Source organism: Streptosporangium sp. NPDC051023 (assembly GCF_040689595.1).
Lineage (GTDB): Bacteria > Actinomycetota > Actinomycetes > Streptosporangiales > Streptosporangiaceae > Streptosporangium.
The window spans coordinates 1-53,216 of the sequence record NZ_JBFBCE010000066.1; the positions used below are offsets into that span (position 1 = coordinate 1).

The following is a 53,216-nucleotide window of genomic DNA, read 5'->3' on the forward strand; positions in this document are numbered from 1 at the left end:
CGGTCGTCGGCCCGCCGTACGGTGAACGTTCACCGTACGGCGGGCCGACGACCGGCGAGCCCCGCCACGGCCGAAGGACCGGCCGTTTCCCTGGGGCCTACGCGAACTCGGCCGCGATCAGCTCGGCGATCTCCGCCGCGTTCAGGGCCGCGCCCTTACGGAGGTTGTCGCCGCAGACGAACAGGTCGAGGGTGTTCGGGAAGTCGAGCGCCTGGCGGACCCGGCCCACGTAGGTGGGGTCGGTGCCGACGACGTCGGCGGGTGTCGGGAAGACGCCGTTGGCCGGGTCGTCCATGACGACCACGGTCGGGGCCGCCTCCAGGATCCGGTGCGCGTCGGCGACGGTGATCTCACGTTCGAAGGTCGCGTGCACGGCCAGCGAGTGGGTCGTGATCACCGGGACGCGGACACAGGTCGCGGAGACCTTCAGGTCGTCGATCCCGAGGATCTTCCTGGACTCGTTGCGGAGCTTGATCTCCTCGGAGGCCCAGCCACCGTCCTTGAGCGAGCCCGCCCACGGGACGACGTTGAACGCGACCGGCGCGGGGAAGGGCGACTCATCCTCGCCGAGCTTGTTCTGCAGCACCTTGCGCACGTCACCCGCGGTCTGCCCGACCGTCCTGTCGCCCGCGAGCGCCTCGACCTCGTCGTAGAGACGGGCGGAGCCCGCGACACCCGCGCCGGAGACCGCCTGGTAGGAGGCGACGACCAGCTCGCGCAGGCCGTACTCCTCGTGGAGCGCGCCCATCGCGGCCATCATCGACAGCGTGGTGCAGTTGGGGGTCGAGACGATGCCCAGCGGGCGGTTGCGCGCGGCCTCCGGGTTGACCTCGGGCACGACCAGCGGAACCTCGGGGTTCATCCGGAAGGTACCCGACTTGTCGATGGCGACCGCGCCGCGCTCGGCAGCGATCGGTACCCACACGGCGGAGACCTCGTCGGGCACGTCGAAGATCGCGATGTCGACACCGTCGAAGACCTCGGGGGTCAGCTCCTGGACGACCAGGTCCTCCCCACGGACCTGGAGGACCTTGCCCGCGGACCTGGCGGACGCGACGAGCTTGATGTCGCCGTAGATGTCCTCACGGTTGGTGATGATGTCGCGCATGACGGTGCCGACCGCACCGGTCGCGCCGATCAGAGCGAGAGTTGGCTTGCGGCTCATCGGCCGGTACCTCCGTAGATCACAGCTTCAACCTGGTCGGCGTCGAGATTGAACGCGCGGTGCGCGGCGCTGACGGCCGCGTCCACCTCGTCCTGCCCGACGATCACCGAGATGCGGATCTCCGAGGTGGAGATCATCTCGATGTTCACCCCCGCGTCGGCGAGGGCGGCGAAGAACGTCGCGGTGACGCCGGGGTGCGAGCGCATGCCCGCGCCGATCAGCGAGACCTTCCCGATCTGGTCGTCGAAGAGCAGCGTCTCGAAACCGATGTTCTGCTGGATCTTCTTCAGTGCGGTGAGCGCCGTTGAGCCGTCGCTCGCGGGCAGCGTGAAGGAGATGTCCGTCCGGCCGGTCGCCGCCGCAGACACGTTCTGCACGATCATGTCGATGTTGACTTCGGCGTCGGCCAGCGTTTTGAAGATCGTGGCAGCCTCGCCGACCTTGTCGGGAACCCCGACAACGGTGATCTTGGCCTCGCTCCGGTCGTGCGCGACGCCAGAGATGATCGGCTGCTCCATCTGCGTTCCTTCACTGTCGGGGTCTGAGGTGACCCACGTGCCTTCCTTGGTGCTGAACGAGCTTCTTACATGAATCGGCAGGTCGAAACGGCGGGCGTACTCGACACAGCGCAGGTGCAGGATCTTGGCACCGCAGGCCGCCATCTCCATCATCTCCTCGTAGGAGATCTTGGGGATCTTACGGGCGACCGGGACGATGCGCGGATCCGCGGTGAAGACGCCGTCCACGTCGGTGTAGATCTCACACACGTCGGCCTCGAGGGCCGCGGCGAGCGCGACGGCGGTCGTGTCGGAGCCGCCCCTGCCGAGGGTGGTGATGTCCTTGGTGTCCTGGGAGACGCCCTGGAACCCGGCCACGATCGCCACCTGACCGGCGTCGAGGGCCTCGCGGATCCTGCCGGGCGTCACGTCGATGATGCGGGCACGACCGTGCGAGGAGTCGGTGATCACACCGGCCTGGGACCCGGTGAACGAGCGCGCCTCCTGGCCCAGGTTGGCGATCGCCATCGCCAGCAGCGCCATCGAGATGCGCTCACCCGAGGTGAGGAGCATGTCGAGCTCGCGCCCCGGGGGCAGCGGCGAGACCTGCTGTGCGAGGTCCAGCAACTCGTCGGTGGTGTCGCCCATCGCCGAGACGATCACCACGACGTCGTTGCCGGCTTTTTTCGTCGCGACGATACGCTGGGCGACCCGCTTGATGCAGGACGCGTCGGCGACGGACGAACCACCGTACTTCTGAACAACGAGCGCCACGAGATGTCTCCGAAGCAATCTAGGGCTGTGGAGCTCTCAGTCTACTGGCGCATAGGTGAAGCACTTCTGATTTGGCCCAGTATGTGGACAATCACACCGTTGTGCGCTCTTCAGCCACGTCCAGTCGCGTGTGGGCGACAAGTGCCTGAAGGGCGCGCAGAGCCGCGCCTGCGTGGTTGCCCCAGGTGTTGAAGTAGGAGTACTGCCACCACCACAGCGCCTCAAGGGGACGGCCCGCCTGGTAGTGCCTGAGCCCGTGCAGAAGGTCGGCGGCCACGGCGGTCAGGTCGTCGGAGAGACGGTACGGCGTGACCGAGGTGTCCTTGTAAGGATCGAAGACCTCGGCGTAGTCGTCCACCGGCTTGAGCCTCTCGGCCAGGGCCGTACGGACGGCGTCGACGTCCGGGTCCTCGCTCAGGTGCGGCTCCCAGTTGCCGGACAGGATCACGTCCTGGCTGGCGCCGAGCTGCGCGCCCGCCGAGCTGACCTGCGCGACCTCGACCAGCAGCAGCGGCAGGATGGCGTCACCGCCCTCACCCCCGGCCAACCTCGTCAGGCCGTCGATGTAGTTCTCCGCGTGCTCGGCGACACGTTCCGCCAGAGCACCCCATGCGTCAGACATCCAGCAGCCTCCTTCCCTCGAACGCGCGGCCCAGGGTGACCTCGTCGGCGTATTCGAGGTCACCGCCCACGGGCAGCCCGCTGGCCAGTCGTGTGACTCTCAGCCCCATCGGCTTCACCAGACGGGCGAGATAGGTCGCCGTCGCCTCCCCCTCCAGGTTGGGGTCGGTGGCGAGGATCAGCTCGGTGACCTGGCCGTCGGCCAGGCGCGCCATCAGCTCGCGAATGCGCAGGTCGTCGGGGCCGACTCCGTCGATCGGGCTGATCGCGCCACCGAGAACGTGGTACCGCCCCCGGAACTCGCGGGTCTTCTCGATCGCCACGACGTCCTTCGACTCCTCGACCACGCAGATCACGTGGGGGTCGCGCCGGGCATCACGGCAGATCCGGCACTCCTCCTCCGCGGCGACGTTCCCGCAGACCCGGCAGAAGCGAACCTTGTCCTTGACCTCGAGCAGGGCGTGGGCGAGCCGTTTCACGTCGGCCGGCTCCGCGGCCAGCAGGTGGAAGGCGATCCGCTGCGCGCTCTTCGGACCGACGCCGGGCAACATGCCCAGCTCGTCGATCAGGTTCTGGACGACCCCCTCGTACATGACCTAGAACCCGGGCAGCTGGCCGAGGCCGCTCCCGCCTCCCAGTCCTTGCGCGAGCGGGCCAAGCTTCTCCTGCTGGAGGTCGGCGGCGGCGCGGACCGCGTCCCTGATCGCCGCGATGACCAGGTCGGCGATGGTCTCAGCCGTGTCCTGGGGGTCACCGGGGTCGACGGCCTCGGGACTGATCTTCAGCTCCAGCAACTCGCCGCCGCCGTTGACCGTGGCGACGACCAGGCCGCCGCCCGCCGAGCCCTCGACCTGGGCGTCGTTCAACTCCTGCTGGGCGCTCACAAGCTGCTGCTGCATGAGCTGTGCCTGCTCCAGCAGCTGCTGCAGGTTGACATCCCCTGGGTTCACCGTCGTTGTGCTCCTCATCCGTGACGTCAGTCGTCACGAGCCTACGGGGTCCGAGGCAGGTGTTGTACTGGCGCATGCCCGTGTTCCCCCCGGACGAGGGCTAAACCCGTCCGTCTGCGCCCCGGGCGGAGCATGGACGGGCCCGGAGCCGCTTCAGGTGTGGTCGATCTCGCCGATGATCTGGCCGCCGAGCTCACGCTGGATGAGCGCCATGCCGCTGAGCGCGTCAACGTCGGCGTCGGCGTCGTTGAGCGGGTCGACCTCGTCGGTCTCCGGGACGGGAGCGCGTCCCGGCACGGTTTCCGGCCAGGCGGGCCTGCCACTCCCCGCCTTCGGCCCCGTCTGGGCGGCCGCCTTGGCCGCGGAGCGCGCCGCGGCGAGGCCGGGACTCGGGGGCGGAGGCGAGCCGGGGTCGTCGGGAAGCGGCGCGTCGGGCCAGGACTCGTCGGTGGCCTGCGAGCTCTGGCGGGCCGGAGCCTGCTGCGCCTGCCGCTGGACCTGCTGGGGCTCGTGAACAACGACCGGGGGCGCCGGAGCGGGGGGCGCCGATGCGGGTCCCGAGGCAGGCCCCGGGGCGGGCTCGTGACGGGGCGGGGCGGGCGGCCTCTGCGGGGCCGCGGCAGGACGCGCGCCACCGGCCGGGGCGGGCGCGCCGCCGACGACGGCCTCGACCTTCCAGGTGCCGCCGAGCACGTCTGTCAGCGCCGCCGCGACCACCACGTCCTTGCCGCCACCGATGAAGTTGCGCATCGCGCCCACCTGGGCGAACCCGAGCGTGACGACCTTGCCCTCGACGCCGACGACCTGGGCGTTGGTGTTGACGTTCGCCCAGACGACGATGCTGCGCTGCTTAAGCACCCCGAGCACCTGCGGCCACGCCTGCTGGACGGTCCCGGCCTCCGCCCCGGAGACCGGCACGGAGACCGGTGCGGACATGGGGGCCGCCGTTGCGTGCTGGGGCGCCTGCTGGACCTGTGTCTGTGGCCCGGGGGCTCCCGGCCTGGCGGGGGCGGGCCAGTCGTCGTCCTGGGAGCCCGAGCGGGGGGGCGGGGGGGCGGTAGCCGTACCGGGGGCGGAGGACGCCTGTACGGCGGGCGCCGCGGAGGTCACCGGAGCGGGGGCCTGGACGGCCACGACGGGCGGGACGTACGCGGCGGCGGGGACGGGCGCCGCGGGAACGGGAACGGGAGCACCGACGGGGACACCGGCGGGCGCGGAGAACGCCGTGACGCCGCCCTTCTCGAGCCGCTCCAGCCTGGCCAGCAGCGCCGCCTCGCCCTGCGCGACTCCGGGAAGCAACGTCCTGGCGCACATGAGCTCGAGCAGCAGCCGCGGCGAGGCCGCGCCGCGCATCTCGATCAGGCCCCCGTTGAAGATCTCCGCGGCGCGGGTCAGCTCGGCGGGCCCCATCGAGGTGGCCTGCTCCTGGAGCCGCTCAAGCTCGTCGCCGGGGCGGTCGAGCAGCCCGCTAGTGGCTGCCTCCGGCACGTTCGCCAGAATCACCAAGTCACGGAAGCGCTCCAGCAGGTCCATCGCGAACCTGCGGGGATCGTGGCCTCCCTCGATCACCCGGTTGACGGCCTGGAAGACGCGTGCGCCATCACGGGCGGCGAAGGCCGCGATCATGTCGTCGAGCAGGTCACCGTCGGTGTAGCCCAGCAGGGAGACCGCACGGGCGTAGGTGATGCCCGCCTCGTCGGATCCGGCGAACAGCTGGTCCAGGATCGACAGCGAGTCGCGGGCCGACCCCGCCCCCGCCCTGACCACCAGCGGCAGCGCGGCGGGCTCGAACGGGACGTCCTCCGAGGTGAGGATCTCCTCCATGAGCGCGCGCAGCGCGGCGGGGGGGATCAGCCTGAAGGGATAGTGGTGGGTGCGGGACTTGATCGTCCCGATGACCTTTTCCGGCTCCGTGGTCGCGAAGACGAACTTCAGGTGCGGCGGAGGCTCCTCGACGAGCTTGAGCAGCGCGTTGAACCCCTCGCGGGTCACCATGTGCGCCTCGTCGATGATGTAGATCTTGAAGCGCGCGGACACGGGCGCGAAGAAGGCCCGTTCGCGCAGATCGCGGGCGTCGTCCACACCACCGTGCGACGCGGCGTCGATCTCGATGACGTCGAGGTGCCCGGAGCCCGTGGGGGCCAGCGCCACGCAGGAGTCGCACTCCCCGCAGGGATCGGGGGTCGGCCCCTTCTCACAGTTCAGTGAACGGGCCAGGATGCGGGCGCTGGAGGTCTTGCCGCATCCCCTCGGCCCGCTGAACAGATAGGCGTGGTTGATCCGGCCGCTTCGCAGCGCCTGCCGCAACGGCTCGGTGACGTGCTCCTGCCCCTTGACCTCGGCGAAGGTCCCGGGCCGGTACTTGCGGTACAACGCAAGACTCATGCGACGATCCCACCTGCGAGGGAGCCTGAAACGAAGAGACCCCTCGCACACCCGCCAGAGCCTGCTTATCCTTGCTGCCTTCCGGCCCTGGGGAGGTTCACAGGATGACGCCGCGCGAGGGGTCCTGGGCCAGTCTAGCCTCTGATCTGAGTGCTCGGGGGCACGAACGCCGACCGCGAATATGTGGTCAACGCACCCCCGAAAGTTCGATAAGCTTCTCCACGGAGGATTCGCCTAGTTGGCCTAGGGCGCACGCTTGGAAAGCGTGTTGGGGGCAACCCCTCAGGAGTTCGAATCTCCTATCCTCCGCGCTTTGGTTGAGCAGCAAGAAGACGAAGGGCCCGGACCTATCCAGCCGGGCCCTTCGTGCTGTCCGGCCTCGGTCAGCCCTCGTCGTCGCTCGCGCCGGGGGCGAGGGCGGGAGAGGGGAAGGCGTGACGGGCCTCTCCGCCGGACCACCAGACGCCGATCGCGAAGACCGCGGCCGCTTCGAGCAGCGCCGCGCGCTCCAACCCTCCGCAGGCGAGCGGAACACACCCCATCGACGTGATCAGTTCGGCCACCAAAGCGGCGGCGGGTGCGGCGTCCACGCAGAAGGGCACCGCCAGCGGCGTCCCTTCGAAGGCCGGCCGGGGCAGGGTCCAGATGCTCTCGTGGCAGATACCGAACACCTTGGCGATCCGGGCGTCGGGGGCGGCGGCCGCCATCCGGGTGGCGACCGAGTCCGTGCCGCCTGTCGTGGTCAACACCGGTCCGGCGGCTCCGGGCTTCATCGGCACCGTGCAGTCGAGCACGGTCCTGCCGGCAAGGGCCGGGGCCAGTTCCGCGGCCAGCGTCGGCGCGACCTCGGCGGGTACGGCGACGAGCACGGCCTCGCCGTACCGGGCCGCTTCGACGAGGCTGCCGTGCCCTGTGGCCCCGACGTCGGCCGCCGTCTTGGCGGCGGCCTCGATGTCCCGCCCGCCCACCAGAACCTGGTGTCCGGCCCGCGCCCAGGCCCCGCCCAGTGCCGTGGCCATGGCGCCCGTACCAAGAATGCCGATGCGCATTGTCATGCTCCGTTCACGTGGTGAATGTCGTGCTCAGGACGCTATGAGAGGCGATGGACACCACACGGTAGGCATCGGCTGGGCAGGATGTCCGTATGGGACAGCCGAACGACGTGGTCGACATGGCGGGGGACGTGTTCGCGGCGGACTGCCGGGCTCGGATCGCCTTCGAGGTGCTGGCCAACCGCTGGGACAGCGTGGTGGTCTTCATCCTCGGCGAGGGGGGCCCGATGCGACCGCGGGCGATGCTGGACCGGATCGGGGGGATCAGTCCCAAGGTGCTCAACCAGACACTGCGGCGACTGGAGTACAACGGCCTGGTGGAGCGCCGCCGCTACGCCGAGGCGCCACCTCGCGTTGACTACACCCTCACCGAGGCAGGCAGCGCGCTGATCGGCCCGATCCGCGCGCTGGGCGCCTGGGCGGCGGTCTACGGGGACGCCGTCGTCTCAGCCCAGGACCGCTTCGGAGGGGCCGGATCACACCTGTGATCCGGCCCCTCCGGCGTTGTCGTCTCTTCTTCTTCCCCGTTTCGAGCCTCTTTCTCGTTTCGAGTCTCGGCTGACGGTCGTCTTTCCCGTTTCGGGTCTCGGCTGACGGCCGTCGCCGTTCTCACCCTCGAACCGGGGCCTTCAGTCACCGGAGTGCTTGCCCAGCCTCACGATCGTCGTGGCGGTCGAACCGTCGGGTCGCCGAAGTCTCACCCTGGCCAGGTCACCGGGCTCGAACCTGCCGAGCGCCCTGGCCAGGTCCTGCACGGTCGGGGTCGGGACGCCGTCGATCGAGACGATCACACTGCCGGGTTTGAGAGCCGCCCGCGCCGTACCGTCACCCTCCGCCACCCGCACCACGCCGACGCCCGCGGGCTCGCCTCTGCGGCTGACCACGGTCTGCGTCGTGACCCCGAGGGTGGCCCGATCGGTTTTGGTGACCTTGCCGTTCTTGATGATCTGGCGGGCGACGTCGGTGACGGTGTTGGACGGAATCGCGAAGCCGATGCCGGGGAGCGTGCTGCCGGTCTCGGCGTTGACGACGTTGGCGACCAGAACGCCGACGACCTCGCCCGCGAGGTCGACCAGGGCGCCGCCGCTGTTGCCCGGGTTGATCGCAGCAGTGGTCTGGATGAGGCCGTTGATCGTGGTGCCGGTTGAGGCGGCGTTCTCGGCCTGGAACGGGACGGTACGGCCAAGCCCCGAGACGATGCCGTCCGAGACGCTGCCGGACAGGCCGAGCGGGTTGCCCATGGCCAGCACGATCTGGCCGATGGACAGCTGGTCGGAGTCGCCGAAGTCGGCGGGGACGAGGCCTGTCGGATCGGCCACCTCGAGTACGGCGAGGTCGCTCGGCTCGTAGGTCCCGACCACCCTGGCGGCCCGGGAGGCACCGCCCGTGGCGAGCGACACCTCGAAGCCCGTGGCACCGGCGACCACGTGGGCGTTCGTCACGATGTGCCCGGAGGTGTCGTAGACGATGCCCGAGCCCTCGCCGAGCTCCTTCGAACCGGCCTTCGTGATGATCTGCACGACGGACGGGAGCACCCTGGCGATGCCCCTGCGGTAGTCGGCCTCCAGTGTCGTCAAGTTTCTCACCGCCGGGACCGCCGAGACGGCCCGCGCCCCCGGGCTCCGTTTCCGCGGCCGCGGCTCTGCGTTCGGATCACCACCGGCGAACAACGACACCACAGCCAGTAAACTTATAGTTACTATCAGCGCTCTCCTCATGCGAGGTATCTGCCCAGATCATCATAGAAAGCCGCATATAGAGAGTTATGTTTCGAATTTCCCATTCCTCGCTGCGGCCGGGGGATCGGATCGCGCGAGCCCGCTCACGATCGCGCCTCCTCGCACGTCACGGCGTAGATCAGGAGGTTCGGGGAAGGGATGAGAGCACGCCGGGAGCGAGAGCGCGCGGGAAGGCGCACAGCCACGGACCGGCGACATATGGCATGTGACGCCTTTGCGGTGGCGTGCGAGCCACCGGCATGCCGGGCCCTCCTGAGGGCAGTGGGGGTCCCAAGCCAATCGAAGGGACGTCTGCGATGGATTTCAAGGACGATGCCCAACTGGACAGCTCACAGGTCGAGAGCGGCAGCCGGAGGAGGATCCCCGGCGGCGGACTCACGATCGGCGGCGGTGCGGCCGGGATCATCGTGCTCATCCTGGCGCTGCTGTTCGGGATCAATCCGGGGGACATCACCGGAGGGAGCGAGCCCGCACCGGTCGGGCCGAGCTCGGACCTGAGCGCCAAGTGCAGAACCGGGCAGGACGCCGACCAGAGCGACGAGTGCCGGGTCGTCGGCGTGGTCAACAGCATCCAGGACTACTGGCCCACGGTCGTACAGGACTACCGGCCCGCGAAGACCGTGATGTTCTCCGGCCAGGTGAACACCGCCTGCGGTGCGGCGGACGCCTCGGTCGGCCCGTTCTACTGCCCGGCGGACCAGAAGGTCTACCTCGACCTGAGCTTCTTCGACGAGTTGCAGAGCAGGTTCGGCGCCAGGGGCGGCCCGTTCGCCCAGGCGTATGTGATCGGACACGAGTACGGCCACCATGTGCAGAACCTGCTGGGCACCAACGCCATGGTCCAGGGCGACCGCCAGGGCCCGGAGAGCGGCTCGGTACGGCTCGAGCTGCAGGCCGACTGCTACGCGGGCGCGTGGGCGAAGAACGCCTACCAGACGGGCCTGTTCGAGAAGCCCTTCACCAGGCAGGACATCGAGGAGGCGCTGAGCGCGGCCTCCGCCGTCGGGGACGACAGCATCCAGGAGCGCACCCAGGGGCGGGTCAATCCGGATGGTTTCACCCATGGAACATCCGCGCAGCGTGTCAAGTGGTTCACCACCGGTTATGAGAGCGGCGACCCCAGGAAGTGCGACACGTTCGCCGGGAGTCTCTGAGGGGATCGCTGACCTGGTACAGAAGTGGCCGGGCAGGCAAAAAATCCGAATCTCTCATAAACTACGTACTGTGATCTTCAAGCTGGTCGGCGATGGACGGCCCTACCCCGAGCATGGTCTCTCGCATCGCGAGTGGGCGCAGATACCGCCACGACAGGTCCGGCTCGACACCCTGATCACCACGAAAGCGGTGCTCGACCTGCACTCCCTGCTCGCCAAGGACTCCACGTTCTACGGCGACCTGTTCCCGCACGTCGTCCAGTGGCGCGGCGACCTCTACCTGGAGGACGGCCTGCACCGCGCACTGCGCTCGGCCCTGCACCAGCGCTCGATCCTGCACGCCCGCGTCCTGGAGCTGCCCACGGAGAGCTGAGCACCCCTGGGGCTGAGAGGCCAGAGGGATCCACGAACACGAAGAGGGGCTCCCGGCACCGGGAGCCCCTCTTCAGTGGCGATGGAGGTGGGATTCGCACCCACCAGGTCACCAAGTCTGATGCGGCCACTTCCGGGGCATTCCGACCGCACCCACCCTCATGATCAGCGAATGCGGTGGTCCACCCAGACCCGGCCGGCCTCGGCGGCGCGGGCCCGGAACTCCCGGCCTTCGTCGGGGCCGTACATCGCCTTGTAGACACGGAACAGGGTCCACAGGGCGGCCAGGCCGGTCACAGCGGCAGCGGGCGCGTCCCGCCACGCGGGAACCTCCACGAGGAGGCCCTCGACCTGCCGCGGCGTGTGACCCGCCTCGATGAGGCGGGGGCCGAGCATGAAGGGGTCGATCCAGGTGACGCCGCGCGCCGCGAATCCCCAGTCGATGACCTCGACCCGCTCCGAGGTGACGTGAAGGTTGCCGGGGTGTAGGTCGTAGTGCAGGAGCGTGTCCCCGGTCAGGGCCTCGACGTCGAATCCGTCGAGCGCGGCGACGTACAGGTCCCGGTGCTGCAACACGCCTTTGGGTTTGTCGAGCATGTGACGGCCCTTGGCCAGCAGGAAGCCGACGTTGTCGGCCACCGGCGGCGCGTCGTCGGCAGGGCATGGGGTGAGGAGATCGCCGAGCCGGGCGACGGTGTCGAGCACGGCGGGAACGTCAGGTGATCCCGGCGACAGGTCCGCGCGACGGCCCTCGACGTGGTCGAACAGCATCACGATCCAGCCGTCGACGTCACCGCTCCACGTCATGCGCGGCGTGGGGACGGTGGAGGGCAGATTGCCGCCCGCCCACCTTTCCCGCTCGTACAGACGCGCGGCCGAGCTGTCAGAGGCGACGGCCTTGAGGAAGACGCGCCCGCCGTCCTCGGTGTGCAGGCAGGCCGCGAGTCCCGGCATCAGGCCCGAGGTCATGGTCTCGGTCTTGAGGACCGTTCCGACCTGATCCTGGATGGCGGCGCGGAGGGTGTCGGGAAGGTCCTCCCACTGTGCTTTGGCCACGGTCAGCTCTCCTTCGGGTCGTCGTAGCAGCCCTGGTGGCACTGGCTGCACTCGCTTCTGGGGATCCACAGGTCAGCGATGACCGGCAGGCCGGCCGCACGCATCGCTTCGACCGTAGCGCCGACCACCGCGGCCGGATCGCTGATCGCAGCACCGGGGGTGTCGGCGGGCACATGGTGGATGTAGCGGTGCGCCACGCGCTGGCAGAACTCGGTGTAGTCGCGGGTGTAGGTCAGGAAGGTGTGCCACCCGACGTCGACCTGCTCGGACGGCGACAGGCCCGCCCCGGGGTTGAGGGCGCAGGCGGCGAGGAACGCGAGGGCCTGCTCCATGACGCGCTCGGCGTCACTGAGAGGGATGTTCTCCTCGACGGCGACGCGGGCGGCGAGCCGGTCGAACAGGTCGGGATGGATAAGGGTTCGAGGGTTGGCCAGCTCGTCAGGGGTGAGCTGGCCCGCCAGAGCAGTCATGGAACCTCCGGTCGTATAGGCGGGCCTGGTGGCGCCGCTGGGGAGTCCTTGTGCTGTGGTGCGGTCATTGCCGTGTTCCTCATCAGGCGGACATCGGCCGCTGGTCGCGTCGTGGTGATCAGGTGCTCGTCCGCTCACTTCGATCTGCAGGGGTGCTCTGGTTCTCCTTTCTGCTGGTGACGACGGAAGGGGGCCGAGGCACCCTGGCTCCAGGCCCACGTTCTGGGGCTGCGGGCCACCGCGATGAACAGAGGAGCCGATGTGCGATCAAGGGCCCGTTCGGTCGTGTGCAGTGCCGGGCGAGCCTGACTTTTCAGAGCGGACCCTAGCTCGATAATTCCATATCAGATGGAATCGTTGCAGGAAAATTCCATGTCACATGGAATTGAGGGACGTTAGGATTCGCAGTCGCGGTAGTCCGCGGCGATCCGCTCCAGTTCGCTGCGACCTTCGTCCCCGAAGACGGCGATCGCCTTCACCGAGGCGAAGAGCTGCAGATACACATCGATGTCGCGCGGATCTTGGATCGTGGCGGTCGCCGTCTGGATTCCGACGATGACCATACGGTCGTCGTAGATGTGCACCTCGTGGCCCGGCATGAGACCCGGCGGAGCCTCGACGCGCCACGGGACGATTCCCACCTCGACGTTCGACCGGCGCGACACCTCGATGACGTGCTCGACCTGGGCGGCCATCATGGTGGCGGAGCCCGCTCGCCAGCGCAGGGCTCCCTCGGTCATGACGAAGGTGAACCGCTTGGTCTCGTCGTCCAGGACGTGCTGGCGTGCGACCCGGGCGGCGACCTGCCTCTCACGGTCGGCCGGGGTCATCACCAGGCTGGCCATGCGGCGCATGTAGTCCGCCGTCTGCAGGAGCCCGGAGACGTAGGCGACCTGGAGATCGCGGTACTCGACGGTCTCGGCCTCGACCCGCGCGTAGACCTGCTGTTTACGGTGAGCGCCTCGGCGAAGGATCACACGGGCGCTCTCCAGCTCATCGTGCAGCACCTTCAAGAGATCCAGAACCTCGTCCCGCTGCTCGACCGTGGCACCGTAGGCACGACACAGCGACTCCCCGTCGGCGTACGACGGCAACAACGCACCGTTTTCGATCTTCGAGAGTTTGGACTGGGAGAACCCCGCCCGTCGTGCCGCCTCCGCGCTCGTCAGCCCGGTACCGGACCGAAGGGCGCGGAGCAGCGTCGACAGCTTGTCCCGGGCGTACTGGGACGGCAACGGGGTGGACATGGGGGAATTCTAGAGAGCCCCGTCCTGACCCTTGCGTCTGTACTGCGGGTGCCTGCCCCACCAGTCCCTGAACGGCACCGCGGTTTCCATCAGCGCGTCCCGGCACATTCGGTAGGCGCCTGCCGCGGAGGCCGGAAGCGGTTCGGCGCCGAGGAATCTGCCTTCGGCGTCGTAGTGCATGCGGAGCACGTGCTGATCGTCGAGGAGCCACCAGTCGTGGTCGAGGAGATCGTCTGTCGGCGGCGTCGTCTCGGAGGTGTCGAGGATGTAGACCTCCTCGCCGGCCGCCGTGGTGTAGACGTAGCCCCACTCGCACTCGTACCGCAGGTAGTCCGACAGCGGAGGCGTGACGATGTGGACGCGGTAGCGGCGCCTGCCTGCGGCACGTTCCTCGGCGAGGTGGTCGAACCACGGTCCTCCGTGGGCCCAGCTCGGTTCGGGGTCGCCCGCGAGGTAGCTCGTGACGTTGCCCTGATCGGAGTCGACCGTGTACCGCGGGAGGACCTCCAGGCGGAAGGCCGACCGGGTGAAGTGCTTCTCGATGAAGGTGTCCATCCCCTCCTCATCGAGCATCGGCGAAGACCTCCGCGAGTAGCTCGATCGGGACCTCCACGCAGGTCTCGCCCTCCGGGATGTCCATCTGCGACAGGGCCTCGGCGTCGGTGACGACATAGCCCTGCACGACCACCGTTCCCCGGTCCGTCCGGAACAGGGTGGGGCAGGTGTTCTGAGTGGGGGAAGTGGTGCGCACGAACTGGAGCTTCACGGAACCTCCGAAGTCACGAACGGGCAACACCGATGACGATTCCTCATGAGGTGGAATCAGTCAAGGCTCATGCCGAACACGCCTGGCACACCAACTGCCGTATCCAGGTCACGCGTTCGCTCGCGCTGGTCCTCTTCTCGATCGAAGCCAACGTCGTTCCTTCCGTTCGGAAGGTGAGCTACCACCCCCACCGGGGCCGCGCTTCAAGATCGGTGACCGGGGTCGTCCCCCACGGTCACCTCATGATCTTGATATGCGAAGAGCCCCCGACCCGCTTGTGCAGGTCAGGGGCTCTTGTAGTGGCGGTGGAGGTGGGATTTGAACCCACGGATAGGTTGCCCCATCACACGCTTTCGAGGCGTGCGCCCTCGGCCACTAGGCGACTCCACCGCGGAGCAGCTTACCGGATATCCGCTATTGCTCGTGCATCCGCCGAGAGGCGAAGAACTCGCTGAGGACTCCGGCGCACTCGTCGGCCAGCACCCCCATGACGACCTCGGGCCTGTGGTTGAGACGACGGTCCCGCAGCACGTCCCACAGTGAACCGGCGGCGCCGCCCTTGGGGTCGACGGCGCCGTAGACGACGCGGTCGACCCTGGCCAGCACCGAGGCGCCCGCGCACATCGTGCACGGTTCAAGGGTGACCACCAGCGTGCATCCGGTCAGCCGCCACTCACCGCGGGCCCGCGCCGCCCGGCGCAGGGCGAGGATCTCGGCGTGCGCGGTCGGGTCGCCCTGCGACTCACGGTCGTTGCCCGCCTGCGCCAGCACGGACCCGTCCCGGCCGAGAACCACCGCACCGACCGGCACCTCGCCCCTCGCGCCCGCCTCGACGGCCTGGGCGAGGGCGAGCCGCATCCCGGGGACGTAGTCCGTCACCGAAGCCGATCGAGCTCGTCCGCGAAGGCCAGCCGCTCGGCGATCACCGAGAGCGTGTCCGCGGGGAGCGCGCCCTCCTCCATGCTCAGCTCGATGAGCTCCTCCGGACTCAGCCCGAGGTCGCTCAGCAGCTCGAAGTCGCCCGCAGGCCGTACGCCGAGGTCGGGGGTCTCCTTGTCGGGGGCGACCCCGGCCAGCTCGGTGAAGAGCTCCCCGAGACCGTCGGTCACGCCCGCCTGGGCGTCGGACAGGAAGGCGCGGGGCTCCCGGTCGCCCTGGTAGCGGACGATCGCGAACCACTCGTCCTCGACCTCGACGCACAGCAGGGCCAGCTCGTCACCGTTGAGCCCCAAATGCTCCTGGACGGCGTCGCCCAGGTCGTCGGCTATCTCGGCGGCGCTGAGATCGACCTCAGCGCCGTTCCATCCGTCCGCGGTGCGAACGAAGGCCGCCGAGAACACACTGTTACCGGATTGCCTGGAGGACATGGCCGATCTCCCGAGGTCAGCCGAACACCGAGTCGATTGCGCGTTCGAACGGCTCGGAGAACCCCAGCCGAGCGGCGATGCTGGACAGCACGTCCTCGGGGAGCAGGTCGATGTCCCCGGAGAGGATGCCAAGCTCCATCTCGTCAAGGCCCAGGTCAGCGAAGATCGACAGATCCCCGGCGGGGAGAGCCGTCTCCTCGTCCTGGAGGATCGCGTCCAGCTCGTCCTCGTCGGGCACCGGCACGTCGAGGTATTCCAGCGCCTGCCGCGCGAGCGGGAAGTCCCAGGACGCGGCGATGTCGGAGAGGAAGACCTCCACGTGTTCACCGAACACTCGTAACGCCACGAAGAACTCATCCCCAACGGCGACGAGGCCAATCGTCCCGTTGATGCTCGGCTGCTGGCGCAGAGCCTGGATCAGCCCCTGGAGGTCGGAGGTGAGTGCCACGGGAAGCAACTCCGCCTCCCAGATGTCGTCCTCCCGATAGACGACGATGGCAAAGTCCAGAGGGTCTTCGTCTGACATGGCCATCCCCACCGGTGCGTTCGCTACGGAGACCAATGCTTTCAGAAGCACCGCGCCGCCGTACGCGTCCGGGGCCAAATTGTGATCCAAATCCAGGTGAGCGCGCGATGTCGCACAGGTGCCCACCTGTTGTCATCTGAGCGGCGGTTTGTCCCCTGAGCGGCCGTTCAGGATAGCGTTGGCGCTCATGGAGACCCTCGTCGTCGAGCACCCGCTGGTGGCGCACAAGCTGACCGCCCTGCGGGACGCGAGCACCGACTCACCCACCTTCCGGCGTCTGGCCGACGAGCTGGTGACTCTGCTCGCCTATGAGGCGACCCGCCACGTCCGCGTCACCGAGCTGACGGTGGAGACTCCCGTGGCGACGGCGAAGGGCGTACGGCTGGCGCAGCCGTACCCGCTGGTCGTCCCCATCCTCCGCGCGGGCCTGGGCATGCTGGACGGCATGACCCGGCTGCTGCCGACCGCCGAGGTCGGCTTCCTCGGAATGATCCGCAACGAGACCACGCTCAAGGCGGAGACCTACGCGACCCGGCTGCCGGACGACCTGTCGGGACGCCAGGTCTACGTGGTCGACCCGATGCTCGCAACGGGCGGCACCCTGGCGGCGGCGATCAGGTTCCTCTTCGAGCGCGGCGCTGACGACGTGACCGTGCTGTGCCTGCTGGCCGCTCCCGAGGGGATCGCCCACATGGACGAGGTCTTCGCGGGTAGCGACAGGCCGATCCGCCTGGTGACCGCCGCTCTGGACGAGCGGCTGAACGAGCACGGCTACATCGTCCCCGGCCTCGGAGACGCGGGCGACCGCCTTTACGGCGTCGTCTGAGAAGATCTACCTGGGTTAAGGGGGGTCGTTCCGCCACTTCTCCGTTACACAGTGTGGTTATGTGGGTACGAAGAGTAGCGAGAATATCTCTTCTGTGTTCCCGGCCGAAGGCCGTGGACGCACACCAGGGAGAAGCATGAGCGAGCGAAGCGTCCCGGACCCGGAGTCGGACCCCTACGAGCACGTCAGTGCCGCGTTGCGGGACGAGTTCTCCAAGGTCCACCCCGCGGCCACGGTGACCCGCTGCATCCAGGCGGCGCACTACGGCGCACTCGAGGTGACCGGCCAGGCCCACGCGGGGCTGGTCGAGCGGATCGCCCGCAAGCACCTCGAGGTCCTCGCGCTGGTCGCGGGCGAACGCGGGTGACGGACATCACATCGGCGCGATCAGGTCCTCACGGACATCCCGTGACCTGATCAGCGAAGACGCTTTACCTCGCGAATGGCATGGGTAATGTATACGGCGGGTGCAGTGGGTGAGTGGTCGTAGGAGGCCGCAGTGCAGGTCAAGAAAGCTCTAACGTACAGCGCCATTGCTTTTGTGGCGTTTTACCTGTTCACACGACCAGGTGATGCAGCGAACACAGTTAGGGGCGCCATGGACACCATGTTCAACGCGGCCAATTCTCTGGCCCAATTCGTATCCCATCTGTCATGAGACTGGTGACCCACGGGGACTCGGCTCCCGCGTCGGTCAACCGCTACCTACTCCCCCACGAACAACAAGTGATCATGGTACGGCGTCACCCGGCCGTACTGCTTCGCTCCATCGCCGAGGTCTTCGGCGGCCTGATCATCGCCGGGCTGCTGAGCAGGTGGTTCGGCAGCCAGGGCGGGAGCGGTGCTCTCGTCATCGTCTGGTGGGCCTGGCTCCTGCTGTTGATCCGCTTCGTGTGGAAGGTGGCCGAGTGGTCGGTCGACTACTTCGTGGTCACTTCCAAGCGCATGCTGCTCACAACAGGCCTCATCACACGCAAGGTCGACATGATGCCGCTCGGCAAGGTGACCGACATGAGCTTCCAGCGCTCACTGCTCGGCCGCATGCTGGGATACGGCGAGTTCGTCCTGGAGTCGGCCGGTCAAGATCAGGCCCTGTCCAGAGTGAACTACATCCCCTACCCGGAGACCTTGTACCTCGAGGTCTGTCAGATGCTCTTCCCTGGCGGCAACGATTCGGATGATTAGTGCCCCTATGTCCCGTATGACATAGGGGCCGGGAGAGTCCGCAGGTGGATTCTCTTCACGTGGGGTTACCGATTCGACTGCTTCGTGCAATCATGGCGGGAACATTGACCATCCCCCGCCCTGAGAGATCAGATGCCGAGTCAGGGAACCATCGGTGACCGCGTCCGCGGACTGCGGCTGAGTAGGCGCATGTCTCAGGCCCAGCTGGCAGGGCCTGACCTCTCCGACAGTTATGTCTCCCTCATCGAGTCCGGAAAGCGGACGCCGACCCCCGTGGTCGCGCGTCTTCTCGCTGAACGACTGGGGTGCACAACCGAGTTCTTGCTTCACGGGATCGAGCCGCGCCAGCGGATCGACACCGAACTCGGCCTGCGCCACGCGGAGTTGGAGCTACAACACGGCGACCCATCCGTCGCCGCCGAACGATTCGGCGAGATTGTCAAGGTCGCCGGCGAGGAGAACGCCATGCTGGCCGCGCACGCGCGGCTGGGGCGGGCTCGCTCGCTGGAGGCCCAGAACAAGGTCGAGCCCGCGGTCGAGGCGTTCGAGCGGCTTCGCCGCGAGGCCGCCGCACACCCCGAGCGACTGGCCGACCTGCCTCTGACGGTCGCGCTGAGCCGCTGCTACCAGCGCGCGGGCGACACGCTCCGCGCGCACGATCTGGCCGCGTACGCCCTCACCCAGGTGAACCACCTGGCACTGACCCAGGGCGAGATCGCGATCGAGCTGGCCGCCTCCCTGGTGGAGACCGAAGCCAGCAGGCCGCAGTCTCCCGGCCTGTCCTACGTCAGGCACATCCTGGCCGTCAACGGCGTCCCCTCGGTGGTCAACCGCACCGCCGAGGTCCACTCCCTCTGGCAGGCGAGCATCGTCGCGGCAGAAGGCGAGGACTCGGCGCTGGCCGTACGGCTGGCCGACGACGCGATCGCGACGGGCCGCCCGGCCCGGATGGCCTTCAGGCTCGCCGGGATCGCAGTGGAGTGGGCGAGACTCGCAGTCTCCCTCGGAAGCCCCTCATCCGAGGAGGCCTACGAGTTGGCGACCGCCGCCAGCGGAGTCTTCGCCGCCTTCCCCGAGAAGATCAACGAGCACGCGGGAAGCCTGGTCGTGCTTGCCCGTCTCCAGCTCGGCGACGGCAACCCGGACGGCGCGGTCACCCTGGCCACGTCCGCCCTCGACACCCTGTCCGGTCAGGCAGGCCCGACCACCGCGTCCGTGCACCTGGTCCTCGCCCAGGCCGCGCTCACGCGGGGGGAGAACAACGTCCTGTCCAGGCTGAACACCGCAGGGGAGCTCCTTCATGCCCTGCGATCGGAGCGGTCCAATCCCAACCGGGAGATCGCACGAGCCTGGCGCGAGCTAGGTGACCTTTACGGCAGGGTCGGCGTGGGAGAGGAACAGACAAACGCGTATCGTAGGGCTCTTGAGGCAGCCGGAGTCCGCGACGCGATGGTGGGAATAACAGTCGATTCGACGCTGGTCCGATAAGCAATCCGCCTCCCCCGGCACTCCGGATTTGTTTTTCTGCCTCCGGAATAACTAGGGTCTACCAGTCATTGACTCATAGGATGATTGGTTTCTCCGGAGGAGGCGGACTGTGAGTCTGCGTACGGCGCAGCGGGCGTCTCTCGTTGACCAGGTGATCGATCAGCTCAAAGAGCAGATCACTTCGAACTCCTGGCAGATGCACGCGAAGATCCCCACCGAGACCGTGCTCGCCGAGCAGCTCGGTGTGGGACGCAACACCGTGCGTGAGGCCGTAAGGGCGCTCACCCACGCAGGCCTGCTGGAATGCCGTCAGGGCGACGGCACCTACGTCCGCGCCACGAGCGAGCTCTCTGGCGCGATGCTACGGCGGCTGCGCACCGCCGAGCAGTTGGAGATCCTGGAAGTACGGCGCGCACTCGAGGTCGAGGCCGCCCGGCTGGCCGCGACGAGGCGCACCGACGCCGACATCCTCCGCATCGAGGCCGCGCTGGCCGAGCGGGAGCGGGCGTGGGAGCTGGGTGAGCCGACCGCCTTCGTCGAGGCGGATCTCGCCTTCCACGTCGCCGTCGTCCAGGCGACCCACAACCTGGTCCTGATCGACCTCTACGAGGACTTCTCCGCCGCTCTGCGGGCCAGCATCACCGCGGCGGGGACCTCGCTCAACAGCACCTACATTCCGCACGACGCCATTGCCCGGGCGATCGCGGCGGGCGACGCGGCGGCGGCGGAGCGCGCGGGCCACGCGTGCATGGAACACATCCTGATCGCCCTCACCGAGGCCCAGGAGCTCAGCAGCTAGCTTTTTCATTCCGGCCGCCGCGAGAGTCCGGCGCCTCGACGTCACGACGCAGGACCTCTGACCTCGCGGCGCCGGATCTTCCGGTATCACGACGCCGACGCTCGGGCTTCGCTACGTCGCCCCTCGGGCCCCGGGACGCCAGCGCAACGCCGCCGGCCGCTCGACCGCCCGCGCTACCAGTCGCCCGAAGGCCATGCCCAGCAGGGACACCGCGACGGTGACGACCGCCCCAGATCGACCAGGCGAATCACGACAAGATCAACGCGTCCGGCAGCTCCGCACCCCCGACGAGCCGGACTCAGAGGATGGGTCGTGCTGGTCAGTTGGCCGGGCGAGCGGATGGGAGGAGGGCGGCCAGGACGCGGGCGGCTCGGTCGGGATCTGCGGGTTCGCCGGTGATGGTGGGAAGGTAGTGGAAGGACTCGGCGACGCGCAGGACGGTGTAGGCGAGATCGTCGAGCGGGATCGGGCTGACGACGCGGCCTTCGGCGAGATCCTCGGCGAGCTTGGACTTGAGCAGGTCAAGGAGGCGGGGCTGGAAGCCGTGTGAGGCGAGGGTGAGCAGCCGCATCGCCAGGTCGTTCTCCTGTTCCAGGAAGCGGCGCGCGCCGGGCTGGCTCCAGAAGGCGCGCAGCAACCGGACCACGACTTCGGGGACGCGGGGCCCGGACCGGGCCTCCAGACGGGCCCACTCGTCGTCGAAGGTCTGGGCGGTGAGCGCCCAGATGACCTCGACGAGGAGCTGTTCGCGGGTGCCGACCCAGCGGTAGAGGGTGACGCGGCTGACGCCCAGCTCGGCGGCCAGGGACTGGAGGTCGATCCGCTTGCCGGCCAGGAAGTCCGACCGGGCCCTGCGGAAGGCGTCCAGCGCGGTGGGTTTACGGCTCGGCGAGGACAACTGCCGCTGCAACGGGGTCTGCTCCACGAATGAAGCATATCTAACGAATGTTACATCTTGACATGTCGACGGAGAGGAGCCCACGCTTTGTAGCATCTAGCCAGAATGTTTCAGAGGAGCAACGTCATGGCTGATGTGTTGCACATAGCGCAAGGGTCCCTGCGCGGGACAACGATCGACGGAATCACCGCCTACCTGGGCGTTCCCTACGCCGCGCCGCCCTTCGGCGAGCTCCGGTTCGCCGCGCCCGCCCCACCGGAGCCGTGGGACGGAGTCCGTGACGCCACGGGCTTCGGCCCCACCGTGCCAAAGGCCGACTATGTCGACATGTACGTTCCGCTCTTCCCCGAGGTGGTGGTCCCGGGCGAGGAGTGCCTGAACCTCAACGTGTGGACGCCCGACGGCTCGGGCCTGCCGGTTCTGGTCTGGATCCACGGCGGAGCGTTCACCAATGGCTCCAACTCCGTTCCCGAGTACGACGGCACGTCCTTCGCCCGCCACGGAATCGTCGTGGTGAGCGTCAACTACCGGCTGGGCGCTGAGGGTTTCGTCTACCTGGACGGCGCACCCGCCAACCGGGGCCTGCTCGACCAGGTCGCCGCGCTGCGCTGGGTGCGGAAGAACATCGAGGCGTTCGGCGGCGACCCCGACCGGGTGACGGTCGCGGGCCAGTCGGCGGGGGCGTGGTGCGTGCAGACGCTCCTGTCGATGCCGCAGGCCAAGGGTCTGTTCCAGCGGGCCATCGCGCAGAGCGGCGGCGCGCAGCACTATCTGAACGCCGACCAGGGCCGCCTCGTGGCCGGCGAACTCGCCGCCCGACTGTCCGTGGAGCCGACCCGCGACGATTTCGCCAAGCTCGACCCCGCGGTGGTGGCCGTGGCCGTCCGCGACCTCATCGGTGAGATCCAGGGCGCGCCGGATCCGGCGAAATGGGGCGATCTGGCGTTGAGTTCTCAGCCGTACGCGCCGACGGTCGACGGCGAGGTTCTCGAGAACCCGCCGTTGCCGTTCCTCGACCCGGACGTCGCCCTGCTGACGGGCACGACGGCCGAGGAGGCGCGGCTGATCCTGGTCGCGTCGGGCGCGATCGGGCTCATTGACGAGACCCTGCTGCTGCAGTCGGCCTCGGCGTACGGGCTGGGCGCGGACGACGTCGACATCTATCGGAAGGCCCGTCCTGACGCGACGCCGGGCGATCTGCTGTCGGCGATCGTCTCCGACTGGTACTTCCGGATCCCGGCGATCCGGTCCGCGGAGGCGCACGGCGCGGACAGCTGGGTCTACCAGTTCGACTGGGCGTCCCCGACGCTCGGCTCCGGGCACGGCGTCGACCTGCCGTTCGCGTTCCACACCCTGGACACCCCGGGTCTCGCGCCCCGGCTCGGTGACGAGCCTCCGGTCGCGATCGCCGACACCTTCCACCACGTCTGGGTTAACTTCATCAAATTCGGCGACCCCGGCTGGGCCCGCTACGGCAACGATCGGACCGTCGGGGTCGTCAATGAGTCGGTCGTCTCCGTCTCGGACCCGGGTGGGGCCGAGCGCGTCCTGTGGGAGGGTGTCCGATGAGCGTGGTCCGCTACGAGCTTCCGCGTCCGAAAGTGGCGCGGATCGTGCTGAACCGTCCCGAGCGGCGCAACGCGCAGGACACCGAACTGCTCTACGCGCTGAACGACGCCTTCGACCGGGCCGCTCACGACGAGGACGTGGCGGTGATCGTCTTGGCGGCCGAAGGCCCGCACTTCTCTGCCGGTCACGACCTGCGGGAGGACGAGCCGTTCGCCTCGCTGCACGACCACGACACGGTGGGGCCGTACTGCGGTTTCACCCGTGCCGGCGCGGAGGGACTGATGGCGCGGGAGGAGGAGATCTATCTGGGGTTCTCCGAGCGCTGGCGGAACATTCCGAAGCCGACCATCGCCGAGGTGCAGGGAAAGGTCATCTCCGGCGGCCTGATGCTGGTGTGGCCGTGCGACCTGATCGTGGCGGCGGAGAATGCCGAGTTCCTCGACAACGTGGTGGCGATGGGCGTCAACGGCGTCGAGTTCTTCAACCATCCGTACGAGTTCGGGGTGCGGAAGGCCAAGGAACTGCTGTTCACCTCCGGGACGCTCACCGCCCGCGAGGCCGAGCGGATCGGGATGGTCAACCGGGTGGTGCCGCTGGCACGGCTCACCGAGGAGACCCTGGATCTGGCGGCGCGGATCGCCGAGCAGCCTCCGTTCGCGTTGAAGCTCGCCAAGCAGTCGGTGAACGCCGCGCAGGACGCCCAGGGCCGTCCCGACGCGATCCGCACGGCGTTCGCACTGCACCAACTCGCCCACAGTCACAACATGCAGGTGCACGGGCTGGTGGTGGAGCCGGACTTCATGAAGCGGTTTACCCGTGGGTAGCGTCGTGCCGCTGGGTCAGATCTTGAGCGATCTGGCGTCGGCGGACCCGGACCGTCCGCTGGTGACCTGCGGGGAGGAGACGGCGACCCGGGCGGGTCTCGAGGAGCGGGCCAACCGGCTGGCGCGCACCTACCGGGCGGCAGGCGTCTGCCAGGGCGACTTCGTGACGGTCGCGATGCCCAACGGAGTGGGCTTCTACGTGGTGATGTTCGCGCTGTGGAAGCTGGGCGCGGTGCCGCAGCTGATCTCACCCGCGCTTCCTCCGCCCGAGCGGGACGCGATCGTCACGCTGGCCAGGCCACGGCTGGTGGTGACGGCCGAGGAGCCCGATCCCGTGCAGGAGGGCCGCTACCTCGTGCCGACTGTCGGCCCTTCGTGGAAGGCTGCGACCTCGGGTGGCAGCACGGGACGGCCGAAGCTGATCATCTCGGGGCAGCCCGGGGAGGTCGATCCGGGAGCGGCGGCGGCCCTGCTGGGTCAGCGGGACGGCGACGTCCAGCTCGTCCCCGGACCGCTTTACCACAACGCTCCGTTCAACTTCTCCATGTACGGACTGTTCGCGGGGCAGCATCTGGTGGTACTGCCGCGGTTCGATCCGGTCGCGGTGCTGGAGGCGGTCGAGCGCTACCGGGTCGGCTGGGTGTCGTTCGTGCCGACGATGATGTCGCGGGTCCTGCGCGAGCTGAACGGCCCGCGCGTCTGGGACATCTCGTCGCTTCGGCAGCTATGGCACGGGGCCGCGCCCTGCCCCGCGTGGCTGAAGGAGGCGTGGTTCGCGCTGCTCGGCCCCGAGAACGTCCATGAGATGTACGCGGCCACCGAAGCGCAGATGATGACCCACATCACCGGCGCGGAGTGGCTCGCCCACCGCGGTTCGGTGGGGCGGCCGCTCTGGGGCGAAGTCCGGATCCTGACCGCCGACAACGACGAGGCCGCGACAGGCGAGGACGGCGAGATCTTCATGCGCCCGACACCGGGCACCCCGCCGACCTACCGGTACGTGGGGGCGACGGCACGGACAGTGGACGGCTGGGAGTCACTCGGCGATCTCGGTCACGTGGACGCCGACGGTTACCTGTATCTGAACGACCGTCGGACCGACCTGATCCTCACCGGTGGCGCGAACGTCTACCCGGCCGAGGTCGAGGCGGCGCTGTCGGAGCATCCGGGCGTCCAGTCATGCGCCGTGGTTGGTCTCCCGGACGCAGACCTCGGTCAGCGGGTGCACGCGCTCATCCAGCCCTACCCCGATCAGCCGCCGAACGAGGACGATCTGCGGGCGTTCCTGACGACCCGTCTCGTCCGCTACAAGACCCCCCGCACCTACCGCTTCACCACCGACCCTCTCCGGGACGACGCGGGCAAGGTGCGACGAGCCGCGCTGCGGGCGCGCGAGCAGGCGCTGACAGAACCGCCCGGCTGACGCCTCCCGCTCCAACAACCGCTTCCTCGACAAGCGCGTCGCCGATCTTGAAGCCCGGCTGCTCGAAGATCCGGCCTCGCCTTTTCTCGGACAGTTCGTTTTCCCAAAAAGGCCGTCCAACCCTCTTTTTCCGGACACCCTTTTCCGGGCAGCTTTTCCCAGAGGCTTTCTCCCGGACAGCACGTTCGCGATGTTTGACCAGCTTACCGGTCCACGCAGTCCACACTGCTCACCCACTGAGCCGGGAGCGATCGTGTGGGCCGGAAGAGGTCTGCGCCGTTTCACCACACCTCAGAGGAAAATGTCTATCTTTGTCGGAATAATGATTTCCTCACGAGAGTCGATCTTCCGGGAAAGGAGAAATCCCCTATGAGGCGATGGGTTGCCCTGGCGGCTGCCGTACTGTTCGTGGCCATACCGGCCGCCACCACCCCCGCTGCCGCGCAGGTCGCTCCGCCCAACCCGGTGCGGGCGCTCGAGCGGCAGTTCCAGCCCGAACGCGGCGTGCGATTCACCGAGACCATGAGCTGGAGCAGCGACGGCAGTCGTCAGGCCAAGGTCCAGGTCAACGGCAGGCTGCAGTTCGGCCCCTCCGGTGTCGTCGCCTCTGACGGCACCTGGCAGCTCACCCCTGCCCCGAAGTCCCCCAAGGACGACGAGTTGTTGTCCGGCGGGCGGGTGGGCTTCGTCGTCGCCGGGGGAAGCGTCTACACCTCGAACCTCCAGAAGGTCCCCCAGGTCTGGTCGCGGCAGAAAACGCCCAAGGGAGGCCCGAACTATTCACTGATGTTCAGCTCACAGAGCATCAAGGTGTTCGACCCGGCAATCCTGAAGGCCCTGCTGAAAGGAGTGACGGGAGAGCCCGTGTCCGGCGGGTTCCTCTACCGGGGCGCCATCAGCTACGAGGATCTCTATAAGGCGGACAAGGGCGTCTACGCCTCCGAGTCCCTGCCTCCTCAAGAGCGCCGCAAACACAAGAAGATCACTTGGCGGTTGTGGACCGACGGCACGGGGCTGCCCACGCGCCTGTCGACCGTCCAGGTCCGGGTCAGCGACAAATCCGTCACGACCACCCAGACCGACACCCGCTACACCGGCTGGGGATCACACGTCCTCATCACCGCCCCACCCGCTGGTCAGGTCACCGACCACCAGGACCAGTCCCTCCCCCTTTCCGACCCGCCCGCGCCCAAGGGATCCACCAACGCCCCGGCCACCCACTGACAGGACGGCGGGTCCGCCGACGGCGTCTCCCCAGGGAAGAACGGGGCTTCGCCGTCGGCTCCGCCGGTCAAGGCCAGGCGCGAGGGTCACCTCCGGCTTGGTGCGAAGAGGCCGCTCAGGCTGGCGCAAGGATGCCGCTCAGGCTGGGCGTGGAGACACCGCTCAGAGCTGGCGCGGAGACGCCGCTCAGGCTTGGCGCAGGGACATCACGAGGTAGCGGAAGGCGGGGTCGGCGTCTCCGGGGACCTCGGCGATGAGGGCGGGGCGGCTCGGGGACTGCATGTTGAGCCTGACGAACTCGGTCTCCACCCCCGCCAGGCCGTCCAGCAGGAACTGGGACTGGAAGGCGATCTGGATCTCGTCGCCGGACAGCTCGGCGTCCAGGACCTCGGCGCCCCGGCCGATGTCACCGCCGCCCGCCTGGATGAGCACCTGTCCCTGGCCGAACGTGAGCCTGATCGCGGTGTTGCGCTCGGCGACCAGCGCCACCCGCTTGATCGCGTCGACGAACGGGGCGGCCCGCACGTCCGCCCTGATCGGCCAGTCGTCGGTCAGGCGTGCGCGGTAGTCGATGAACTGCTCGTCGAGCAGGCGAACCGTGGTGCTTCTGCCGACGCTCTCGAACCCGGCGACTCCGTCGCCCAGGCCGATCGAGACCTCACCGCCGCGCAGCGACCTGGCCACCTCGACGAGCACCCTGGCCGGGACCATGGCGGCGGCCGTGACGCCAGGCTGCTCGGGACGCCAGCCGAACTCCCTGGCTGCGATGCGGTAGCGGTCGGTGGCGGCCATGGTCACGGTCTCGCCCGCGATGTCGATGCGGACGCCGGTCAGCATGGGGAGTGTCTCGTCACGGCTGGAGGCCGGGGCCACCTGGCCGACCGCGCTGGCGAAGATCCCGCCGCCGACCGCCCCGACCTTCGGCGGCGCGGTCGGCAGGGTGGGGAAGTCTTCCACCGGCATGGTGAGAAGGCCGAACTCAGCGCTTCCGCAGGTCAGAACCGCCTCGGAACCGTCGGTGACGATCTCGACCGGCTGGCCGCCTGGCAGACTGCGGGTGATCTCGGCGAGAATCCGCCCCGGGATCAGCACCCTGCCGGGCTCGGCCACGTCGGCCTCGACCGTGGCGCGGGCGGAGACGTCGTAGTCGAAGGCCGAGAGCACCAGGTCCTCGCCGTCGGCCTCCAGCAACAGGCCGGACAGGACGGGAACGGCCGGGCGGTTCGGCAAGGCACGGGCCGCCCAGACCACGGCGTCGGCCAGGACATCACGGTTGACCCGGAACTTCACCTGAGCATCCCTTCGTCCCGAACGGCACCACCATGTGCGGTGGCCGTACTCCGGAGAACGTTAGTCGCTGCTACCGACAGATCCTCTGATACTTACATATCCCTCAGTCGGGTGACGCTCACGCTCCGTTTCGGTCAACCGGTCATGTCGGTGACATGGTGTCTCAAACGCGAGGTTCCCAAGTGGGAGAGCGGCCGAGCAGAGCGAGGATCCGGTCGAAGCGCGGCGCGTCGCCGGGGGCGGGCAGACTCGGCTGGAAGGCGGCGCCCGGCCTGGTGCGGCGCTCGTCGTCCGGGACCGCCAGGGTGATCGGCCAGGCCGCCTCGGCCAGGTCCGAGGCCGGGGTGAACTCGACGCCAAGCGACCGGGCGACGTCCCAGGCGTGCACCAGGTAGTCGATGAAATGGAATCCGATGGCCTGGGCGGCGGGGAAGACCGGCCCACGGCCGAACTCGGGCTGGGTGAACTCGGGCAGCGTGAACTCGCGCTCCAGCACGCCGTCCTCGGCGAACGCCGCCAGCACGTCCTCCGCCGCCTTGATATAGAGCGGGACCGCGTCGTCTCCGAGTGGCCGGACCTTCCACACCGCCAGATCGGCTCCGGCGCCCCGGGCCGCGGCGGCGAAACCGTGGTGCTGGACGGTCATGTGAGCGAGCAGGTCGGCCAGCGTCCAGCCCGCGCACGGCGTCGGCCTGCCAAGGTCATCGACCGTCGCCCTGGCGACCACGTCCACACTCGCGCGCACCGCGCGGTTGTTCAGTTCCTGAATGTTCATGAACGACTCCTCGAATCGATAGGCTTACGCATATCATCTACACTCGTTTATCATCAGTCAATCCGTATAATATGACGTCGTGACCGACCGTCCCGACCTGGCCGCGATGATCAGTCGGCTGAGTCGGCCGCTGATCGACGCCGAGCTGCCTGTGCTGCGCGAGCATGGTCTGTCGATGTGGGCGTACATGGTCCTGCTCGCGCTGGACGAGCGGCCGTTGCGGACCCAGGCCGCGCTGGCGGAGGCCATCGGCGCGGACAAGACCCGCATCATCGGCTTCCTGGACGACCTGCAGCAGCGGGGGCTCATCGATCGGACCCCTGACCCGACTGACCGGCGCGCCCGCCTGCTGTCGCTGACCGCCGAGGGCCGTCGCGTCCGTGACTCCGCGCAGGCGGGCATCCAGCGTAAGGAGGAACGCCTGCTGGGGCGTCTCCCCGAGGAGGACCGCCGCGCTTTTCTGCGCTCCCTGCAGACTCTCGCCGCTCTGTCTCCTGAGGAGATCGTCGGCGAGTAGCCCTTCGACTCATCCCACACTGGATGGTTCTGTGGGTTCGCGCTCCGATGGGCAGGTGGTCCGGCCGGCCGTCGTTGGTTGCTCTCTGGCGGGTTCAGGCCTCCGGCCTGGCGGGCGCGGGGGTTTCTGTCCCTTTATACGCCGGCCGGACCACCCGCCCACCTCCGCGCACCACTGCCCGGCCGTACGGCCTGCGGGCCGTAGCCGCTTCCTTTCCGTTGCTCGGTGTTCTGGCGGTGGCTGAAGCAATCCGTGTGAGGTTTGGTTCATGGCTGGTCGCCGTAGCTGAAGCGCCTGTGCGGAAAGGAGCGCAGGGCTGAGGTGGAAAGCTACGCCCAACGTCTCCCTCCGGACACCGGACGAAGTCTGCGGAGGCCGGTAAGGAGGGTGACGCGGGCGGGACGGGCGACGACTCCGCCCGCCCGCGTCGCGCATGGGCCCGATCATCCCTCCAGAGACCAGGCCCGTGCGGTACGGCGGCGCGGCGACGTTCGTGGGGGAAGCGTCGTCGCCGCGCCTGTTCATGAGAGATGCCTGCCGTACGGCACCGCTGCCGTACGGCAAGACCTACTCCGCGATCGTCTCCCCGGCCGCCCGGCTCGCAATCCGTGCGGCCACCTCTTCCTGCCGGTCTACCTCGGCCCTGAGGTCGTCGAAGGTGTCGGCGTCCACGGTTCTGAAGGGCGGATCACCCCAGAGGGTGTCGGCGGGGAAAGGGCGCTCACGGCTGGCCCAGTAGCGTCCGGCGTCGCTGCGGATGATCCGCCAGCCGGGGATGGCCTGGCTCGGGGCTGCGGTTCCAGGGTGTTCCACGGGTCAGACCTCCGTTGCCCGGTCGAGGACTCGGCCGCCGCTCATGACGACCGGCCGGACCCGCCTCATGAGATGCCTGCGGCGACCGCCTGCCTCCGCCGCCTCGGGAAACCACCACTTCGCCACCTTGGGAAACCACCACGGCGTCACCACCTCCGCCGCATCAGGGAGCTCCCACCACGCCGCCACCTCCGCCGCACCAGGGGGCTTCCACGACGCCACCCCGGAGGGCCTCCACGGCATCACCACCCTCAGCACTCCAGGGGGCTTCCACGACGCCGCTTTCTTCATCACCCCAGGGGGCTTCCACTGCGCCGGTACGGTGGGCGGCGACGCTGACCCGATCGGCGCCGACGGACGGCGCGCAACCTGGTGAACGTTCCCGACCACCGTCCGGGAGGGAAGGGATGTCCAGATCACGCCGCGCGAGCCGTACCGAAAAGGCGATCGGTGCGGGGACTGGGCGCCCTCGACGTCATGGGGACGGTGGATGACCGGTCGCGGGCCGGGTGGCTTGGGGCACTGCCTGTCTCGACGCCGGGATGGTGCGGTTCCAGTCCGGGAAATGGGAGATGGACGTCTGATCTGATGTGGTCTCGGCCTGGGAAGGGGAAGCGATGCCGGTACGGCAGGCACGGTCACCGGCGCGGGGGTGGGAGCGGGGATTGGGGACGGCTCGGGACGGCGCTGGGCGGGGATCAGTGGAACCACCTCGTCGGGCGTCGCGCCTCTGGGCGATTCGTAGGCGGGCAGGCCCCGTCCCAGCCCGAGCTGACGACGCGCTTCCAGACGCTCGGCCATCAGCGTGACGGTCGGCGGCGTGTAGTCGTGGTGGGGGATGTGGTCGGGCTTCTGGGCTGGTGGGGTGCGGTCGCAGTGATGCGCGTACGGCGGATGGCCACAGTCGGCACAGCCCATGGGCATGGGCGGGACGTGCATGAAGCAACTGCAGTTGTCGCTTGTCGTCTGGTGGTCGAGGACCAGAGCACTAAGGTTGGACATGGTCAGGAGTACCTTCCTGATCTAGGACCCGTCCGGTCGTCTCTAGCGCCGGACGGGTTTGTTTTTGATCAAGCCTCACTACTGTTCACAGTGGTGAGGGCTAGACGTCAGCTGGTAGCTATAGGTATGAGCAGATAATCGTAGATGCCTACGGTGATGAGGTGACGATCGAGTGGCGCGCTAACCAGCCAAAATGGGTTCAGATCGCGAATGTGATCAAGGACCGCATTCGCAAGGGCGTCTATGTGGTTGATGAGCCGGTTGCCAGCGAACATCTGATTGTCCAAGAGTTCGGCGTTGCCCGACCAACAGCCCGCAAGGTCCTGATACGTCTCCGAGAAGAAGGCGTTGTCTATGCGGTCCGAGGTTTGGGCACATTTGCACGATCTCCTGACGACTGGGGGACAAACGGGGACTGATATCCCCAATAGTCAACAGGGTGGTTTTACATCCGATACGGAGCCACTCAATCACCCATGGTGACCGGACGACGAGACCATCATGCGCTCGCGCAGTGCATTCACGCAAGCACTATGCGTATGGATTTTTTAACGAGTCCACAGCACACTGTGCACCATGACGAGGAGTCCCACCGTCCGGCATCGCCGCCTTGGCCGCGAACTGCGACGTCTGAGGGAGCGAGCCGACCTCACGCCGGAAGCAGCAGCCAGCCAGCTCGGCTGGAGTCGATCAAAGGTCAATCGGGTCGAAAACGCACGCCTACTACCCAGTGCTGCGGATATCGGCCACGCCTGCGACCTGTACGGCGTAGACGTCGCGGGGAAGGCCGATCTGATCCAGCTCGGCAGGGACGCCAGCCAGCGCGGTTGGTGGACTGCCTACAGCGACGTGTTCGCCAGCTCATACGTTGGTCTAGAGGCTGAGGCGGTGTCCATTCAGACCTGGGAGCCGCTGCTGATCCCTGGTTTGCTCCAGAGTGAGGACTACGCTCGCAGGATCATGTGTGCGGCCCGGACCGCGTTAGACGACTTCGAACTTGAGCGCCGGGTAGCCGGTCGGATGGCCCGCAAGATCAGCCTGCTTGGCGTCAATGCACCGGCCCTACATGCCGTGATCGATGAGTGTGCCCTGATACGCCCCGTTGGACCGCCTGGCGTCATGGTTCATCAGCTCAATGACATTCTTCAGGTTATGGAACGACCGAACGTCACGATTCAGGTTCTGCCACTCCGAACAGGTGAGCACAGCGGCATGGAAGGTGCTTTCTCTGTGCTTTCCTTCGGCGTCGAGGATCCGGACGTGGGATATACCGGATGTCCAGCCGGAAATATCTACATAGAGGCGATTGACCAGGTACGTCAGCTTAGGCTGGCGTTCGAGCGCCTCGTCGGCGCGTGCCTGTCCCCCAAGGAATCTGCGGCGTTCATCGCTGCGGCCAGGAGCAACCATGACCTCCCCTGACCTGACTGGCGCCAAGTTCTACAAGTCCAGCCTCAGCGGCGGCACGACGGACAACTGCGTAGAAGTAGCCACCAACCTGCCCGATGTTGTCGCCGTCCGCGACAGCAAGGACCCTTTCGGCTCGATGCTCACCTTCTCCCCGGCGGCCTGGCGTGATTTCCTCCGAGGCGTTCGCAACGGCGATCTCTGATCCAGAGCCCTGTACGGCGACAGCATCGGAAGGGTGCTTTGCAGCGAACCTCCAAGGGTTCAACACCACCGGAGGTCCACTGCAGAATGCCTCTCCGCAACCCGATGTTGTGCCTGGTCACGTCCAGCGAAGTGGTCGTCAGAGCACCATGGTCGAGCCGGGCTTGAAGGAGTTCGATGATCGCGCTCGGCGGGGCTGAGGTGACGGGCTGAAGTGGTCGCCGGAAAACGGCTGGCACACACTGCCGCCCTCAGCCCTGCTGAGATCGCCGACTGAGAGAAGGCGCAGTTCAGCGGCCTGCATCGAGGAGCTTTGATGGGCTCGACGGATCGATGCCGCTACGAAGGAACGCCTTCCTGACCTGTGGAAACGTTACGGTTGGTGACACGTTTCCCAACGGCACCCCGAGATGTTCGGAATGCGGTTGTTCACCTTTTCTCAGCGGCCACTGCTGCCGTTGGCTGCGCCGTTGGCGCTGCCCCCACCATCGAACTGGACGATGAGAGTGGATGCGGCGGCGGTGGTCCCGGACACGGTGTCGGCACCGGCGGGCTGGGCCGCCACCGTCATGGGCGCGATGAAGGCGAAGGTCGCCACTGTTCCGGCTGCGAGAGCGTTCTTCAGGTTGATCATTAAGATCACTTCGAATCGATTGTGCCCTGGGCGAGGCCCGGGCCAGCTTCTCGGAATTGTCCGGACATGTTGGGCTACAACCTGCGCTCACCTGGGGCTATTCCGCAGCTCCTACTGATTTCCGATAGAGGTACATATGCATACCCGTCTTTGACGTGAGCGCCGTCCCTCGGGGCGGGATCAATCGTCGCGTGGGCAAACAGTGGCACACCTGTACGGAATGGCCCAGGAGGCCGATCCAAGCTCGTGCCGGGACGCGGTCTACTCCGGTTCCCGGCGGGCGTCGGAGAGCCTGTCGGCGAGGTGTGAAGGGCTGGGAGGCGTTGGGGAGGGAAGGCACCCAGCGGGGCCCTGGGCGTGGGGGCGTCAGAGGGCCCCGCTGGGAGAGTCCGGGTGGGAGGCCTCAGTCCACGATCGTGACCGTGGCGTACTGGTATCTCGTGTAGCCGTTCTCGTCGCCCGAGTGCTGGCGGCCGACCATGACCTGGCCGGCGCCCGCCCGCCACGAGTGGCCGCTCTCCTTGAGTGCACCGCTCCAGTTAGGGGAGGAGAACCGCACCTGCTTGCCCTGCCAGAAGAACATGCCCGCGAGGTACTTCGTGTAGCCGTTCTCGTCGCCCGAGTGCCACCGGCCGACGAGGGCCTGGTCGTTCGGGGCGGGGTAGAACGAGCTGCTCTCCTTCTGCCGGTCGCTCCAGAGCCCGAGTACCACGCTCTGGATCGGCTGGTCGTTGATGATGATCGAGCTGCAGTAGTACGTGGTGTAGCCGTTCTCGTCCCCGGAGTGTGACCGGCCGGTCAGCACCTCGTTGGTCGGGCAGGTGAAGTAGACACCGCCCGACTCCTTGAAGGTCGAGGTGTGCTTGAGCTCGATCTTGACCGTCACCGCCGTGGCAGCGGCGGGCGCCGCGGATGCGGGAGCGGCGGTCAGGGCGGCCAGGGCGGCGGCCGCGATCGCGGCGGGTACGGCCTTCTTGTACACGTTCATGTTCTCCGGCTTTCGTTCCGACGGTGTTCGGTGTTGTGCCAAGAGCGCGCGTGCTGACGGCTCACGCCATCCCGGGACATGGGGTTTCGGAACACGTAACCGGTGGTGCGCCGGTTCCGCCCCATGTCGCCCGCGAGCGCCGGGTAGGGCGCCGCAGGGGATGATGATCAGATGGTGGCCGCCGCCACGACGCCGGGTCGTCCCCCTGCCGGGCGAGCGCCGATCCGCCCCGGGAACTACCCCCGGGATCCCAGCGGGTGATCACGTCGACGGCGCCCCGGAGGATATCGGCGGAGGAAGGCCGCGACCGACATCCGCACCCTGGGTTTCGGACGTTTGGGCGAGCGGCGAACCATGGGCGCGGAGCCGGGAAAGACCACTCGCCAGGGCGGGACGTGGTGCGACGAGAGTCGCTTGCCGGATCAGGGATCAGCGAGCCCCTCGCGAGTATGATTCGAGTATGAGCGAGAAGAAGACGCGGATCACGATCACCGTGGACCCGCACCTGGCCACCTACGCCGAACGCCTTGTCGAAACCGGCAAAGCCCCGTCGGTGTCCGCCGTCCTCAACGACGCTCTCGCGGAACACGCCGCCCGCGAACGCCGCGCCCGTCGCTGGTGGGCGGCCAAGGCCGCCGAAGCCGCCGCCGACCCGGCAACCACTGCCCGTGTGGACCGGATGAAGGCGCACGTCACCGACCAACTCCGCCGCTTCGAGCAGGGGCGAGCCGGTTAGTGACCGACTACACTCCGACTCCGCTCATCCTCGACGCCACCGTTCTGTCCGAGCTGGCCAGAGGCGATGCGGGAACCATTGGCCTGGTTCAGAGCTTCGACGCGGACGGGCAGTCAATGGTGGTGTCCGCCCTGGCCATCACCTGGGTTCTGGTGGACGCCCGCACCGAAGAGGCCGCTGACGCCATGCACGGCCTGGCCGCGATGGAGCACGTAACCGTCGCCCCGCTCAAGGACGCGGAGCAGGCGGCCACTCTGGCGGAGTTCGTCGTCGCCACCGGGCAGGAAATATGGGATGCGCACGTCGCGGCCATCGCCGATGTGTCGGTCTGCCCGATCCTGACCTTCGACGCCGCCAAATGGGCTCAGCCGTCCAGCACTCTGAACGATCCACTGCATGTCATCGAGATCCGGGATCCCGAGGTCTGAGCCTCATCCCTCTTGATCATCGGAGTGCGTACGGTCCCGGATGGCTACCCGCCGAGGCGTTCGATGGTGAAGGCGGTCAGGAAGCCGATCGTGGTGATGAGGCCGGTGAAGATGTGGGCGCGTTCGAAGGCTTCGGGGATCATCGTGTCGGCGACCATGGTGAGGATCGCCCCGGCGGCGACGGCGGTGATCACCGCGAGGGCGGCGGGCGAGGCGTCTCGCAGGGTGAGATTGCCGACGAGGGCCGCCAGGCCGCTCGCCAGGGCGATGCCACCCCAGACCCCGAAGACGTACGGCGCGCCGCGCCCGGCCCGTTTCATGCCCGCGGCGCTGGACAGTCCCTCGGGAACGTTGGAGACGAAAACGGCCGCCAGGACCCCGATCCCGACGCCTCGGCCGCCCAGCAGCGACAGGCCCAGCACCACCGACTCGGGGATCCCGTCGAGCAGGGCGCCGATGGCGATGGCCGTGCCGCTGCCCGCGGTGTCGCCCTCGGCCGCCTGCTGGTCGCCGGAGCGCTTGCGGTGCCGCGCGCCGTACCGGGCCAGCAGCATGTTGGCCGCGACGTAGGCGCAGGCACCGGTGAGGAAGCCGATCGCCGCCGGGCCGAGCCCCCCGGAGCGTTCGGCTTCGTCGATGAGCTCGAAGGACAGCGCCGAGATCAGCACACCGGCGCCGAAAGCCATGATCCCGGCGATGATCCGCGCCGGTACCCGTACCAGCCAGGCGATTCCCGCCCCCAGGACGAGGGCGCCCCCCGCGACGAATCCCCACAGTCCTGCCTGAAGCCATTGCGGCACGGCGGTGTCTCCCTCCCGCGACGGCGACAGCGGCAACATGTCCCAAAGAATGGGCAATGAACGCTTTATAGTCTCTCGCCGTAGCGGGGCGGCCGATGCCGGGGAGATGACCGCCGGGGGAGACACGGGGCCGGGGTGCGCCCTCGGATCATTTCGGCACGGCCCCCGGCGTGCCGTGCTCAGATGCCCTGTACGGAGGCGATGGTGAAGGGGATCTCCGGAGTTCCTGAGCCGAGCGGGCCACCCTTGTCGAACTGGGAGCGGACCACGTAGAGCGTCCCGTGCCTGCGGACCAGCGTCGTCGGGAGCTGCAGTGCCTCATCGGTCACCCGCTGCTCCACCTGGGCCGCCGAGCCGTCCCTCGCGACCTTCCACCGGCTGATGGTGTTGACGGTGTTGTGGACCACCCAGAGCCTGCCGTCCTGCAACTCCAGGCCGTCGGCGTGCAGCATGTCGCCACCGCTCAGGAGGACCCTGCGGATCGCGCCCGAGGCGAGGTCGAGACGGTAGAGATCGCCGCCGGTCATGTCCGCAGTGAGCAGGTAGCGTCCTGACGGGTCGGCGACGATCCCGTTGAGGGTGAACGCGTCGGGTGCGTGCGGGGCGAGGGCGCCGGCCAGGTCGAAGTACGGGGTCAGCGTCGCCCGGCCCCCGGTCGCCTTCGCCAGTTGCCGTGGAGTGACGCGGTAGACCACGGCGCGGACGCTGTCGGTGAGGTAGGCGCTGCCGTCCGGGGCGATGGCGAGGTCGTTGACGAAGGCTGCCCCCTGCCCCGGGACGTCGAAACGGGCCAGCAGACGACGACTGCGCGTGTCGTACACGGAGACTCCGGTCGTGGAGTCGGTCACCCACAGCCGTCCTGCCCGGTCCACCTTCAGTCCGTTGGCGGTGTCACGCCCGTCGGCGCCCGCGGGCAGGAAGACCTGGGCCACTCGCCGGTCCTGCGTCATCTTGAAGACCGTGCCGTCGGCGTACGACCCGGCGTAGAGGTCGCCGGTACGCGGGTCGACGGCGACGCCCTCGGGATAGACCCGGTCACCGGGAAGCTCGTACGCCGTGGAGATCCGCGTGCTCGTCCCCGACTGGGACGCCGTGGTCGAGGTCGGAGTCGTGGGCGATGCGGTTTCGGTGGCCTGCGCTCCGGGGGCGAGGGAGAGGACCGCGGCGAGAGCCGTGGCCACGATGGCGGTGGACGAGTGAAGCGGAGACATGGTGCCTCTCTGTTCGGCCATTCACAGTTGATAGAGCCTTACTTCCTGTTCGAGTACACACCATAATTAGAGTTCTAATACTCGTCAACGCCTTAACTTCGCGGGTCGTTACCATGCACAGGTGACCTCGATGCCCGTTTCCGAACGCCTGGGCTCTCATCTCAAGCGCGCAGAGCAAGCACTCAGCGCGGCCAAGAGCGCGGCGCTGAAGCAGGCCGGTCTGACCGTGCCGCAGTACGCGGCGTTGCTGCACCTGTCCACCAAGCCCGGCATCTCGGCCGCCGCACTGGCCAGGGCGTGCGCGGTCACCCCGCCGACGATGAACACCGTGCTCAAGAACCTCCAGGAGCACGGCCTGATCGAGCGCACCCCGCACGAGTGGCACAAGAACATCCTGGAGACCCGCCTCACCGAGAAGGGTGAGCGGGTGCTGGCCGCCGCCGACCCCCATGCGGTGCGTGTCGAGCAGGGACTCGCCGCGGAGTTCAGCCCCGAGGAGCGGGAGACGCTGGTCGCCCTGCTGGGCCGCTGCGTCGAGTTCCTTGAGACGGTCCGGTCGGAAGAGCGCTGACGGCCGGGAAACGCCGCCCCGGTGGCGTACGAGGACGGCGGGACACCGGAGCGGACGGTTCCCCTCCGGGTTGGGACTCTCCGCCTGCCGCCCTCTGGCAGGAGGCGTGGCGAGAGACGGGAAATCGTCAGCGGCGCTCTGCGCGCCCGATGGGCTCCGAGGTGTTGACGCCGCCGGTGGGTTCGACGATGTCATCGCCGAAGGCGGCGGCGAGCGCCTTCGCGATCACGTCGGGCAGCTCGGTCCGTCCGTCGTCCTCGGCCCAGCGCACCAGTGCCGTGTGCAGGGCGGCCAGGCAGGCACTGGCCGCCACCTGGGCGCGGAACGCCGCGTCGGAATCGGCGGCATCGTTCCCGAGGGCGTCGACGATCGCCTGTTGAAGGGCGTAGTGGTTGTCCAGATGCTTGGCCCGCAAGGCCGGCGTCGAGATCATGAGCCGGAGGCGGGCAAGCAGGAACCGCCTGTCCGCCGTCAGGTTGTCTCCGTGGCCGCCACCGGTCAACATCGCGGCCGAGTCGATGAGCGCGCCGCCGATGCGGCGGACCAGGGGCTGCGCGGCGGACGACGCGACGATCCGCTCGGCGACGAGCCGAGCGTGCTGGTCGACGAGCACGAGGTCTTCCTTCGTGGGGAAGTGCCGGTACACGGTCATCGGCGAAACACCCGCGGCTTCGGCGACGTCGGTCACGGTCGTCGCGTCGTATCCGCGCTCGGTGAACAGCCGTACCGCGTGCGCCTGAATCACGCGCTGCGTCTCGGCTCGCCGTTTCGCCCGCAGTGGTGAGTGCTGGTCGGACATGTGATAGACCCTACCGGAGTGGTAGTGACTATCATATTGGTAGTCACTATCAAAACGAGGTGGTTGGCATGGGTGATCTGACCGGCAGGACGGCTCTCGTGACCGGAGCATCGCGCGGCATCGGGCGGGCGATCGCGGCCCGGCTGGCGGCGAAGGGGGCAGTGGTCATCGTGCACTTCGGCACGGACAAGGACGGCGCGACGGCGACGGTCGGCGAGATCGAACGTAACGGTGGAACCGCGCTCGCCGTCGAGGCGAAGCTGGGCGTGGACGACGACGTCGAGACGCTCTTCGCGGGAGTCGAGGCCGGCCTGGCGGGGCGGCCACTCGACATCCTCGTCAACAACGCGGCGGCTGCGCCCGCAGGCCCGCTCGGAGTCACGACACGGACGGAGTTCGACCACCTCTTCGCGGTGAACGTGCGAGCTCCGTACTTCATCATCCAGCAAGCATTGCCACTGCTCCGTGACGGTGGCCGCATCGTCACGATCTCGTCCGTGGCGACCCGGATGGCCAACCCCGCCCAGACGTCCTTCGCCATGACGAAGGGCGCGGTCGAGACGATGAGCATGACCTTGGCCAACGAGCTCGGAGTCCGAGGAATCACGGTGAACGCGGTCGCTCCCGGCGCCACCCGGACGGCGGCCAACGGATCGGTCTTCGAAGCGCCGGGCCTGGCCGAGCTCATCGCCGGATCGACGGCGCTCGATCGCCTGGGCGGGCCCGACGACGTCGCCGACGTGGTCGCGTTCCTCGCCTCCGACGCGGCGCGCTGGATCACCGGTCAGGTCATCGACGCGAGTGGTGGCCTGTTCCTCGGACCGCGCGCCTGATCGCAGGTTACCGACGAGAACTCACCACTCGACGGCGATTGTCGCGCGGACGGCTCCGGGGCACCACGGTCACCATCCGTCACTGGCGTTGGATCCCCGGTCCTCCACGGCCGGAAATCACGCGGAGAGATGGTTCGATTCCAGGACGTGAGCGGATCCGGCCCTCATGCTCGACATCATGACGACCGAACGGAACGTGACCCTGATGGGCGGGCCGCTGGACGGGGCGACGGTCCCGGGGCCGATGGTGGTGGCAGACCAGACCCTCGAAACGGGGGCGATCATCGACTTCGCCGAGGACGAGTCCCAGGTTCTGTACGAACCGGAGCCCGGGGCCGACCCATACATCTGGCACTACCGGGGGCGGGCCGACTGATCGGCCGGGGCGTGGCCTCCGTCCGCGCCGGAGGCCGCGCCCCCATGCCCCCACGCCCCGCTCACCCCCGGCGCTGCCACGAGCTCGGTGAGCGACGGGGCGGGAAGCGGGCGGGCCGCGTGTCCTTATGCGGACAATCACCGCTAAGCGGCATTGACCCAAGTTATAGCCCCATTTACCATCCGATTATCCCCCTGTAAACGAATCACCACACAGAGTAAAGATCGCGAAGGACTCCGCACAGCTTCTGATCATCGGTGGCACGGGCGGCTCCATGGCGGCTCCGCCGCCGGTTCGGGCAGGTTTCGAGGCCCGGCTCCTGGAACGCGACAACCTCCCTCGCCACTGCGTGCTCGCCCCGGTCACGCCAGCCCGCTCACCCCTCCAGGAGCATCCACATGACCACCGTCTCCCGGCCGCCCGTCGTCTTGGACCCCCGCGGAACCGACATCCCCGGCGAAGTGTCACGGCTGCGTGCCCTCGGCACCGTGGTCGAGGTGGAACTGCCCGGCGGAGTGCCCGCCTGGGCCATCACCCGCCACGACCTCCTCAAGCAGGTCATCCTCGATCCCAGGGTCAGCAAGGACCCGCGCCGCCACTGGAAGCTGTGGCCGCAGATCGACGCCCGGCCCGAATGGGGCTGGCTGCACCTGTGGATCGGCATGCAGAACCTGATCAACACCAACGGCGAGGACCACCGGCGGCTGCGCGCCCTCATCGCCCCCAGTTTCACCGCCCGCCGGACCAGGGCCATGCAGCCGATCATCCAGCGGATCGTCACCGAACTGCTCGACCGTCTCGCCGTACTGCCCGCGGGCCAGACCGTCGACCTGCGCGCCCGCTACGCCCACCCGCTGCCCCTGAGGGTGATCTGCGAGCTGTTCGGCGTCCCCGACTTCCTGCGCCCCGAGGTCGCCGAGGTCGTGGAGGCGTTCCTCGACAGCTCCGCCACCCCCCAGAAGGCGGCCAACACCTTCGCCAGGATCAACACCGTCCTGCCCGCCCTGATCGCCTACCGGCGCGAGCACCCGGGGGACGACATGACCACGGATCTGATCAACGCCCGCGACCAGGGCGACCGGCTGAACGACGACGAACTGCGCGACACCCTGCTGACGGTCCTCGGCGCCGGGCACGAGACCACCGTTGACCTGATCTGCAGCGCGGCCCACGCCCTGCTCGCCCATCCCGACCAGCTCCATCAGGCCCGCACCGGGCACGTCGCCTGGGAGGCGGTGATCGAGGAGGTCCTGCGCTGGGCCCCTCCGGTCGCCTACTTCCCGCTGCGGTACGCCATCGAACCCCTCGACGTCGACGGCGTGCGCATCCCCGCGGGGGACGCCATCCTCGCCACCTACTTCGCCGCCAGTCGTGATCCCCACCAGCACGGCCCGCTCGCCGACCGGTTCGACGTGGACCGGGAACCGGCCGAGCACATGGCCTTCGGCGTCGGACTCCACCACTGCATCGGCGCCCCACTGGCCCGTCTGGAGGCGCTCATCGCGTTGCCCGCGCTGTTCGACCGCTTCCCCGACCTCCATCTCGCCGCCGGCACCGAACAGTTGCAGCGGCTCCCCTCCCTTGTCATCCACGGCTGGAGCGAGCTTCCCGTCCGGCTGACCCGTCCCGCAGAGGACTCCGGGGAACACCCGCCCGCAGCACCGGCCCCGTGAAGCGGGGCGCCCCCAGCCGTGCGATGCTCGGTCGGGGCGCCGCCGCCGGAGGAGGCGCGGGGTCAGCCGCGGGCCGCGTTGAGGTAGGCGAGGACCGCCATGACCCGGCGGTTGTCGTCGTCGGAGGGGGCCAGGTCGAGTTTGGTGAAGATGCCCGCCGTGTGCTTGCCCACCGCGCTCTCGCTGAGGAACAGCCGCTGCGAGATGGCCGCGTTGGAACGGCCCTCGGCCATCAGTTCGAGCACCTCCCGCTCGCGCGGGGTCAGCGCCCCGAGGGGCTCGTGCCTGGCCGTGCTGGCCAGGAGCTTGGCGATCACCTCGGGGTCCATCGCGGTGCCCCCGGAGGCGACCCTGCGGACCGCGTCGACGAACTGCTCGGCGTTGAACACCCGGTCCTTCAGCAGGTAGCCGACCGCCCCCGAGCCGTCGGCCAGCAGCTCGCGGGCGTAGAGCTGTTCGACGTGCTGGGACAGGACGAGCACCGGCAGGCCGGGGACGGCTCTGCGGGCCGCCAGCGCCGCCTGGAGGCCCTCGTCGGTGAAGGTCGGCGGGAGCCGTACGTCGACCACGGCCACGTCGGGCCGCTGGACGGTCAGCGCGGTGAGCAGTTCGGGGCCCGACTCGACCGCCGCGACGACCTCGAAGCCGTGTGCCTGGAGCAGGTGGACCAGGCCGTCCCTCAGGAGATAGAGGTCTTCCGCGATGACGACTCTGGGGCTCACTCGTCCAACCTTAGAGAACCCGGGGCCAGCTGGGCCATCCTGTGCTTTTGGGAGTGCACGAGGGGAAGGGCGAAGGCCAGGCTGTACAGGGTGAGGCCGAGAAGGATGTTGAAGACGATGAGCGGCCACTGCAGCGGTTCCGGCAGGTAGAGCGCGAGGAACCAGCTACGCTCCGGGGTGCCGACGAGCTTCAGGACCATGGTGACCAGGCCCTGGGGAAAGAGCGGGAGCCAGCCGAGCCCCCAGCCGAACGACACGATGACCCACTTCCATCGGGGCATGCGCGGCGTGTCCGATTCCGGCGTGACCAGGGCGTACGGCAGGTCGAGGGTGGCCGTGGTCGGGCCTCCGGGCGGGCTGTTGAAGGCGAGCACCCCGTCGAAGGCCGCGAGGCGTCGTTCGATGCCGCGCAGACCGCTGCCGCGCGAGGGGTCCGCGCCTCCTGAACCGTCGTCGGTGACGGTGACGCGCAGTGTCTTGCCCCGGCCGCTGATGTCGATCCACACCCGTTCCGCGCCGCTGTGCCTGACCGCGTTGGTGAGCAGCTCGCTGATCGAGAAGTAGGCCGCAGACTCGACGGGCGCCTCGGGGCGCGTCTTCAGGTCAACGGTGACCGTGACTTTCAGCGGGCTGTCCAGCGCCAGCGCCCGTACGGCGTCGCCGAGCCCGCGCTCGGCCAGGACCGGCGGGTGGATGCCCCTGACGAGGTCGCGCAGTTCGGTGAGGGCCGTCGACGAGGCCTCGCGTGACTTGGCCAGCAGCGCCCTGGCCGCCGCCGGGTCCTTCTCCATCAGCTCCTCGACCGCGCCGAGTGTCATGCCGATGGCGACGAGCCTGGCCTGGGCGCCGTCGTGCAGGTCGCGTTCGATCCGCCGCAGCTCGGCCGCCTGGGAGTCGGCCGTGTCCTGCCTGACCTGGTCGAGCCGTCTGACCTTGCTCGCCAGCAGGGACCTGGTGGTCGGTGCGAGCAGCAGCCTGGTCCACCACCCGTAGAACCGCAGCAGCCAGGGCGTCGCCGCCAGCCCGGCGGCGGCGACGACCAGGCCGAGGGGAGCGACCTGCGGCATCCAGTACCACGGCATGGCCAGGCCGTAGCCGACCATGGCCAGGGGCAGCAGCGCGAGGATCCCGCCGACGAACGGGTTGACCAGCAGCCAGAATCCGTCCCGCCAGGTGGCCGGGTCGGTGATCATCCACTTCGCCCGGTTGTTCCACTCGGGCCACCACGGCGTCTTGTAGAGCTGGCGCTCGTGCCGGTACCAGCCGTCCGCCTGGGGCCTGACCGGCGGCGGGGGCGGCAGGTAGGACGCAGGCACCTCGGCGCCGAGCCACCGCCCCGTCAGCCTCCTGGCGAGCTTCGTGCGCCACCTGACCAGCTTGACCGTGGGCGGGAAGGCGACGATGACCCCCACGAACATGAACAGGGTGCTGACCGCGATCAACGCGATCAGCACGGTATCCGCCACAGCCATGGTCCCCAGTGCCAGGGCCCGGCCGGCCGTCACCACATGCTGTCTCAGGGGTAGTCGCCTCATGGGTAAGAGTCTCCGTGATCGGGACACCGCGCCCAATGACGATGAACGCACGACAGGGGTGGAGGAAACTCCACCCCCGCCGGGTGGCCAGACGGCTTATGCGTGCCCTCTCCGGCTTTCTAGCGTCGTCGGCATGAAGGTCATCGAGGTCAGCAACCTCCGCAAACAGTACCGAGACCGGCTCGCGGTCGACGACGTGTCGTTCGCCGTCGAGGAGGGCGAGATCTTCGGCGTCCTCGGCCCGAACGGCGCGGGTAAGACGACCACAGTGGAGTGCGTCGCGGGTCTGCGCACCCCCGACTCAGGAACCGTGAAGGTGCTGGGCGGCCTGACCGGCACCAAGCTCAAGGAACGGCTCGGCGTCCAGTTGCAGAGCTCCACCCTGCACCCGAGGATCAAGGTGTGGGAGGCCCTGGACCTCTACGCCTCCTTCTACCGGGTGCCCGCCAACTGGGTCACGCTGATGGAACGGGTCGGGCTCACCGAAAAGCGGGACACCCCATACGCCAAGCTCTCCGGCGGTCAGAAGCAGCGGCTGTCCATCGCGCTGGCTCTGGTCGGCAACCCCCAGGTGGCGATCCTGGACGAGCTGACCACCGGCCTCGACCCGCAGGCGCGCCGGGACACCTGGGAGCTCATCGAACAGGTCAGGGCCGACGGGGTGACGGTCCTGCTGGTCACCCACTTCATGGAGGAGGCCGAGCGTCTCTGCGACCGGCTCGCGCTGATCGACTCGGGCAGGGTGGTCGCCGTGGACAGCCCGGCCGGGCTGGTCTCGCGGGTCGACGACTCGCAGCGCGTCACGTTCCGGCTCTCCCGCCCCTTCGACGACGCACTGCTCACCGGCCTGCCCGAGGTGAGCGCGGTACGGCACGCCGGCGGGCGCGTCGAGGTCACCGGCACCGGCGAGCTGCTGCTGGCGGTCACGACCGCCCTGGCCGCCGCCAAACTCGTCCCCGCCGACCTCCAGGTCGAGCGGGCCACCCTCGACGACGCGTTCCTCGCCCTCACCGGAAAGACGATCTCCCGATGAACAAGATGATCCTGACAGAGGCGAAGCTCTTCTTCCGCGAGCCGAGCGGCCCGCTCTTCGCGATCCTGCTCCCGCTGGTGCTCCTGCTGGGCCTGGGCAGCATCTCCGGCTTCCAGGAGGCCAGCCCCGAGCTGGGCGGCCAGCGGCCGATCGACACCCAGCTCCCGGGCATGATGGTGATCCTGTCCGTGGTGACGATGGCGCTGACGGCGCTGCCGGCCGTGCTGGTGACCTACCGGGAGAGCGGCGTGCTGCGCCGGATGTCCACCACCCCGGTCAGCCCGGTCCGGCTGCTGGTCGCCCAGGTGGTGAACAACCTCGGGGTGGCGGTCCTCGCGACCGCGCTGCTGGTCGTCCTGGGCAATCTGGTCCTCGGCGTCGCGGCGCCCAGGAACTTCCTGGCTTTCGTCGGCGTGTTCCTGCTCGGCAGCGCCTCGATGTTCGGTCTCGGCCTGCTCATCGCGGCGGTGGCGCCGAGCGCCAAGTCCGCGCCCGGCATCGGCTCGCTGGTGATGTTCCCGCTGCTGTTCGTCGGGGGTATGTGGATTCCCCGCGAGCTGATGCCCGACCTGATGCGGCGGATCGGCGACTTCCTGCCGCTGGCGCCGTTCGCCCAGGCGCTCCGCGACACGTGGGCCGGGCACGCGCCGCAGCCGCTGCACCTGGTGGTGATGGCGGCGACCCTGCTGGTCACCGGTGTGCTGGCAGCGCGGCTCTTCCGGTGGGAGTAGGCACCGCTTCTTCTCTCCTCCCCGGGTCTCCCGGGGAGCGGCTCCGATCCGGTACGGCCTGCCCCGGGGCGCAGGCCGTACCTTTATTTGACCGCTCGTTCTAAATCGTTCTACGGTTGCCCCATGGCGAGAACGAAGGAGTTCGATCCCGAGGTCGCCCTGCAGGCGGCGCTGGAACTGTTCTGGGAGCGCGGCTACGAGGCGACCTCCATGAGCGACCTGGTCGGCCACCTGGGCATCGGCAGGGCCAGCCTGTACGCCACGTTCGGCGGCAAACACGATCTCTACCTGAAGGCCCTGCGGCGCTACGTGGAGAACCGGGACCCCTCGCCCGTCGAGATGTTGTCGCAGCCGGGACCCGCACTGCCCGCCGTACGGGCGCTGATCGAGTTCTACGCCGAGGACGCCATCCGCGACCGGCGGCGGCGCGGCTGCATGATCGTGAACGCGGCGGCCGAGCTGCTTCCCGGCGACGAGCGGGTCGCCGGGATCGTCGATGCCAACTGGACGGGGCTCGAGACCGCGCTGACCTCGGCCCTCATCAGGGGACGGGCACAGGGCGAGCTGCCCGGCGACCGGGACCCCGTCGCGCTCGCGAGGTTCCTGCTGGTCTTCCTGCAGGGGCTGCGCCTGGTCTCCAAGGGACAGCCGGACCCGGCTCGCCTACGCGACGCGGCAGCCCAGGCGCTGGCAATTCTTAACTGATCGTTCCAATAAGGGGCTGACATGAAATTTCGTGACAAGGTGGTTCTGGTGTCCGGCGGTGGGTCGGGCATCGGCAGGGCCGTCGCCCTGGGATTCACCCGCGAGGGCGCCCAGGTCGTGGTGACCGGTCGTGGCCGTGAGGCGCTTGACCAGACCGTGAAGCTGGCCGAGGCCGAGGGAGGCCGGGCCGCCGCACTGACCGCGGACGTCTCCGACTCCGCCTCTCTTGCCGCGCTGGTCGGCGAGATCGTCGAGCGGTACGGCAGGCTCGACATCGCGATCAACAACGCCGGGGTGCTGGCCACCGGCACGGTCGCCGACCAGTCGGAGGAGGACTTCGCCCGGGTGGTCGACGTCAACCTGACCGGGGTCTTCCTGGCGATGAAGCACGAGATCCCGGCGATGCTCTCCGGGGGCGGCGGGGTCATCGTCAACTTCAGCTCGCAGATAGGACAGCACAGGCGCCTGCCCGGCTTCGGCGCCTACGCCGCCTCGAAGGCCGGGGTGACGGCGCTGACCCGCACCGCGGCGCTGGAGTACATCGGCCAGGGCATCCGGATCAACACGATCAGCCCGGGGTCGCACGACACGACGATGTCCCTGCGGCCCGGCGAGACCGAGGCGGACCGGGCGGAGCGGCTGAAGGGCCAGGTCCCGATCGGCCGTGTCGGCTCCCTTGACGAGATCACCGGCACGGTCCTGTGGCTGGCCTCCGACGACGCGGGATACGTGGTGGGCAGCGACATCGTGGTGGACGGTGGCTCGACCGCCTGAGGGGGGTTACCGGTGACCGCATCCCCTCCGGTGAGCCGGGTGTGGTCCTGCAACCGCCGACGCGGTGAGCGGGGCGGGTGCGCCCCGCGAACGTTCACGGTCTCGACGGTGGCCGTCGCGGGGGCGGTGAGTCAGGTTCGCGCGTCGTAGGTTTCGCGAGCGGCGTGGACCTGTTCGATGTTCCCCTCGGCCCACCTCTTTATGGCCAGCATGACGGGCTGGAGGCCGTGGCCGAGATCGGTGAGGGCGTAGTCGACGCGGACCGGGACCGAGGGCGTGACCGTACGGGAGACCAGGCCGTCGCGCTCCAGGCGTCGCAGGGTCTGGGTGAGCATCTTCTGGCTGACGCCCGCGATGATCCTGTTCAGGTCGCTGTAGCGCAGCGGCCCCCCGGACAGGGCGTTCAGGATCAGGCTGACCCACTTGTCGCTGATCGTGGCGAGCAGTTCCCTCGCGGGGCAGCTTGCCAGGTAGGCGTCGTACGCGACCCGCGCGTCCTGTCTCCGCTGTGCGGCCGTCTGGGTGGCCATGACACCCCTTCCGGTGCGATACGCACCTCCGGGTGCGTACTTCCTGCTGGAGAGTAGCACTCCATAAGTTTGCCGCATCAGGGCGGAAGCCCCGGGCCAACGTCCTCGTTCCACGCTCTCCCGCTCAGCGGGCCTTCAAGGTGGAGAGCGTGATCGGGACCCCGGCCGGATTCGTGATCGGAATTCGTGGAGGCGGCAGATGCGCGCAGTGGTGGTTCGTTCGTTCGGTGGTCCCGAGGCACTGGAGGTCGAGGAGGTTCCGATTCCCAGGACCGGCCCGGGGCAGGTGCGGATCCGTGTGGAGGCGGCGGCGGTCAACCCTGTCGACGTGGCGACCAGGACGGGGGTGCTCGTCGAGTTCGGGCTGGTCGACCGGCGCGAGGTGCAGGGCGTCGGCTGGGACGTGGCCGGGGTGGTCGAGGAGGTCGGTGCCGGGGTCGCCGAGTTCGCCGTCGGGGACCGGGTGATCGGCCTGGCCGACCGGCTCGACGTCTCCATCGGCTCGTACGCGGAGCAGATCGTGCTGGACGCCACCGCGGTCGCCCCGGCCCCCGAGGGCGTGACCGCGGCGCAGGCGGCCACGCTCCCGCTCAACGCCCTCACCGCGGACCAGGCCCTCGACCTGCTGGACCTGCCCGAGGGGGGCACCGTGCTGGTGACCGGCGCCGCGGGCGGGGTCGGCGGCTACGCGGTGGAGCTGGCCGTGCTGCGCGGGCTCCGGGTCGTCGCCGTGGCCGGCGCCGAGGACGAGAAGCTCGTCCGCGGTTTCGGCGCTGAGTTCTTCGTGCCGCGCGACGCCGAGCTCGGCCCCGCCGTACGGGAGCTGGTGCCCGGCGGCGTGGACGGCGCGATCGACGCCGCCGCGATCGGTAAGGCGCCGCTCACCGCCGTGCGCGGCGGCGGCTCCTTCGTGGCCGTCCTCGGCGGCGCCGAGCCCCTCCCGCTGCGCGGCACCAGGGTGGCCAACGTCTGGATCCGCGCCGACGGCGCGCGACTCGCCGAACTCGCCAGGCTGGCCGGTGAGGGACGTCTGAGCCTCAGGGTTGCGGACACCCTCCCGCTGGACCAGGCCACCGCCGCCCACGAGCGCTTCGCCCGGGGCGGTCTCAGGGGACGCCTCGTCCTGCTTCCCTGACGGTCACCTGCTCTCGGGGGCACGGGGAGGAAAACACGAGGGAAGCGAGCCACGGTTCGCGGGAAGCCCGTTGAACCATTCCATGACCGGCCGCGTACTGCCTGCCGACGCCGAACTCGCACGGATCGAAGGACGCAGGCCATGATGCGACAGAGCACCTGCCCCGCTCCACCGGCCGACCCCCTCGGAGTCGAACCCATGGTGAACGCCCCACGCGGCCCCGGTTGGCTGAGCGGCAGGTTCCGCCGCCTGCGCCGGACCGACGTACCGGACGACGAGCTGATCTTCTCCGAGCTCTACCACGAGTACCACCGGCCGCTGCTGTCCTTCGTCGTACGGCTCACCGGAGGCGACCTGCAGTGGGCCGAGGACGTGGTGCAGGAGACCATGGTCCGGGCCTGGCGTGGCGCGGACCGGTTCGACGCGGAGGCGCCCTCCCTGATGCCTTGGCTGGCGACGGTCGCCAGACGTATCGTGATCGACGATCGTCGCCGCAAGGACGCGCGCCCCCACGAGGCGGGCGAGGGGCCTCTGGAGAGTGTGCCGATGCCCGATCAGATGGAGAACCTCCTACGCCGGGTGGTCGTCTCGGACGCGCTCGCCTCGTTGTCACCGCCCCACAGGGAGATCCTGAACGAGACGGTCCTGCGGGACAGGTCGGTGAACGAGGCCGCCGAGGTGCTCGGCATCCCCGTGGGCACCGTGAAGTCCCGGGTCTACTACGCTCTGCGCGCGCTACGCGTCGCGCTTGAGGAAAGAGGGGTGACGGCGTGAGTCCGCGGGTCGAGCACACTGACGTGGGCGCCTACGCCCTGGGACTGCTCGAGGAGGACGACCGGCGCGCCTTCTCCGCGCACCTGTCAGGCTGCCCCTCCTGTACGGCGGAGCTGGCCGAACTGACCGGCACCGCGGAGGCCCTGGCCGGGGTCGAGCCCGTCGAGGGCGACGACCGCACAAGCGGGTCACGGGGCGAGGTGGTCGACCTGCTCAGGCGGAAGAGGGCCGCGGACCGGCGTGCCCGCAGGGGGACGTTCGTGATAGGCGTCGCCGCCGCGGCCGCCCTGGTCGCCACGGGAGTCGCGGTGGGCGGCACCCTCTCCGGCGGCGGCGCGACCATGCCCGTGCACTCGGCGCACGGTCCCGCCGAGGAGTTCTACCGGCGGGGAAACCCGATCGCCGGGTCGGGAGCCCCCGGCGTCTCCGGCGGTGTGGTGCTGGAGACGAAGGGCTGGGGCACCCACGCCGCCCTGGAGCTGAAGGGGGTCAGGGGGCCGCTGGAGTGCGAGCTGGTCGCCGTCTCCCGGACGGGCGGGCGACGCGTCGTCACCGGCTGGGCGGTGCCGGAGAAGGGGTACGGGGTTCCCGGCTCTCCCGAACCGCTCTACGTGCACGGCGGAACCGCGCTCTCGCCCGCCGACATCGACCGTTTCGAGGTGAACACGACGAGCGGGAGAACGCTGCTCGTCATCGACGTGTGACCCCACGGACCCGCCCGTCCCACCGGCCGGTCCCCCTCAGGAGGATCCCTCCCAGAGATTCCAGGGGTGTCCCTCCCGAAGACCGGAGATCCCAGGGGCGTCCTTCTCGGAAGCCGGAAGCCGGAAGCCGGAAGCCCCAGGAGTGTCCCCTCCCGGGGATCGCCCTCATCCTCACCCCGGCCCTCCCGCCTCGCGGGAGGGTTTGTTTTTTGGGGAGTTCGCAATGTGCATTTTTACGGATTCGCAGATTGAACCCCTCTCACCGGCGGCGCCGTACCACCGGGCGGAAAGGCACGACGGCTTCGGTTACCGCAGACCAATGAGAGGTTCATCATGTTCAAGCGCCCCCTCGCCACCGCCCTGACCACCGCCGTGACCACGGTCGCGGCCACCACCATGGCCACCGGCCTCGCCGCCGCCACGGCGGGCCACGGTGCCGTCCACACCGCTACCGCGGACCATCGGGCCACCGCTCAGGCCACGACGGCGGAGTACTCGGACGGCTACTTCGCCGCCCGTCTCGTCGGACGCAACGAGGTGCCCGTCAAAGGCGGTCCCGCCGTCGGTGACGGGGACGGCCAGGCCTTCGCCGTGATTCGCATCAGCGGGGGCAGGGTCTCCTACGCCGTGCGGTGGAACGGGATCGCCGCCCCGACCGCGTTCCACATCCACCAGGGCAAGGCGGGCACGAACGGCGACGTCAAGATCGGATTCTTCGGCGAGGCGCTTCCCGGGAGCGCGCAGGCGGTGACCGGAGACGTCGAAGCCGACGCCGGGCTGCTGGCCGCGATCAAGAAGAACCCGTCCGGCTTCTATCTCAACCTGCACACCGGCGAGTTCCCCGGCGGAGCGGTGCGCGCGCAGCTGTACCGGCTCGGGCGTCCGATCAGTCCGGCCTCCGTCCTGGCCGAGGGCACCCACGCGTCGCTCAAGACCCGGGCGGACGGCTCACAGGAGGTGCCCACGGCGGGCAAGAAGGTCGGCGACCGCGACGGCGCCGCTCAGTGGCTCGTCGGCATCGAGGGGACGAGCCTGCACTACGCCACCGTCTGGAACAACATCAGCGCGCCGACCAACGGGCACATCCACCGGGGCGAGCGTGGCAAGAACGGCCCGGTCGTGGTCGACCTGTTCGCTGACGCCAACGGCCTGCCCGAGTCGGTCACCGGGATCGCGGGCACCGCGCCGGTGCAGCGGGACATCGCCAAGGGGCTGCTGAAGAACCCCAAGAACTGGTACGCCAACCTGCACACCACGGAGTTCGACGGCGGCGCGGTTCGCGGCCAGCTCGGCAGGACCCACGGCGGCTGGTGACCCGGTGTCCTTCGGCACCCGATGACCGCGCGGTGACGACGGCCGCAACGTCGCGGGGAAACAGCGGGCGCCCGCCGTACGGACCTGGATCCCGTACGGCGGGCGCCGCGTATGTGGCACGGATCTCCCGCACGGCAAGCCCGGCGTACTCCGCACGGGTCACCCCGTACGGCGAGCCCCGCATACCCCGCATGGATCACCCCGTACGGCAAGCCCCGCGCTGTGCCGATCCCGGACGACGGGTCCGCACGACGGATCCTCCCGCGCACGACGCCTGGCACGTCAGGGATAGATCTTCCTGTGCTCGGCCAGCATCGTGACGTACTGCTCGATGCGGCGCGCCCGGGTCTCCGGCTTCTTGGCGTCCTGCACGCGGTACAGCACCGCGTAGCGGTTGCGGCTGTCCAGCGTCGTGAAGAACTCCCACGCGGCGGGATTCCCAGCCAGGGCCCGTTCCAGGTCCTCGGGCACGGTCGCGGTCCGCGACCCGTCATAGGCCGCCTCCCACCGGCCGTCTCCCTTCGCTCGTTCGACCTCCAGCAGGCCGGGAGGCCTCATCCGGCCCTGCTCAAGCAGCGCGGCGACCTTGTCGCGGTTGACCTTCGACCACCTGCTCCTGGCCCTGCGCGGGGTGAACCGCTGCACCCAGTGCGTGGCGTCGAAGCTCTTCTTCTGACTGTCGATCCAGCCGTAGCACAGTGCCACGTCGAGCGCCTGGGCGTAGTCCAGCGACTCGACCCCGGCAACCTTCTTGGCGATCCTGAGCCAGATCCCGGGTGAGGAGGCGTGGTTGACGGTGAGCCACGCCTCGAAAGCCGCGGCCGTAGGAAACGAGAGACTCTCCACGTCATCGCTCATCGCGACAGTCAACCACGCGGACCACGAAGGCACGAGCCGCCTGATTCCAGCGCATTCCGCTCCGCCACGGATCGCGCGACCGGATCGGCCACGGTCGGCGGGAAACGGGGGACAGCCAAGCCACCCCAGTGATAAAACGGCCAGATGGGGCATCTGAGCTGGACGCTCACCTGGGAGAACGACATCTCCGACGAGTGGCACGAAGCCCTGACCGGGATGCTCGCCAGAGCCTATCCGCGCTCCGCAGAGCTGTTCCGTGAGAGACGGAGCTGGTCGGGAGCACGGCCGGAGGCGCGGGTCGTGGGCAGCGTGGACGACAGGCCCGTGGCCCATCTCGGGCTGCTGCGCCGCTTCCTCCGCGTCCCCGAAACCGGCGCGAGCCTTCTGGTCGGCGACGTCGGCCTGGTCGCCGTCGACCCCGACTTCCAGGGCACGGGGGTCGGCCGCGAGCTGCTCGGCCAGACCACTCGGGCACTGACGGACCTCGGCCTGCCCTTCGGGTTCCTCACCTGCAGGCCCGCGCTCGTCCCGTTCTACCGGAGCGGCGGCTGGCAGCTCGTCGACGGACAGGTCACCCGGATGATCCACAACGATCATCACTCCTGGGTCTATCACGGACCGGGGATGGCGCTGCCCGTCCACGCTCCGATGAGCGACTGGCCACGCGAGGACACCGTCGACCGCAACGGCCTCGGCGTCTAGCTCCGATCTTCGCCTCCCCACCCGTCCGAGCCGCTCGCGCTCCCCTCGGCCCAGGACCGAACCTCTCCACCGGGTCGGAAAACCCACCGCACCGGTACGGCGAGCGGCGAAACAGACCCGCCCCGCGCCGCGAAACGGTACCCGACCCGGCGAACGCCGGTGCTCGCTGGCTAGTGCTGTGACCGGAAACGATCACCGGGTTGGCGTGTAGAGCACTGCTGCCAGTTGGATGGTGCCGATCACGTTCGATCAGCGCTCGGGAGGC

The 53,216-nt window shown here is 68.7% G+C and carries 60 protein-coding genes, 2 tRNA genes, 1 other RNA gene and 1 pseudogene; 33 read left to right on the forward strand and 31 right to left on the reverse strand.

What is annotated here, in order from left to right; translation table 11 throughout:
• Positions 1-97: 97 nt before the first annotated feature.
• The 7 genes from AB0395_RS33445 to ffs form a co-directional block, all read right to left on the reverse strand.
• Positions 98-1,165 (reverse strand): aspartate-semialdehyde dehydrogenase, encoded by a 1,068-nt coding sequence (locus tag AB0395_RS33445; RefSeq protein ID WP_366288005.1) that lies wholly within the window; start codon positions 1,163-1,165, stop codon positions 98-100.
• Positions 1,162-2,436 carry an aspartate kinase gene (locus AB0395_RS33450; protein ID WP_366288006.1) on the reverse strand — a complete coding sequence of 425 codons (1,275 nt, stop codon included), beginning with the start codon at positions 2,434-2,436 and terminating at the stop codon, positions 1,162-1,164. Before AB0395_RS33450 ends, AB0395_RS33445 begins: the two co-directional genes overlap by 4 nt.
• Positions 2,437-2,527: 91 nt before the next feature.
• On the reverse strand, positions 2,528-3,058 hold the full coding sequence (locus tag AB0395_RS33455; RefSeq protein ID WP_366288007.1) for a DUF5063 domain-containing protein: 531 nt from the start codon (positions 3,056-3,058) through the stop codon (positions 2,528-2,530).
• Positions 3,051-3,650, reverse strand: coding sequence for a recombination mediator RecR (recR, locus tag AB0395_RS33460; RefSeq protein WP_366288008.1), 600 nt, complete (start codon positions 3,648-3,650; stop codon positions 3,051-3,053). Before recR ends, AB0395_RS33455 begins: the two co-directional genes overlap by 8 nt.
• A 3-nt stretch (positions 3,651-3,653) precedes the next feature.
• Entirely contained in the window at positions 3,654-4,007 is a 354-nt protein-coding gene (locus tag AB0395_RS33465) for a YbaB/EbfC family nucleoid-associated protein (RefSeq protein ID WP_366288009.1), read from the reverse strand.
• Between the two features lie 153 nt (positions 4,008-4,160).
• On the reverse strand, positions 4,161-6,392 hold the full coding sequence (locus AB0395_RS33470) for a DNA polymerase III subunit gamma and tau (RefSeq protein WP_366288010.1): 2,232 nt from the start codon (positions 6,390-6,392) through the stop codon (positions 4,161-4,163).
• A gap of 31 nt (positions 6,393-6,423) precedes the next feature.
• Positions 6,424-6,519, reverse strand: an RNA gene (gene ffs / locus AB0395_RS33475) — signal recognition particle sRNA small type.
• 96 nt (positions 6,520-6,615) lie between these two features.
• On the opposite strand from ffs, the gene AB0395_RS33480 reads away from it, so the two are divergent.
• Positions 6,616-6,701, forward strand: a tRNA-Ser gene (locus tag AB0395_RS33480).
• Between the two features lie 74 nt (positions 6,702-6,775).
• Here AB0395_RS33480 and AB0395_RS33485 read toward each other — a convergent pair.
• Positions 6,776-7,453 (reverse strand): annotated as a pseudogene (locus AB0395_RS33485) (NAD(P)-binding domain-containing protein); the annotation flags it as partial.
• Between the two features lie 83 nt (positions 7,454-7,536).
• Here AB0395_RS33485 and AB0395_RS33490 point away from each other — a divergent pair.
• Positions 7,537-7,932: a helix-turn-helix domain-containing protein gene (locus AB0395_RS33490; protein WP_366288011.1), complete on the forward strand. Its 396-nt coding sequence runs from the start codon at positions 7,537-7,539 to the stop codon at positions 7,930-7,932.
• Positions 7,933-8,073: 141 nt separating this feature from the next.
• Here the strand turns inward: AB0395_RS33490 and AB0395_RS33495 are convergent, their stop codons facing one another.
• Entirely contained in the window at positions 8,074-9,021 is a 948-nt protein-coding gene (locus AB0395_RS33495) for a trypsin-like peptidase domain-containing protein (protein WP_366288012.1), read from the reverse strand.
• Between the two features lie 458 nt (positions 9,022-9,479).
• Here AB0395_RS33495 and AB0395_RS33500 point away from each other — a divergent pair, with 458 nt between their 5' ends.
• Positions 9,480-10,337, forward strand: a complete 858-nt coding sequence (locus tag AB0395_RS33500; RefSeq protein WP_366288013.1) for a neutral zinc metallopeptidase — start codon at positions 9,480-9,482, stop codon at positions 10,335-10,337.
• Positions 10,338-10,407: 70 nt separating this feature from the next.
• On the forward strand, positions 10,408-10,710 hold the full coding sequence (locus tag AB0395_RS33505) for a type II toxin-antitoxin system VapB family antitoxin (RefSeq protein WP_366288014.1): 303 nt from the start codon (positions 10,408-10,410) through the stop codon (positions 10,708-10,710).
• A gap of 164 nt (positions 10,711-10,874) precedes the next feature.
• On the opposite strand, the gene AB0395_RS33510 is transcribed toward AB0395_RS33505, so the two are convergent.
• From AB0395_RS33510 to AB0395_RS33550, 9 genes are all read right to left on the reverse strand, one after another.
• Positions 10,875-11,765, reverse strand: a complete 891-nt coding sequence (locus AB0395_RS33510; RefSeq protein WP_366288015.1) for a phosphotransferase — start codon at positions 11,763-11,765, stop codon at positions 10,875-10,877.
• A 2-nt stretch (positions 11,766-11,767) separates the two neighbouring features.
• Positions 11,768-12,235, reverse strand: coding sequence for a hypothetical protein (locus AB0395_RS33515; protein WP_366288016.1), 468 nt, complete (start codon positions 12,233-12,235; stop codon positions 11,768-11,770).
• Between the two features lie 395 nt (positions 12,236-12,630).
• Positions 12,631-13,482 (reverse strand): helix-turn-helix transcriptional regulator, encoded by an 852-nt coding sequence (locus AB0395_RS33520; protein WP_366288017.1) that lies wholly within the window; start codon positions 13,480-13,482, stop codon positions 12,631-12,633.
• 9 nt (positions 13,483-13,491) lie between these two features.
• Positions 13,492-14,055, reverse strand: coding sequence for a DUF6879 family protein (locus AB0395_RS33525; RefSeq protein WP_366288018.1), 564 nt, complete (start codon positions 14,053-14,055; stop codon positions 13,492-13,494).
• Complete coding sequence (locus AB0395_RS33530; protein ID WP_355600116.1) at positions 14,045-14,248, reverse strand: hypothetical protein; 204 nt, start codon at positions 14,246-14,248, stop codon at positions 14,045-14,047. The genes AB0395_RS33525 and AB0395_RS33530 overlap by 11 nt, the downstream gene beginning before the upstream one ends.
• 300 nt (positions 14,249-14,548) lie before the next feature.
• Positions 14,549-14,638, reverse strand: a tRNA-Ser gene (locus AB0395_RS33535).
• Between the two features lie 24 nt (positions 14,639-14,662).
• Positions 14,663-15,106 (reverse strand): tRNA adenosine(34) deaminase TadA, encoded by a 444-nt coding sequence (gene tadA, locus AB0395_RS33540; RefSeq protein WP_366288062.1) that lies wholly within the window; start codon positions 15,104-15,106, stop codon positions 14,663-14,665.
• 17 nt (positions 15,107-15,123) lie between these two features.
• A complete protein-coding gene (locus tag AB0395_RS33545; RefSeq protein WP_366288019.1) occupies positions 15,124-15,615 on the reverse strand; it encodes a tRNA adenosine deaminase-associated protein in 492 nt (163 codons plus the stop codon).
• Positions 15,616-15,631: 16 nt separating this feature from the next.
• Positions 15,632-16,141 carry a tRNA adenosine deaminase-associated protein gene (locus AB0395_RS33550; RefSeq protein ID WP_366288020.1) on the reverse strand — a complete coding sequence of 170 codons (510 nt, stop codon included), beginning with the start codon at positions 16,139-16,141 and terminating at the stop codon, positions 15,632-15,634.
• 187 nt (positions 16,142-16,328) lie between these two features.
• On the opposite strand from AB0395_RS33550, the gene upp reads away from it, so the two are divergent.
• The 5 genes from upp (at position 16,329) to AB0395_RS33575 (ending at position 20,439) form a co-directional block, all read left to right on the forward strand.
• Entirely contained in the window at positions 16,329-16,967 is a 639-nt protein-coding gene (upp, locus tag AB0395_RS33555; RefSeq protein ID WP_366288021.1) for a uracil phosphoribosyltransferase, read from the forward strand.
• Positions 16,968-17,103: 136 nt separating this feature from the next.
• Complete coding sequence (locus AB0395_RS33560; RefSeq protein WP_366288022.1) at positions 17,104-17,334, forward strand: hypothetical protein; 231 nt, start codon at positions 17,104-17,106, stop codon at positions 17,332-17,334.
• Between the two features lie 287 nt (positions 17,335-17,621).
• Positions 17,622-18,152, forward strand: coding sequence for a PH domain-containing protein (locus tag AB0395_RS33565; protein ID WP_366288023.1), 531 nt, complete (start codon positions 17,622-17,624; stop codon positions 18,150-18,152).
• Positions 18,153-18,284: 132 nt separating this feature from the next.
• On the forward strand, positions 18,285-19,640 hold the full coding sequence (locus AB0395_RS33570; RefSeq protein ID WP_366288024.1) for a helix-turn-helix domain-containing protein: 1,356 nt from the start codon (positions 18,285-18,287) through the stop codon (positions 19,638-19,640).
• Between the two features lie 109 nt (positions 19,641-19,749).
• Entirely contained in the window at positions 19,750-20,439 is a 690-nt protein-coding gene (locus AB0395_RS33575) for a FadR/GntR family transcriptional regulator (RefSeq protein WP_366288025.1), read from the forward strand.
• Positions 20,440-20,758: 319 nt separating this feature from the next.
• On the opposite strand, the gene AB0395_RS33580 is transcribed toward AB0395_RS33575, so the two are convergent.
• On the reverse strand, positions 20,759-21,364 hold the full coding sequence (locus AB0395_RS33580) for a QsdR family transcriptional regulator (protein ID WP_366288026.1): 606 nt from the start codon (positions 21,362-21,364) through the stop codon (positions 20,759-20,761).
• Positions 21,365-21,463: 99 nt separating this feature from the next.
• Here AB0395_RS33580 and AB0395_RS33585 point away from each other — a divergent pair, with 99 nt between their 5' ends.
• The 4 genes from AB0395_RS33585 to AB0395_RS33600 all read left to right on the forward strand — a co-directional run bounded on the left by AB0395_RS33585 (position 21,464) and on the right by AB0395_RS33600 (position 26,377).
• Positions 21,464-22,906 carry a carboxylesterase family protein gene (locus AB0395_RS33585; RefSeq protein WP_366288027.1) on the forward strand — a complete coding sequence of 481 codons (1,443 nt, stop codon included), beginning with the start codon at positions 21,464-21,466 and terminating at the stop codon, positions 22,904-22,906.
• The gene (locus AB0395_RS33590) at positions 22,903-23,730 is read left to right on the forward strand and encodes an enoyl-CoA hydratase (RefSeq protein WP_366288028.1); all 828 of its coding nucleotides are present in this window, start codon (positions 22,903-22,905) and stop codon (positions 23,728-23,730) included. Before AB0395_RS33585 ends, AB0395_RS33590 begins: the two co-directional genes overlap by 4 nt.
• 22 nt (positions 23,731-23,752) lie before the next feature.
• Positions 23,753-25,153, forward strand: coding sequence for an AMP-binding protein (locus AB0395_RS33595; RefSeq protein WP_366288029.1), 1,401 nt, complete (start codon positions 23,753-23,755; stop codon positions 25,151-25,153).
• Positions 25,154-25,522: 369 nt separating this feature from the next.
• Positions 25,523-26,377: a hypothetical protein gene (locus tag AB0395_RS33600; RefSeq protein ID WP_366288030.1), complete on the forward strand. Its 855-nt coding sequence runs from the start codon at positions 25,523-25,525 to the stop codon at positions 26,375-26,377.
• Positions 26,378-26,563: 186 nt separating this feature from the next.
• Here the strand turns inward: AB0395_RS33600 and dnaN are convergent, their stop codons facing one another.
• Positions 26,564-27,667, reverse strand: coding sequence for a DNA polymerase III subunit beta (dnaN, locus tag AB0395_RS33605; RefSeq protein ID WP_366288031.1), 1,104 nt, complete (start codon positions 27,665-27,667; stop codon positions 26,564-26,566).
• 163 nt (positions 27,668-27,830) lie between these two features.
• The gene (locus AB0395_RS33610) at positions 27,831-28,442 is read right to left on the reverse strand and encodes a TIGR03086 family metal-binding protein (RefSeq protein WP_366288032.1); all 612 of its coding nucleotides are present in this window, start codon (positions 28,440-28,442) and stop codon (positions 27,831-27,833) included.
• Positions 28,443-28,521: 79 nt separating this feature from the next.
• On the opposite strand from AB0395_RS33610, the gene AB0395_RS33615 reads away from it, so the two are divergent.
• Positions 28,522-28,959 (forward strand): MarR family transcriptional regulator, encoded by a 438-nt coding sequence (locus AB0395_RS33615; protein WP_366288033.1) that lies wholly within the window; start codon positions 28,522-28,524, stop codon positions 28,957-28,959.
• Between the two features lie 567 nt (positions 28,960-29,526).
• Here AB0395_RS33615 and AB0395_RS33620 read toward each other — a convergent pair.
• Positions 29,527-29,772, reverse strand: a complete 246-nt coding sequence (locus AB0395_RS33620) for a hypothetical protein (protein ID WP_366288034.1) — start codon at positions 29,770-29,772, stop codon at positions 29,527-29,529.
• A gap of 43 nt (positions 29,773-29,815) precedes the next feature.
• On the opposite strand from AB0395_RS33620, the gene AB0395_RS33625 reads away from it, so the two are divergent.
• The 4 genes from AB0395_RS33625 (at position 29,816) to AB0395_RS33640 (ending at position 32,386) form a co-directional block, all read left to right on the forward strand.
• Positions 29,816-30,148 (forward strand): hypothetical protein, encoded by a 333-nt coding sequence (locus tag AB0395_RS33625; protein ID WP_366288035.1) that lies wholly within the window; start codon positions 29,816-29,818, stop codon positions 30,146-30,148.
• Between the two features lie 787 nt (positions 30,149-30,935).
• Positions 30,936-31,193 carry a GntR family transcriptional regulator gene (locus tag AB0395_RS33630; protein WP_366288036.1) on the forward strand — a complete coding sequence of 86 codons (258 nt, stop codon included), beginning with the start codon at positions 30,936-30,938 and terminating at the stop codon, positions 31,191-31,193.
• A gap of 157 nt (positions 31,194-31,350) precedes the next feature.
• A complete protein-coding gene (locus AB0395_RS33635) occupies positions 31,351-32,196 on the forward strand; it encodes a helix-turn-helix transcriptional regulator (protein WP_366288037.1) in 846 nt (281 codons plus the stop codon).
• On the forward strand, positions 32,183-32,386 hold the full coding sequence (locus tag AB0395_RS33640) for a DUF397 domain-containing protein (protein WP_366288038.1): 204 nt from the start codon (positions 32,183-32,185) through the stop codon (positions 32,384-32,386). Before AB0395_RS33635 ends, AB0395_RS33640 begins: the two co-directional genes overlap by 14 nt.
• A gap of 438 nt (positions 32,387-32,824) precedes the next feature.
• Here AB0395_RS33640 and AB0395_RS33645 read toward each other — a convergent pair whose 3' ends face one another.
• On the reverse strand, positions 32,825-33,019 hold the full coding sequence (locus AB0395_RS33645) for a hypothetical protein (protein ID WP_366288039.1): 195 nt from the start codon (positions 33,017-33,019) through the stop codon (positions 32,825-32,827).
• 403 nt (positions 33,020-33,422) lie between these two features.
• Entirely contained in the window at positions 33,423-34,007 is a 585-nt protein-coding gene (locus AB0395_RS33650; protein ID WP_366288040.1) for a hypothetical protein, read from the reverse strand.
• Positions 34,008-34,467: 460 nt separating this feature from the next.
• Here AB0395_RS33650 and AB0395_RS33655 point away from each other — a divergent pair, with 460 nt between their 5' ends.
• Positions 34,468-34,743: a hypothetical protein gene (locus tag AB0395_RS33655; protein ID WP_366288041.1), complete on the forward strand. Its 276-nt coding sequence runs from the start codon at positions 34,468-34,470 to the stop codon at positions 34,741-34,743.
• On the forward strand, positions 34,743-35,171 hold the full coding sequence (locus AB0395_RS33660) for a hypothetical protein (RefSeq protein ID WP_366288042.1): 429 nt from the start codon (positions 34,743-34,745) through the stop codon (positions 35,169-35,171). The genes AB0395_RS33655 and AB0395_RS33660 overlap by 1 nt, the downstream gene beginning before the upstream one ends.
• A gap of 44 nt (positions 35,172-35,215) precedes the next feature.
• On the opposite strand, the gene AB0395_RS33665 is transcribed toward AB0395_RS33660, so the two are convergent.
• Positions 35,216-35,971, reverse strand: a complete 756-nt coding sequence (locus AB0395_RS33665; protein WP_366288043.1) for a ZIP family zinc transporter — start codon at positions 35,969-35,971, stop codon at positions 35,216-35,218.
• 179 nt (positions 35,972-36,150) lie between these two features.
• The gene (locus AB0395_RS33670; RefSeq protein WP_366288044.1) at positions 36,151-37,182 is read right to left on the reverse strand and encodes an SMP-30/gluconolactonase/LRE family protein; all 1,032 of its coding nucleotides are present in this window, start codon (positions 37,180-37,182) and stop codon (positions 36,151-36,153) included.
• Positions 37,183-37,312: 130 nt separating this feature from the next.
• Between AB0395_RS33670 and AB0395_RS33675 the strand changes: the two genes are divergently transcribed.
• Positions 37,313-37,753: a MarR family transcriptional regulator gene (locus AB0395_RS33675; RefSeq protein WP_366288063.1), complete on the forward strand. Its 441-nt coding sequence runs from the start codon at positions 37,313-37,315 to the stop codon at positions 37,751-37,753.
• Positions 37,754-37,880: 127 nt separating this feature from the next.
• Here AB0395_RS33675 and AB0395_RS33680 read toward each other — a convergent pair whose 3' ends face one another.
• Positions 37,881-38,552, reverse strand: a complete 672-nt coding sequence (locus tag AB0395_RS33680) for a helix-turn-helix domain-containing protein (RefSeq protein ID WP_366288045.1) — start codon at positions 38,550-38,552, stop codon at positions 37,881-37,883.
• Positions 38,553-38,620: 68 nt separating this feature from the next.
• On the opposite strand from AB0395_RS33680, the gene AB0395_RS33685 reads away from it, so the two are divergent.
• The 3 genes from AB0395_RS33685 (at position 38,621) to AB0395_RS33695 (ending at position 41,434) form a co-directional block, all read left to right on the forward strand.
• Complete coding sequence (locus tag AB0395_RS33685; protein WP_366288046.1) at positions 38,621-39,385, forward strand: SDR family oxidoreductase; 765 nt, start codon at positions 38,621-38,623, stop codon at positions 39,383-39,385.
• Between the two features lie 178 nt (positions 39,386-39,563).
• Entirely contained in the window at positions 39,564-39,761 is a 198-nt protein-coding gene (locus AB0395_RS33690; protein ID WP_366288047.1) for a hypothetical protein, read from the forward strand.
• A 398-nt stretch (positions 39,762-40,159) separates the two neighbouring features.
• Positions 40,160-41,434 carry a cytochrome P450 gene (locus AB0395_RS33695; RefSeq protein ID WP_366288048.1) on the forward strand — a complete coding sequence of 425 codons (1,275 nt, stop codon included), beginning with the start codon at positions 40,160-40,162 and terminating at the stop codon, positions 41,432-41,434.
• A gap of 62 nt (positions 41,435-41,496) precedes the next feature.
• Here AB0395_RS33695 and AB0395_RS33700 read toward each other — a convergent pair whose 3' ends face one another.
• Together AB0395_RS33700 and AB0395_RS33705 are read right to left on the reverse strand one after the other, a co-directional pair.
• Entirely contained in the window at positions 41,497-42,156 is a 660-nt protein-coding gene (locus tag AB0395_RS33700) for a response regulator transcription factor (protein ID WP_366288049.1), read from the reverse strand.
• On the reverse strand, positions 42,153-43,691 hold the full coding sequence (locus AB0395_RS33705) for a histidine kinase (RefSeq protein ID WP_366288050.1): 1,539 nt from the start codon (positions 43,689-43,691) through the stop codon (positions 42,153-42,155). The genes AB0395_RS33700 and AB0395_RS33705 overlap by 4 nt, the downstream gene beginning before the upstream one ends.
• Positions 43,692-43,824: 133 nt before the next feature.
• On the opposite strand from AB0395_RS33705, the gene AB0395_RS33710 reads away from it, so the two are divergent.
• The 4 genes from AB0395_RS33710 (at position 43,825) to AB0395_RS33725 (ending at position 46,934) form a co-directional block, all read left to right on the forward strand.
• Complete coding sequence (locus tag AB0395_RS33710) at positions 43,825-44,724, forward strand: ABC transporter ATP-binding protein (protein WP_366288051.1); 900 nt, start codon at positions 43,825-43,827, stop codon at positions 44,722-44,724.
• Positions 44,721-45,455 carry an ABC transporter permease gene (locus tag AB0395_RS33715; RefSeq protein WP_366288052.1) on the forward strand — a complete coding sequence of 245 codons (735 nt, stop codon included), beginning with the start codon at positions 44,721-44,723 and terminating at the stop codon, positions 45,453-45,455. Before AB0395_RS33710 ends, AB0395_RS33715 begins: the two co-directional genes overlap by 4 nt.
• 123 nt (positions 45,456-45,578) lie before the next feature.
• Positions 45,579-46,160: a TetR/AcrR family transcriptional regulator gene (locus AB0395_RS33720; protein WP_366288053.1), complete on the forward strand. Its 582-nt coding sequence runs from the start codon at positions 45,579-45,581 to the stop codon at positions 46,158-46,160.
• A 21-nt stretch (positions 46,161-46,181) separates the two neighbouring features.
• The gene (locus AB0395_RS33725) at positions 46,182-46,934 is read left to right on the forward strand and encodes a glucose 1-dehydrogenase (RefSeq protein WP_366288054.1); all 753 of its coding nucleotides are present in this window, start codon (positions 46,182-46,184) and stop codon (positions 46,932-46,934) included.
• A 131-nt stretch (positions 46,935-47,065) separates the two neighbouring features.
• On the opposite strand, the gene AB0395_RS33730 is transcribed toward AB0395_RS33725, so the two are convergent.
• Positions 47,066-47,464 (reverse strand): helix-turn-helix domain-containing protein, encoded by a 399-nt coding sequence (locus AB0395_RS33730; RefSeq protein ID WP_366288055.1) that lies wholly within the window; start codon positions 47,462-47,464, stop codon positions 47,066-47,068.
• A gap of 199 nt (positions 47,465-47,663) precedes the next feature.
• Here AB0395_RS33730 and AB0395_RS33735 point away from each other — a divergent pair, with 199 nt between their 5' ends.
• From AB0395_RS33735 to AB0395_RS33750, 4 genes are all read left to right on the forward strand, one after another.
• Complete coding sequence (locus tag AB0395_RS33735; RefSeq protein ID WP_366288056.1) at positions 47,664-48,599, forward strand: NADP-dependent oxidoreductase; 936 nt, start codon at positions 47,664-47,666, stop codon at positions 48,597-48,599.
• 141 nt (positions 48,600-48,740) lie between these two features.
• Complete coding sequence (locus AB0395_RS33740) at positions 48,741-49,373, forward strand: sigma-70 family RNA polymerase sigma factor (RefSeq protein ID WP_366288057.1); 633 nt, start codon at positions 48,741-48,743, stop codon at positions 49,371-49,373.
• On the forward strand, positions 49,370-50,077 hold the full coding sequence (locus tag AB0395_RS33745) for a zf-HC2 domain-containing protein (RefSeq protein WP_366288058.1): 708 nt from the start codon (positions 49,370-49,372) through the stop codon (positions 50,075-50,077). The genes AB0395_RS33740 and AB0395_RS33745 overlap by 4 nt, the downstream gene beginning before the upstream one ends.
• A gap of 333 nt (positions 50,078-50,410) precedes the next feature.
• Positions 50,411-51,391: a CHRD domain-containing protein gene (locus AB0395_RS33750; RefSeq protein ID WP_366288059.1), complete on the forward strand. Its 981-nt coding sequence runs from the start codon at positions 50,411-50,413 to the stop codon at positions 51,389-51,391.
• 282 nt (positions 51,392-51,673) lie between these two features.
• Here the strand turns inward: AB0395_RS33750 and AB0395_RS33755 are convergent, their stop codons facing one another.
• Complete coding sequence (locus AB0395_RS33755; RefSeq protein WP_366288060.1) at positions 51,674-52,249, reverse strand: YdeI/OmpD-associated family protein; 576 nt, start codon at positions 52,247-52,249, stop codon at positions 51,674-51,676.
• Between the two features lie 144 nt (positions 52,250-52,393).
• On the opposite strand from AB0395_RS33755, the gene AB0395_RS33760 reads away from it, so the two are divergent.
• Complete coding sequence (locus AB0395_RS33760; protein ID WP_366288061.1) at positions 52,394-52,951, forward strand: GNAT family N-acetyltransferase; 558 nt, start codon at positions 52,394-52,396, stop codon at positions 52,949-52,951.
• Positions 52,952-53,216 lie beyond the last annotated feature (265 nt).

Bases quoted from the DNA above. Each gene is read 5' to 3' on its own strand.
- AB0395_RS33445 (WP_366288005.1), bottom strand. From the start codon at position 1,165: ATGAGCCGCAAGCCAACTCTCGCTCTGATCGGCGCGACCGGTGCGGTC.
- AB0395_RS33455 (WP_366288007.1), bottom strand. From the start codon at position 3,058: ATGTCTGACGCATGGGGTGCTCTGGCGGAACGTGTCGCCGAGCACGCG.
- recR (WP_366288008.1), bottom strand. From the start codon at position 3,650: ATGTACGAGGGGGTCGTCCAGAACCTGATCGACGAGCTGGGCATGTTG.
- AB0395_RS33470 (WP_366288010.1), bottom strand. From the start codon at position 6,392: ATGAGTCTTGCGTTGTACCGCAAGTACCGGCCCGGGACCTTCGCCGAG.
- AB0395_RS33490 (WP_366288011.1), top strand. From the start codon at position 7,537: ATGGGACAGCCGAACGACGTGGTCGACATGGCGGGGGACGTGTTCGCG.
- AB0395_RS33500 (WP_366288013.1), top strand. From the start codon at position 9,480: ATGGATTTCAAGGACGATGCCCAACTGGACAGCTCACAGGTCGAGAGC.
- AB0395_RS33515 (WP_366288016.1), bottom strand. From the start codon at position 12,235: ATGACTGCTCTGGCGGGCCAGCTCACCCCTGACGAGCTGGCCAACCCT.
- AB0395_RS33520 (WP_366288017.1), bottom strand. From the start codon at position 13,482: ATGTCCACCCCGTTGCCGTCCCAGTACGCCCGGGACAAGCTGTCGACG.
- AB0395_RS33525 (WP_366288018.1), bottom strand. From the start codon at position 14,055: ATGCTCGATGAGGAGGGGATGGACACCTTCATCGAGAAGCACTTCACC.
- tadA (WP_366288062.1), bottom strand. From the start codon at position 15,106: ATGCGGCTCGCCCTCGCCCAGGCCGTCGAGGCGGGCGCGAGGGGCGAG.
- AB0395_RS33545 (WP_366288019.1), bottom strand. From the start codon at position 15,615: ATGTCCTCCAGGCAATCCGGTAACAGTGTGTTCTCGGCGGCCTTCGTT.
- AB0395_RS33550 (WP_366288020.1), bottom strand. From the start codon at position 16,141: ATGTCAGACGAAGACCCTCTGGACTTTGCCATCGTCGTCTATCGGGAG.
- upp (WP_366288021.1), top strand. From the start codon at position 16,329: ATGGAGACCCTCGTCGTCGAGCACCCGCTGGTGGCGCACAAGCTGACC.
- AB0395_RS33560 (WP_366288022.1), top strand. From the start codon at position 17,104: ATGAGCGAGCGAAGCGTCCCGGACCCGGAGTCGGACCCCTACGAGCAC.
- AB0395_RS33565 (WP_366288023.1), top strand. From the start codon at position 17,622: ATGAGACTGGTGACCCACGGGGACTCGGCTCCCGCGTCGGTCAACCGC.
- AB0395_RS33570 (WP_366288024.1), top strand. From the start codon at position 18,285: ATGCCGAGTCAGGGAACCATCGGTGACCGCGTCCGCGGACTGCGGCTG.
- AB0395_RS33585 (WP_366288027.1), top strand. From the start codon at position 21,464: ATGGCTGATGTGTTGCACATAGCGCAAGGGTCCCTGCGCGGGACAACG.
- AB0395_RS33590 (WP_366288028.1), top strand. From the start codon at position 22,903: ATGAGCGTGGTCCGCTACGAGCTTCCGCGTCCGAAAGTGGCGCGGATC.
- AB0395_RS33600 (WP_366288030.1), top strand. From the start codon at position 25,523: ATGAGGCGATGGGTTGCCCTGGCGGCTGCCGTACTGTTCGTGGCCATA.
- AB0395_RS33610 (WP_366288032.1), bottom strand. From the start codon at position 28,442: ATGAACATTCAGGAACTGAACAACCGCGCGGTGCGCGCGAGTGTGGAC.
- AB0395_RS33625 (WP_366288035.1), top strand. From the start codon at position 29,816: ATGACGACCGGCCGGACCCGCCTCATGAGATGCCTGCGGCGACCGCCT.
- AB0395_RS33635 (WP_366288037.1), top strand. From the start codon at position 31,351: ATGACGAGGAGTCCCACCGTCCGGCATCGCCGCCTTGGCCGCGAACTG.
- AB0395_RS33640 (WP_366288038.1), top strand. From the start codon at position 32,183: ATGACCTCCCCTGACCTGACTGGCGCCAAGTTCTACAAGTCCAGCCTC.
- AB0395_RS33645 (WP_366288039.1), bottom strand. From the start codon at position 33,019: ATGATCAACCTGAAGAACGCTCTCGCAGCCGGAACAGTGGCGACCTTC.
- AB0395_RS33650 (WP_366288040.1), bottom strand. From the start codon at position 34,007: ATGAACGTGTACAAGAAGGCCGTACCCGCCGCGATCGCGGCCGCCGCC.
- AB0395_RS33655 (WP_366288041.1), top strand. From the start codon at position 34,468: ATGAGCGAGAAGAAGACGCGGATCACGATCACCGTGGACCCGCACCTG.
- AB0395_RS33670 (WP_366288044.1), bottom strand. From the start codon at position 37,182: ATGTCTCCGCTTCACTCGTCCACCGCCATCGTGGCCACGGCTCTCGCC.
- AB0395_RS33675 (WP_366288063.1), top strand. From the start codon at position 37,313: ATGCCCGTTTCCGAACGCCTGGGCTCTCATCTCAAGCGCGCAGAGCAA.
- AB0395_RS33680 (WP_366288045.1), bottom strand. From the start codon at position 38,552: ATGTCCGACCAGCACTCACCACTGCGGGCGAAACGGCGAGCCGAGACG.
- AB0395_RS33685 (WP_366288046.1), top strand. From the start codon at position 38,621: ATGGGTGATCTGACCGGCAGGACGGCTCTCGTGACCGGAGCATCGCGC.
- AB0395_RS33690 (WP_366288047.1), top strand. From the start codon at position 39,564: ATGACGACCGAACGGAACGTGACCCTGATGGGCGGGCCGCTGGACGGG.
- AB0395_RS33695 (WP_366288048.1), top strand. From the start codon at position 40,160: ATGACCACCGTCTCCCGGCCGCCCGTCGTCTTGGACCCCCGCGGAACC.
- AB0395_RS33705 (WP_366288050.1), bottom strand. From the start codon at position 43,691: ATGAGGCGACTACCCCTGAGACAGCATGTGGTGACGGCCGGCCGGGCC.
- AB0395_RS33710 (WP_366288051.1), top strand. From the start codon at position 43,825: ATGAAGGTCATCGAGGTCAGCAACCTCCGCAAACAGTACCGAGACCGG.
- AB0395_RS33715 (WP_366288052.1), top strand. From the start codon at position 44,721: ATGAACAAGATGATCCTGACAGAGGCGAAGCTCTTCTTCCGCGAGCCG.
- AB0395_RS33720 (WP_366288053.1), top strand. From the start codon at position 45,579: ATGGCGAGAACGAAGGAGTTCGATCCCGAGGTCGCCCTGCAGGCGGCG.
- AB0395_RS33725 (WP_366288054.1), top strand. From the start codon at position 46,182: ATGAAATTTCGTGACAAGGTGGTTCTGGTGTCCGGCGGTGGGTCGGGC.
- AB0395_RS33730 (WP_366288055.1), bottom strand. From the start codon at position 47,464: ATGGCCACCCAGACGGCCGCACAGCGGAGACAGGACGCGCGGGTCGCG.
- AB0395_RS33735 (WP_366288056.1), top strand. From the start codon at position 47,664: ATGCGCGCAGTGGTGGTTCGTTCGTTCGGTGGTCCCGAGGCACTGGAG.
- AB0395_RS33740 (WP_366288057.1), top strand. From the start codon at position 48,741: ATGATGCGACAGAGCACCTGCCCCGCTCCACCGGCCGACCCCCTCGGA.
- AB0395_RS33750 (WP_366288059.1), top strand. From the start codon at position 50,411: ATGTTCAAGCGCCCCCTCGCCACCGCCCTGACCACCGCCGTGACCACG.
- AB0395_RS33755 (WP_366288060.1), bottom strand. From the start codon at position 52,249: ATGAGCGATGACGTGGAGAGTCTCTCGTTTCCTACGGCCGCGGCTTTC.
- AB0395_RS33760 (WP_366288061.1), top strand. From the start codon at position 52,394: ATGGGGCATCTGAGCTGGACGCTCACCTGGGAGAACGACATCTCCGAC.